The sequence below is a fragment of the Caballeronia udeis genome, assembly GCF_001544555.2.
Lineage (GTDB): Bacteria > Pseudomonadota > Gammaproteobacteria > Burkholderiales > Burkholderiaceae > Caballeronia > Caballeronia udeis.
In genome coordinates, this window is the sequence record NZ_FCOK02000015.1 from 1 (window position 1) to 57,055 (window position 57,055).

A 57,055-nucleotide genomic window follows, 5' to 3' on the forward strand; every position below is an offset into this window, starting at 1 on the left:
GGTGCCCCAGAGCAAGCAACGCCGCTACCGCCCGACAGACCGCCTGTTGCAGTTTCTCGAGGGGCTGTGATTATGCAGGGCCAGGCGAGCCGGTACGATCGGTGACGGCTGCGAGGTTCACGGATTCGGACCCGTCGCGCGGCGCGGTGTGCACTGCGGTTCGTATCGGCACTTACACCGCGCACTTCAATTCCCTCAACGACGAACCATGCATAATCCCGAGGCGCCCATAATACGTGCTATAGAAATATTTCTATAGTACGTTCAACTGGTACTGGCTCGTTGACGGACTGACGGCTGCCGGCTTCGCCGTACATCTGGCCAATACCGCAGCGATCAAGCAGTACGAGGGCCTGAAGTATGCCGGCGACGAACGTGACGCGGTGTTCCTGGCTCACATCTTCCGTCTTGGACTGCTCCCTGAAGGCTATATCTACCCACCACAGGAGCGCGCGTTGCGCGATCTCGCCCGCAAGCGGCTGCAACTTGTGCAGCAACGAACGCTGCACATCCTGAGTATTGAGAGCCTGCTGGCCAGACAGATCAACCTGCGAATGAACGGCGAACACATCCAGCGAATGGACGATGCAGCGGTACACGCACTTGCGCTACCGCCGCATGTCGAGCGCGCGATGATGGCCAACATGGCGGTGCTGCGCACGTTGCGCAGCGAAATTACTGCGCTTGAGACGATCCTGCATCAGGAGGCACAGCTACGCCCCGAGTTCGAGACCCTGAAGAGCACGCCCGGCATCGGAAACGTGCTCGCTGTCACGATCATGCTTGAGACCGGCACCATCACGCGATTTGCCGACGTCGGCCACTTCAGTTCCTATTGCCGATGCGTTGACAGCAAGCGGATCTCGAACGGCAAGAAAAAGGGCGAAGGCAACGTCAAGAACGGCAACAAGTATCTCGCCTGGGCGTTCATCGAAGCCGCCGCAGTGGCGCTGCGTTGCTGCCCGCAGGCAAGACGCTTTTATGAACGCAAGAAGGCAAAGCGCTTGCCGGTTGTCGCGATGAAGGCACTCGCGCACAAGCTGGCGCGTGCGGCCTATTACATGATGCGTGACGGCAAACCCTTCGAGGTTAAACGATGCTTTAGCTAAGTTTGGCGGGGGGCCGAGAGCCCGGTAAATTTGTTGGCGTCAAACCATTGAGTTGATTGCGCCCGACCCCCGGCCATCCCGATGCAGCGAACCCTGAGACGCCCAGGCCATGAGCCGACAACAGTCTGGTGCCTGCGCGCGGGCAACCATGGAATTGACGTGTACTCCTTTGGACATTGGCCTGGCACCGACGATTTTCTGGAGCTCGAATGAGCCAGGGGCGACGGCCAGAACACCGGCACACGCCTTGATCCCGATGGGTGACTGGTGCGGATCAGTTCCGTAGCCAGACGATGAGAGACCGGACGCGTCATCAAGCTTCGCATCACCAGGATGGCTAAAACGATTCTACAACGCTGCAAGGCCTGACCCTTGAGGGGATAGATATATCCCTTTACTCCGGCCTTTCAATGGGTGAGAATATTATTGAGGCAACGGTGACAGTATTATTTGGTCTACGGCACGATCGGAATTTGGTGCGGTACCGCCGTGGCTGACTCACCACGCAGACTCACCACGCGGGAAGCCTTGCGTTCGGATACCCTATTCGGCGAAATGCTCGAAAATGAGCGACCGCAACCACCGATTTGCTGGGTCCCGGTGATAGCGCTTATGCCATAAGAGGTTGATTTGGATATTAGGCAGGCTGACCGGATGGGTAGCGTACTTTAGGCCGAAGAACGTGGCGCTTCGCTGGGCGAATTTTTCCGGCACGGTGGCAATGAGGTTCGTCTTCGACAGGATGTCCGCCACCGCGACAAAGTGTGGCACGTGCAGACGTACATTCCGCTGGATTCCAGATTGCGCCATGATGTCATCTATTCGCCCGTGTCCCGTGCCAGCCGACACTACGATGACATGTTCAGCCGAAGAGAAATCTTCCAAAGAGACGGACCCTCGATCAATGGGATGGCCCGCGCGGAACATGCAGACGTAACGCTGGGTGAAGAGTCTCTGCTGATAGAAGCTGGTGGTTAGCTTGGGCAGGTGACCAATTGCCAGGTCTACCCTGCCGGATTCCATTTCATCTTCGAGTCGTGAGCCAGCGTCGAAGACCGTGCTGATCGTCGCGGTCGGAGCCGCCTGGCTGAGCACTTCCATGAAGCCCGGCAGGAAATAAATCTCGCCGAGGTCCGTCATTGTTAATACAAAGTTACGGTCGCTGGTTTTGGGTTCAAAGGTTGACCGTCGATTGAGCGTGACGTGTATGGACGAGAGTGCGTAGGCGATAGGCTCAGCGAGTTCCTCCGCGACGGGAGTCGGCGCCATGCCTCTTGCCGTCCGCACGAAAAGCTCATCATCAAATAGTCGCCTGAGGCGATTCAACGCATTGCTAACCGCCGGCTGTGAGAGGCCGAGCGCGGTTGCGGCAGTTGACACTTTCCCGTCTTTGATCAACTGCTGGAAGACGACTAGCAGGTTGAGGTCAACGTCCTTCAGGTCCATAAGTGGAGCCTTTATTCACGCCATTGATAGTTGATATTGATGACCTTCTATTGGTGAATTATAGCGGGCAAGCCATGATGAAGCATCAACAATTCGAACTGCGGAGACGTGATGGAGCTACACATACTTCCTGCCGGAAAGACAGTAACTTTTGAGGAGGGCGCCAATCTCCTCGACGTGTTGCAGCGGAACGACGTATCTGTGTCCTACAGTTGCTCGGCAGGGCGGTGTGGTACCTGTCGCTGCAAAGTCATCAAAGGTCAGGTAATTCAGAATCAGAGCGCTAGCACGATGCCCCAGGCGTTGCTGTCTGACGATCATCCGCAGGTTCTCGCATGCCAGGCAACGCTGATCGAAAACTGCGTCATCGAGATTCCCGAACCGGATGAGATTGTCATTCACCCGGCCAAGATCCTGAAGGCAACCGTAGAGGAAATCGAGAACCTTACGCACGACATTAAACTCCTGCGGCTACGTCCGGCTAAATCGATTTCATTTTCGCCAGGACAATACGCTTCCTTGCAGTTTACGCCGGAACATGTTCGCCCCTATTCGATGGCGGGACTCGACAGCGACGAGTTATTGGAGTTTCACATTCGTCTAATGCCTGAGGGCCGAGTTAGCAGTTACGTTGCGCACTCGCTCCGTGTCGGAGACACGGTCCGGCTGAGTGGCCCACTTGGCACGTCGTATCTGCGTCGTAAACATGAAGGACCGATGCTCTGCGTCGCCGGAGGGACGGGCCTTGCTCCCGTGTTGTCCATCATTCGCGGCGCCTTGTCCACTGGCATGCGCAACCCCATACACCTCTATTTCGGAGCTCGGTCGGCCGAGGACGTCTATGGGCAGGAGCGTCTGGCTGATTTGGCAAAACGCTACCCAAATTTGCATGTGAACGTGACGGTTGCATCAGGTCTTACGGCTAACGGTCAGCGAAAGGGAGTTGTGACTGATGCGGTTTTCTCGGACTGGGAGGAGTTAGCCGGTTGGCGTGCTTATTTGTGCGGTGCACCGCCGATGGTAGAGGCGGCGACAGTGGCTTTGCGCGGCCGGGGACTGCGCCCCGAGCACATTCATGCAGATGCATTCTATACGACCGGAATATGACAGGAGGCGACCATGAGTGTTTCAGCCAATGAAGTGGCTAACGAGAGGCAGCGTTACTACGAGAAGATTGCAGAAAAGAGCATGACTCCGCTGTGGGAGGTCTTGCATTCGCTCGTCCCGCTTCACCCTGTATCCTCCATCCAGCCGCATCTCTGGCGCTACTCTGACTTAAGAGACGACCTGATGGAAGCCGGGCAATTGATTTCGGCGCAGGAGGCGGAGCGCCGCGTACTCATCCTCGAGAATCCCGGTGTTCGCGGGCAGTCCCGAATCACGCAGAGCATATACGCGGGCTTGCAACTCATCCTCCCCGGCGAAATCGCCCCTTCCCATCGGCACGCTCAATCAGCTTTGCGGCTCGTTCTCGACGGAGAGGGCGCATACACCACAGTCGACGGCGAGCGCACAACGATGCACCGTGGAGACTTCATCATTACGCCTTCCAACACGTGGCATGACCATGGGAACGAGGGCGATCAGCCTGTTGTCTGGCTCGATGGGTTGGACATCCCGCTGGTACAGTTTCTGGGCGCCGGATTCGCTGAGAAGAGCAGTCTCGAAACGCAAATCTCGACTCGGCCAGAGGGCGATGCGCTTTCGCGCTATGGGCGCAACATGCTTCCCGTGGACTTCCGGCAGTCGGCGTCCGAGCCAACGCGCTTGTTCGTCTACCCGTACGCGCAGACGAAGGACGCATTGCATGGGATAGCCGGAGGAGCCATCGATGCTCATTTCGGATACAAGCTGCGCTATGTAAATCCTGCCACCGGTGCCTCCCCAATGCCGACCATGGGCGCCTATGCGCAACTGTTGCCAATGGGTTTTGAGACGAAGGGATACCGTAGTACGGACGGTACCGTGTTCGGCTGTCTCGAAGGTTCCGGCATCGCGAAAATTGGCGATAACACGTTCTCCTTTAATGCTAACGACATCTTCGTGGTTCCCTCGTGGACCAACCTTCGCCTGCGTGCCGTAGACGAAGTTGTTCTCTTCAGTCTTTCGGATCGTCCAGTGCAAGAAGCACTCGGTCTGTGGCGCGAACAGCGACTTCAGTAACTCTCTCTAATATCAGGTTGCCATGCAATTCGTCTTCAACACCGCCCCAATTTACTCATTGGAGGTGGCAGGTGCATCAGAGCGTTTCCCGGTGAATCGCATTTTCTGCGTTGGCCGCAACTATGCGGCGCATGCACGCGAGATGGGCAAGGATCCAGATCGCGAACCGCCGTTCTTCTTCATGAAGCCGTCGAATGCGACTTTGCCGGCGGGCCGGATCGAGACGTCGATTCCCTATCCTCCGGAAACTCAAAACTTCCAACACGAGATTGAACTGGTGGTGGCGATTGGGAAAGGGGGGAAAAACATCGGCGTTGACGACGCACTGGAGCACGTCTATGGCTACGCGGTTGGTTTGGACATGACACGCCGGGACCTGCAGCTTGAAGCACGGGACAAAGGTCGGCCATGGGAATTCGGAAAGTCGTTTGCGAAGTCCGCCCCCATTGGTGCCATCGCGCGAGTCGCAGACGTGGGGCATTTGAGGCAAGGCGCCATCTCCTTAAAGGTGAACGGTGCGGTGCGGCAGGCATCCGACATCGCGAAGTTGATCTGGTCGGTACAGGAGAGCATTGCGCATCTTTCGCGCTACGAGACACTCGAGCCCGGAGATATCATCATGACCGGCACCCCCGAAGGCGTCGGTGCCGTCTTGCCGGGCGATGTGATGGAGGGCGCGGTCGCTGGGCTTGAGTCAATTGTCGTGCGTGTCGAAAGGTAATGCGCAAACAAGGAGACGAGACATGGAAATGCCAATCGTATTCAGCCCGAAACGGGTGTGGCGCGACGAAGGATCGAGCCGTATCCCATTCTGGGCATATACCGACGAAGCGCTGTACCAACGAGAACTCGAAAGACTCTTTTATTCGAAGCACTGGTGTTACGTTGGTCTGGAAGCGGAGATTCCGGATGTAGGCGACTTCAAACGTACCGTTATCGGCGAACGCTCTGTATTGCTGGTTCGAGACGAGAACGCAGGCGTCAACGTCATTGAGAATGTCTGTGCGCACCGCGGTATGCGATTCTGCCGCGAAAGGTCAGGAAACCGAAAGGATTTTCACTGTCCGTATCATCAATGGAACTACTCGCTGAAGGGCGATCTCCAGGGCGTTCCGTTTCGGCGTGGCGTTAAGCAAGATGGAAAGGTCAACGGTGGCATGCCACCGGATTTCAAGCTGGAGGAGCATGGCCTGACGAAGTTGAAAGTGGCGACGCGCAATGGTGTCGTGTTTGCGTCGTTCGATCATGACATCGAGCCGCTTGAAGATTTCCTGGGGCCGGCTATTCTCAGCTATTTTGACCGCTTGTTCGACGGCCGGGAACTGAAGATTCTCGGATACAGCCGGCAACGCATTCCAGGGAACTGGAAGCTAATGCAGGAGAACATTAAGGATCCGTATCACCCCGGTTTGCTGCACACATGGTTCGTCAACTTCGGCTTGTGGCGTGCCGACAATAAATCTCAACTGGTGATGGATGAGAAGTTCAGACACGCCGCAATGATTTCCACGCGCGGGTCGGGCGGCAAAGGAGATGTTACCTCCAATGTCACGAGCTTCAAGGAGCATATGACTCTCAATGACGATCGTTTTCTGGATGTGGTCCACGAGGAATGGTGGGGGGCGCCCACGGCAGTCCTGATGACGATTTTCCCGAGCGTCATCATCCAGCAACAGGTAAATTCTGTTTCGACACGTCATATTCAGCCAGACGGCCACGGTTCATTCGACTTCATCTGGACTCACTTCGGTTTTGCGAGCGACTCGGACGACATGACCCGACGCCGTTTGCGCCAGGCCAATCTGTTCGGACCAGCGGGCTTCGTGTCCGCGGATGACGGCGAAGTGATCGAGGGCTCGCAGGAGGGCTTTAAGCAGAAGCCTGAGCATCGAGCTATGGCCGAACTAGGTGGGCGAGATTGCGAGAACACGAATCACATGGTCAGCGAAACGTTGATTCGAGGAATGTACAACTATTGGCGCAGGGTAATGGAGGTGTGAGATGGTTGACTTCGATACGTACTATGGCATCGTCTCGCTCTATGCGCGCTATGCGGCTGTCCTGGATGCGAATGATTGGGGCAAATGGCCTGACTTCTTCACCGATGACTGCACGTACACATTGCAGCCCCGGGAGAATTTCGACGAAGGCTTTCCATTGGCGACGCTCGCCTTCGAGAGTAAAGGTATGCTCATGGACCGGGTTTTCGCGATTCGGGAGACGCTGTTTCACGACCCGTACTATCAGCGGCACGTGATCGGTGCGCCTGTCATCAAAGAGGTCGAGGAGGGCGCTGTTGTCTGCGAGGCCAATTATGTGGTCATGCGAACCAAACGGGATCAGTTAACCGAAGTGTTCAATGTGGGTCGGTACGTGGACAGAATCGTCACGGTGAACGATAGACCCGTATTCGCGTCGAAGTTGTGCGTCTTTGATAGCGAAATGATACCTAACTCGATTATCTACCCGGTTTGAGGTCACAATGAGCGGCAACTGGATTTTTGCGGCACAACGCGCTGTCGTGCCGGACGATGACGTGGTGGCGATTCAGGTGGAGGCGCGCGAACTTGCATTCTACGGTGTCGATGGGACTATCTACGCGACAGATAACATCTGCACGCACGGGCATGCCAGATTGTGTGACGGCTTCCTCGAAGGTCATGAAATTGAGTGTCCGTTGCATCAAGGGAAATTTGACGTTCGCACTGGCAATGCGTTGTGCGCGCCGTTGATTGAGGGCATTAAATCCTATCCGATCAAAGTGGAAGATGGAAAAGTCTTCGTTTTGATCGATTAGATTCTGCACCTCGCCTGTATGACTGATCTTATTGGCCAGTACGAACAATACGCCGAAGAATTCATCGTGAAACCTGTCTTCTACAATTACTTTCGAAGCTCCGCGTCGTACCGGGTGAGAATTGCGCTTTCCCTGAAGGGTATTCCATTCGATTACCTGCCAATCCATCTTAACCGGAATGGCGGCGAACAGTTCTCTCCAGAGTACCGGAACATAAACCCGCAATCACTAGTCCCAGTGTTTGCCGAGGGAAGCTTTGCGTTGAGCCAATCGCTTGCGATCATCGAGTATCTGGACGAGAAATTTCCTCAACCTCCGTTGTTGCCAGAGGCGATGCACGAGCGAGCACGCAGCAGGGAAATAGCATTGACCATTGCGTGCGATATTCATCCGCTCAACAATCTTCGGGTGCTGAAGGCACTCACCGGTGAATTCGGTCTTACGGAAGACGCGAAGCATCAATGGATAGCGCGCTGGATTGAGAGCGGCTTCGGTGGTGTCGAGACGTTGTTATCTCAATCGAACCTGCGGGGGCGGTTCTGTATCGGTGATTTTCCGACGCTCGCTGATTGTTGTCTCGTACCGCAGATTTTTAACGCCCGGCGTTTTGGCATTGACATGAGCCACTATCCGACGCTTGAAGCAATTGAGGCTGAGTGCATGAAGCTTGATGCTTTCAGAGCGGCGCATCCAGGCACGCAACCGGATTCGGAGGGATAGGGCGAATAGTCGAGATTTATTCCCGGGCGTGCAAGCCCGCTCCGAACGCGTTGCGGGACGCCGGACCGGCTGCTCAGAGGGTGATGGACGGGGGCGCTCAGCGCTCCGGCGCCGCGAGAGTGGCTGCCTGGCGCTTTCGAAGTCGATAGCGTAACTGTGGGCTGGTCATGCCCAACGCACGCGCGGCGCGGGCGAAGCTGCCACCGGAAAGGTTGACCGACTCCTGCAACACCAGCGTTTCAAGTTCCTCGAACGAGAGCCCCGAGTTCAAGACGTGCTCCACCAGTGACTGATGAGACGGATTGGCGACACTTGCCGATTCGAGCGCTCCTGTCCGGCCGATACCACTGCTGCCGGCCCGTGCGGATTCCAGCGGGGTGGAGAGGTGGACGGCTTCGATCCAGCCATCCTCGGGTGCGAGGATCATTGCGCGCTCCAGCATGTTTTCCAGCTCCCGGATGTTGCCAGGCCAGGTATAACGCTTGAGCAGGCGTAAAGCCATATCGGAAACGCCACGCACCGGTTTGTTGTGGACCACGGAGAAGCGCTCGACTAGCGTGTCGATCAGCGGCTGCAGATCGGCGAGGCGCTCGCGCAGTGGCGGGATGTGGATCGGAAACACGCACAGGCGATAGAACAGGTCCGCACGGAAGCGGCCATCCTTGACTGCCTGGGTGAGATCGATGTTGGTGGCGGCGACCACCCGCACGTTCACCTTGCGCACGCGCTCGTCGCCAAGCCGCTCGATTTCGCCTTCCTGAAGTGCTCGCAATAGCTTGGCCTGGGCGGCGAGCGGCATCTCGCCGATCTCGTCAAGAAACAGGGTGCCACCGTCGGCGCGCTCGAACTTGCCTGGGCGTGACGCCGTAGCCCCGGTATAGGCTCCCTTCTCGACACCGAACAGGTCGGATTCAATCAGCTCATGGGGGATCGCTGCGCAGTTGACCGCAACGAAGGGTTGATCGCGCCGCCGATTGAGTTGGTGCAGTGCGCGGGCAAAGCGTTCCTTGCCAACTCCCGTCTCGCCGAGCAGCAGCACCGTGACGTCGGTACCCGCCGCGCGGGCAATGAGGTCGCATGCTTGACGAAAACCCGCCGAGCGGCCAACCAGGCCCGGGAGGATGACGCCGCCATTGCGTGCGGCTGTGGGTTCCTCGCGGCGGGTCGAGGTTTTCGGAGCCTGTTCCGGCGTGAAGTAGCTCGCATAGTCCTCCACGTCCTCCCATTCCTCGGCAGGTTTGCCCACTAGCGTGCAATGGTCTGCACCGCAGGCGGCGCATTCGATTTCCTTCATCAACACCTGTCGACCAAGAAAGCCAGACGTATAGCCTGAGGCGTAGCCTGCCCGCATCCAGCACACCGGGTAGTCGGTCTGGCCGAACTCGCGCAGATGAGACTCCGCCTCCCACGAATTCTCGGAGCGAAACTCGCCATAAAAGCTGCCGCTCGGCACGTCCATCTCGACCCGCAGCGGAAACACACGTTCGCCCCCTTCGAGCATGAAAAGTTGGGGTCCGGCGATGTAAGCGTCGAGATCGTCGTCGTTCCTGCGTATCCTTCGGACGATCTCGGCGTCGCGCAAACCGGCTTCATACCCCATGCGGATGATGGTCCGGCGCGCATCGTCAATACCTACCGACAAGATCAGCTCGCGGCGCAGTCCTGCCATCGTGGCGACGTGAAGCAGCAGCATCCGGCTCTCCCCCAGCCAGATCAGACCGTCCTCTGTCGAGAAGCGGACCAGTCCGCGTAAGTCGTCATTCCCCGGGTATTCGATTTTCTTCATCAGGCGGCTCCTTTCGTCGGGTGTCGCGTATTGCGATCTCAGTACTGATGCGATGATTTGATCGCATGAGTGCTTCGACAAGCTCAAATGATCACATGCGCCGGGACGGGTTGCCAAGGGGAAGGTTGACTTAATACCTTGATTGGACTCGCTTTATTCTTAATCTGTGCGGCTGGCACGCATCTTGTGTAATGAATGTCGACAAAAGTCGGGCACCGCTTCTCCTTCCGGACAAGGGGTGCGATCGACCTGCCGACGGCGTCGTCGGCAGATACCCCAATAGGAGACAGACGATGACATCCACATCCAGCGCAGCAAGGTCTGTGAGCCGCTTGACTTCGACACCTTGCATAGGCTCTTTCGCGTGACCAGACGCCGCTCCGATGGCCTCTTCAGCATTTGGTTCGTCCGCGCGGGACGTGGGCAGCCTCAGTCGGCATTTCGGGTAATCAGCCCCCATTGCATCGACTGTTCAGCAGTCGGCGCGGCCCGGTTTTGTGTGCGGCGAAGTGATGTCAATCGATCGGTGAATCATGTCAAACCAAGTAGTACGCAATCTTCGTAGCGTCAACATGAATCTGCTCCCGGTTCTCGGGGAACTCTTGCGCTGCCCCAATGTGAGCCACGCGGCGAACCGACTTCATCTTACGCAATCGACCGTCAGCGGCTCGCTGAAGCAGTTGCGTCTACTGTTCGAGGACGATCTGCTGGTTCAGCGCGGGCGGGAGATGGTGCTCACCGAGAAGGCGAAAGAACTGCGGCCCGCGGTCGAGCGGCTTCTTGAGCAGGCCAGCCGACTGTTCTGCGCCGAGACTTTCGATCCAGCAACCGCAGCTAACTGCTTTCGCATCGCTACCGCCGACTACGTGTCAGCACTCGTTACCTCACGTCTTGGTCCCGTGCTTCAAGCCAATGCGCCGGGGGTCAGCATAACCCTTACGCCCACACCCGGTACCACCGCGAAGGATCTCCGGCTCGGTGTCGTCGATCTGATCATCTGTCCCAACCGACGGGAGAATTGGGAAGCGTGCGGGATCGCCGCGCACGACCCTGAGTTCTGCCACGAGGTGTTTATTCGCGATCGTCTGGTGGCGATTCAATCGGCGAACCGATCGTTGGCCGAACGGCCGCTGGCTTTGGCGGACTACCTCGCGCGGCCCCACGCTATGTATTGCCGGACCGACGGACAGCCGACGATCGAGCAGGAAACGCTCGCGCAGATGGGGCTCGTGCAGCGCATACAGTTCCTGGTGCCGTATTTCACGCTGCTTCCCCAATTGGTGGTCGACAGCCATCTGGTGGCGCTGATCCCGCTTTCTCTCGCCAACCACTACGCGCGGCTCTTTCCCCTCGACGTATTCGAACCGCCCGTTCCGTTCCCTTCGCTCGATCTGGTGATGATAGGCGCTTGCCACCGCGCCGATCGCGCCGACCTGTATTGGCTACGCAAGATCGTGCGCGATTCCGCATCCAGCTTCCTCGACATCGGGAACGAAGGCGGTTGCCTCGAGACGGCTTCCGCTTGCGCTCCAACGGATGTCGATGTCACGACCGCGGGAACTCCGCTTCTGCCACCTCGCGCGCTCGCACGCCCAGGTCATGGGGAAAACCGATACCGGGTATCGGAAGAGTCCGTTTCTCCGTCCAGCAGCGCTTTGATATCTTTTCCTCAATAACACCGGGCCATGCCGCCCGCCACGCGACGAACAAAGGAGACGCAGGACACCATGGACACCCAGCTCATCATCGACAACGCCGATGTGCCAGCAACAACAGCGGCGACCTTCGAACGCCGCAGCCCGACCACCGGCGAGCTGGTGACCCGCGCGGCTGCCGCCAGCGTGGCGGATGCCATTGCCGCGGCTGACTCTGCCGCTGCCGCCTACCGGTCGTGGTCCGCCACCGGGCCGACCGAACGGCGCCGCATCCTGCTCAAGGCGGCTGACCTGCTGGAAGCCCGCACGCCGGAATTCAGCCGCGTAATGGCGCTGGAAGTCGGCGCCTCGGACTTGTGGGCAGGCGTCAACGTGATGCTTGCCGCGAACCTCTTCCGTGAGGCCGCCGCTCTGACGACGCAGATCCAGGGCGAGACCATCCCTACTGACAAAGCAGGTGTGTTGTCGATGACCGTGCGTCAGCCAGTCGGCGTGATTCTCAGCATCGCGCCCTGGAACGGACCGGTCGTACTTGCTGCGCGGGCAATCGCTTATCCGCTGGTTTGCGGAAACACGGTTGTGTTTCGCGCTTCCGAGCTGAGCCCGAAGACCCACATGCTGATCGTCGATGTGCTGCGTGACGCGGGCCTGCCGCCGGGGGTGCTGAACGCAGTCACCAACGCGCCGCAGGATGCCCCGGAAGTGGTTGACGCCCTGATCGCTCACCCCGCGGTGCGGCGGATCAACTTTACCGGCTCCACCCGTGTCGGTCGCGTCATCGCCGAGAAGGCGGCTCGCCACCTCAAGCGCTGCCTGCTTGAACTCGGCGGCAAGGCGCCGCTGGTGGTGCTCGACGACGCGGACATCGACGAAGCGGTGAAGGCCGCGGTGTTCGGTGCCTTTCTCTACCAGGGGCAGATCTGCATGTCGACCGAACGCATCGTGGTCGACGAGAAGATCGCTGACACATTTGTCGCCAGGTTTGCCGCGCGGGCGCGCGAGTTGCCGGTAGGCGACCCCGCTACGCGCGGTGGCTGTGTTGTGGGACCGATGATCGTCCGTGAATCCGGTGATCGCATCAACGCGATGATCGACGACGCGATGAACCGGGGTGCCAAGGTGGTGGCTGGCGGGTTTGCTGACGGCGCGGTGATGCCGGCCACGATCGTCGACCGCGTTACTCCGGCCATGCGTATCTATGACGAGGAAACCTTCGGCCCGATCACCACCGTGGTGCGAGCGAAGGACGCGGATGATGCGGTGCGGATCGCCAACGACACTGCGTACGGACTGTCGTCCGCGGTGTTCGGCCGCGACGTGACACGAGCACTGAGCGTCGCGATGCGCATCGAGGCCGGCTCCTGCCACATCAACGGCTCCACCGTGCAGAACGAAGCCCAGGCGCCCTACGGCGGGACCAAGGCGAGCGGCTACGGACGCTTCGACGGGCGCGCGGTCATCGATGAGTTTACCGAACTAAAGTGGATCACGATCGAGCCCACACCGCAGTCCTACCCCTTCTGAATCTCGCGGCCGGCAACTGTCTTGATCCAATTCGAAAAATAGGCATACTAATGAGCAAACAACGCAAACAACGTCTCGGAACCGAAGACGTCAACGGGGCATGGGTCATCATGCCCACCCCAGCTAAACCGGAAGCCTCTGACTGGCGCGCCACCGACACGGTCGATCTGGATGAGACCGCCCGCATTGTCGAGGCGCTGATCGATTCCGGCGTGAACGGCATTCTTAGCCTGGGCACTTTCGGCGAATGTGCCACGCTGACCTGGGAGGAAAAGCAGGCTTTTATTGGCGCCGTCGTCGAGACTACGCGTGGCCGCGTGCCATTTTTCTGCGGTACCACTGCGCTCAACACGCGTGAGGTGGTCCGCCAGACGCGTGCCGCGCTGGACATCGGCGTCGACGGCACGATGCTCGGCGTACCAATGTGGTCCAGGATGGAAGTGCCTGCCGCTGTGCAGTTCTACCGCGACGTCGCGGAGGCCTGCCCCGAAGCCGCGATCGCGGTCTATGCAAACGCGGATGCGTTCAAGTTTGAATTCCCGCGCGCCTTTTGGGCCCAGGTAGCCCAGATTCCGCAGGTCGTCACCGCCAAGTATCTGGGCATCGGAATGCTGGACCTAGATCTCACGCTGGCACCGGGCATTCGCTTCCTGCCGCACGAGGACGACTACTATGCGGCCGCGCGCGTGGCGCCAGAGCGCGTGACCGCGTTTTGGTCCAGTGGTGCGATGTGCGGGCCGGCCACCGCTATTCGACTGCGCGACGAGGTGGCGAAGGCCAAGCAAACCGGGGATTGGCGTCTCGCCAAGGAACTTTCAGACGCGATGCGGCGTGCCGACGCCACGCTGTTTCCGCGCGGGGATTTCGCCGAATTCTCCAAATACAACATCGCCATCGAGAAGGAGCGCATGAACGCCGCTGGCTGGCTCAGAGCGGGGCCATGCCGACCTCCCTACCACATTGCGCCAGAAGAGTATCTGGATGGTGCACGCCAGTCGGGCAGGGCATGGGCCGAATTGCATCAGCAATATTCAGATCTGTAATGTAATTAGGTAAACTAAATTATGTGAAAATTTTGAGAACAGCACCGACTGCCGGTAACCGGGGTACGGCGGCTAACTGAAAAAAATGGAGATGAGGATGAGCATCTACACCGTAGAACGCGTGCTGTGGGATCTGCATGCCCAGCCCGATCTCGCCAGCCGCTTCCGCGCGGAGCCGGAGGGGGTGCTCGACGGGTACACGCTGGAAGGGGACGAGCGCGGGCTGGTTATGTCGTTGGATGTGCGTGCGATGGCTGATCGCGGCGCCAGCCAGATGCTGTTGTTCGTTGCCTGGATGGCGTTGCAGGGACCCGGCACTACGCCGGAATACATGCGGCGGATGAACACTCGTCTTTAAAGACGGGGATGAATAACCGGGTGGTCCAGAGAGACCATCAACAAGGAGAGACAAGATGGCGAAAATCGTAGGGGGATTCATGATGCCCCACGACCCACTGATCCCCGCGACGCCTACTGCGCCACCCGCAGCGCAGCGCGAGATTTGCATGCACGCTTACGCAATCATTGTCGAGCGCCTGCGTGCACTACAGGTCGACACTGTAGTGGTGATCGCGGATGACCACTACACCCTGAACGGGCCGTACTGCATCCCGATGGCGATGATCGGCATCGGTGACATCGAGGGTCCTTACGAGTCGTGGCTGGGGATTCCGCGCGCCCAGATCGAAAACAACAGGCCGCTGGCACATCACATCATGCAGTACGGCCTCGAGTACGGCATCGATTGGGCGGTTTCGAAGTCGCTCGTTCTCGATCACTCGGCGACCGTACCGATCCACTACGCGGCGCGTCCGGTGAAGGGGATGCGAGCGATTCCGGTTTATCTCAATACTGGAATCGAACCGTTTATCACCAGCTGGCGCGCTCACGAGATTGGACGTGTGATCGGCGACGCGGTCGCCAACTGGCAGGGCGACGAACGGGTGGCGATTTACGGTACCGGCGGTCTCAGCCATTGGCCAGGCATGGCCGAAATGGGGGCAATCAATGAGGAGTGGGATCGCAAGATCATGAAACTGGTGGCGCAAGGCGACGTAGAGTCCCTGATCGCCCTCAGCGATGAAGAGATCTTACGCGACGGTGGCAATGGCGGAATTGAGATCAAGAACTGGATTTGCGCGATGGGGGCGCTCGGCGCCTGTCGGGGTGAAGTGATCGCGTACGAGCCGGTGGCCGAGTGGGTATGCGGCTGCGGTTATATGGAAATGAAGGTGGCGTGAGGTCCTGTTGTGTCTCGATGGAGAGTGTGTCATGACGATCGATTTCTTCTTTGATTTTCTCAGCCCGTATGCCTACCTGGCCCGCCATCGGTTGGCCGAGGTCGCGGCGCTGCACGGTTGTGCAATCGCGTATAAACCGATTGACCTGGCGCGTGCCAAGCTGGCCATCGGCAACACCGGTCCAGCAAACCGCGACATGCCAGTCAAGCTGGCATATGTCGTGGAGGATCTTAAGCGCTGGGCCGCGCGCTATCGGATTCCAATCGAATTCATCAAGAACTTCAACACAAAGCGAATGAACGTCGGCACGTTCTATGCCGAAGCAAGGGGGCAGCAGGCCGACTACGTCCGACAGGCATACCACCTGGCGTGGGGCGAAGGAGGCGCGCCGGACGACGACGCGGCGTTGCGCTCGATCGCCGTGTCAATGGGGTGGGACGCAGCCGACTTCTTGCGATTTCTCGACTCGTCGAAGGCCGAGACGGCCTACAACGAATCAACTTTAGAGGCGATCTCTGCCGGCGTCTTTGGCGTTCCGACGATGGCTGTCGGTCGGGACATGTGGTGGGGTAACGACCGCATCGATTTTCTTGAAACCCATCTGGGTCGCATTGCCAGGTAGATAACGTAATTTTTTGGAAAAGCCGGATTTACTTGATGGATCATAAACATAGGAGGATGACAAATGGATACCACTCATACAATTAACTTCATCGACGTTGAGCATGGACGTCAAAGTCATAAAATCTATCAGGACCAGACATTATTCGAGCTGGAGTGTGAGCGCATCTTCGCGCGCTGCTGGCTTTTTTTGACGCATGAATGCGCCATTCCCAATTACGGCGATTTCGTGACCACGCGCATGGGAACGGATGAGGTGATTGTGATGCGGCAGAAGGATAACTCGATTAAAGCCTTTCTCAACGTTTGCAGGCATCGCGGTGCGCGGCTATGCGCAGTCGAAGCGGGTAACGCGCGGGGCTTCGCCTGCAATTATCATGGCTGGGCGTATGGGGCAGATGGATCGCTTCTAAGTGTTCCATTTGAGAATGAAATTTATCAAAAGCGTCTGGATAAATGCAAAAACGGTCTGCATGAAATTGGCAAGGTGGAGTCCTACCATGGATTCGTTTACGGCTGCTTCGATACAGATGCGCCCAATCTAAAGGAATATCTGGGCGATTTTGCATGGTATCTCGATCTGTGGATGGAAGCCGGCGGCGGCATCGAACTCGTCGGGCCGCCTGCCCGCTGCTTTATCGAAGCCAATTGGAAAGCGCCGTCAGAGAATTTTGTCGGTGACGCCTATCATGTCGGCTGGACACATGCATCCGCGCTCAGATCTGGTCAGTCCGGGTTCGCCGGCATGGCAGGGAATAATGTGCTTCCGCCAGCAGGCGCCGGTCTGCAAGTTACCACACAGCACGGTCACGGGATCGGTGCGCTATATGACGTCTATGCGGGCGTCCACGACAACGAGTTATCCGAAGAGCTGATGGCATGGGGCGTGGCCAAAGAGCAGGTTCTTAAAGACAAAATTGGCCCGATACGTGCCCGGCTTTATCGGTCACATTTGAATGGAACCATCTTCCCCAATACCAGTTTCCTCACAGGATCGGGCGTATTCAAGGTTTGGCAGCCACACGGGCCAAAAAAGACCGAGGTATTGACGTGGGCCATGGTCGAAAAAGACATGCCTCCGGACATGAAAGAGAGAATTTCAAGGTCGGTGCAAAGGACGTTTGGGATCGCCGGTTATTGGGAAACGGAAGACAATGACAACATGGAGTCGGAAACCCATATGGGGCGAGGTTTCATGGCTGGCAAGAAAATGTTGAATTCCCAAATGGGGATCAGCGGGGACCGTCAGGATCCGGATTATCCTGGTATCGTCGGTGATTCTGCTGTCGGAGAGACGTCGTATCGCGGCTACTACCGCTTTTACAACGCCCTCATCCAATCCTCAAATTGGGAAGAGGTCAATGCGCGTAGCAATGACTGGGTGAATGAACTGATTACCGCGAGGCCCGAAAAATAAGGTCCGGTCCTTAGCGGCCTTGCAAATCATCGAAATAAACAGACCCTGGAAATAAAGAGCGATGGAAACGAATCAAGCAACTATGGAAACGACTCAAGCGCCGGTGAAAGCGGATCTGGCGAATGAGTATCCGGAACGTTATGTCAGTGAGGATCTTCGCAGAGAGGTCGAACGGTTTTTGTTCCGGGAAGCCCGGCTGATGGATACCGAGCGGTTTCGCGAATGGCATCAACAGATGCTGGATCCGGACATACGTTACGTTGTAACCAGTACCCAGCTTCGTTCCAGAAGAGAACGCCGGTATGCCCAACCTGACAAGGTTTTCATTTATGACGATGACCACAGACAGCTAGGCATTCGCGTGAACCAGTATTATGACCCCCAGCATTGGCGCATCGATCCCCCCGAAAAATACTGCCACACCGTTACCAACATCGAGGCGTTCGAGAGCGAGCGGGAGGACCAGATTAACGTCCGCAGCAATTGTTTGATTGTTCGTGCGCGGCGGTCCTATGAAGTGGATCAATTTTTCTACACACGAGAGGATGTGGTGCGAAGGAGTTCGGCGGGCACGTTGCGCTTGCTCAGTCGCGTAATTGACTATCCAGAGCGTTGTGTTCAAGGCCGAAATATGCTGATTTTTCTGTGAGGAGATGTTACGCGATCGGCGTGCAATGCATGCGGCACGCCGGGAATAAAATTAGTATGCCGAATTATTGTGGGAGGGGGGAGGTCATGGGCTGGTTGAATAATACTGTCACAATCATTACCGGCGGCGGTTCGGGACTTGGAAAAGCGTTGGTTGAGCGCTTCATCAACGAAGGGGGGCGGGTGGGCGTCCTTGAACGAAGTGGCGAGAGGGCGGCCGAGCTTGCGCGGGAGTTCGGAGACGCGGTCGAAGTTGTGGTCGGAGACGTGACCCTCTATGAGGACAACGTCCTGGTGGTGGAGAAAACTGTCGCGCGGTTTGGCCGGTTGGACAATTTCGTTGGTAACGCGGGGGTCTTTGATTTTTTCCAGACGTTGCCTCAAATGGACGCGGGCAGTATTTCGCGAGCCTTTGATGAATTGTTTGCAGTTAATGTCAAGGCAGCGCTGCTCGGCGCCAAGGCTGCGTTGGCCGAACTCGTCAAGAGTCAAGGGAGCCTGATTTTCACGGTATCGAATGCCGGGTTCTATCCTGGGGGCGGTGGACCGCTCTACACGGCATCGAAACACGCATTAGTTGGGTTGATTCGAGAGCTGGCTCACGAATTGGCGCCCAAAGTACGCGTGAACGGTGTTGCGCCAGGCGGTATGCGCACCAATCTCGGCGGACTAAGTGCGACCGGCACCTCTGCGCAGACGCTGAACCAGGTTGACAGTCTGGAGGAGATGCTCGTCGAAAATACGCCACTTCGTATGGCCCCTGTTCCCGCCGATTATTGTGGGCCATATGTACTGCTTGCATCACGTGAAAACTCAGGTCCGATGACCGGCGTGGTTATCAATACGGATGGTGGATTTGGTGTGCGCGGCATCATGAAAGTGTGCGGCGGAGACGATTTGCACTGAGTGCCGTGAAAGATTCCCAGACTCAGGGGCGTTGTCTGCGCGGTGCGGATTAGCCTGCGCGAGACGGGCTTTGGGCACCACCTCGAGTAGGAAATTGCCGTCTCAGAGGACCTTATGTGACGCCATGCGCCGGTTAGCTTGGCGTGCGACAAAGGGTCAATCTATGACAGGCGCGCTGTCATCAGGAACCGGAGCGACAAGGGGGATCTGACCAGGGCGGATCCAAATCGTTACAGAGGCCCGGAAGTATTCTGGCCGACAATGCAGCATATGTCCTTCGTGCTACCCTGAAAAACAGAAGACGTAGATCTTTTACAAAATTTAGGTATACGAAAGTTTCTAGATAAAACATAAAATTCTTCGGAGACAGCAAAAGTGACTTTTTTTAAGGAATTCATGGCAGTGAGAGGTAAAGCAGCCATCGGTCTTGCGCTGTTCGCCAGCCTGGCCACGACTGCCCAGGCGCAAAGCGTTGCAGCACGGTCGGACGACGATCAATGGTGGGTGCGGGCCGGTCCAGCATGGGTAGCCTTTGACGAAAAGGCAGAACTCAAGCTTGCAGGTAATACTGTCCCCGGTGCAGAAGCGGACGTAAAGACAATGCCGCCTTTCTCGCCGAACTCGGGTATCGATTGTTTCCGAACAGTCCCGTCCGCGACCTGACCTCGATCGCCGCTGAGCGCGCGCAGGTAACTGCAGATCTGGCCACGGCCAAGACGCAGAAATGCACAGCACGCTGCACCTCGTTGTCGTTGCGCCGCGTCTCCCTGTCGTCCCGTCTGGACGCGTTGAACGTCGCGTTCGATGAAGCCCGGCGCCCCGAGCAAGCAGCCGACCGACTGAACGCCGCGCGGGATCATCAGGCCACGTTGCGCGCTGAGGCAATCAACGACCCGGTTACCGATCGCGTTGCCCAGCTGCTCGGCACGTCGACGGGCCACGTGGACCTAACTTTCGGCATCGCATTCGGAGCGATGATGGAGTTTGCTGCATGCCTCGGCTGGCTTCCACCTTCGGGTGAATCAAGGCTTTGACGTCAGAACAAGGCGTGATCACTCCCGCTGCGTATTTTTCCCATACTTTCGAGCTGACGTCAGTAGATAAGGCGTTCTCTTTGTTTGATGAGAAGAAGGACGGCGTATCGAAAGTTCTGATTCGACCGTGAAGTAGTCCAACGCAGAGTGATTAGACTGCCGAGCGCTCGACACACAAAAAAATCCGACAGGAGACAAAGATGAAAAGCAACAACGTTTTTGCGGCTGTAAGGGGCTTGATGGGACTGTCGGTCGCGTTATCGACGATGACTAATGCCAACGCGACTGACGTTTTTAATCTCGAAGGCTATGGTCCGATCTCCCGTGCGATGGGGGGCACCGGGGTCGCCTACAATGTGGGAACGGCAGCAATGATGGAAAACCCCGCAACTCTGGGTTTGATGGAAGAAGGAAGTTATTTTGAACTGGGTGCTGACGTAATTAACCCGGATATCAGAGCTATCGATAAAAACACGGGCGAATCTGTTTTATCCAAAAATCATGGAAACAACAATGGTCCGTACTTTGCTCCTGAATTAGCGTACGTCTACCGCCACAAAGACTACGCATTTGGAATTGGCGCGTTTGCCGGAGGGGGCCTGGGTACTCAATTCGGTGGAAGTAGTTTTCTCTCGCGAACCACAACCAACGATATTGATACGGGACTCGATAATTTCTCGAGATTGCTAGTGCTTCGTATTCCTTTTTCAATCGCTTATAAAGTCACTGATAAATTGACGCTGGGCGGCTCGGTTGAAGCGGTATGGACGTCACTAAATTTGGGACTACTGCTCGACACGTCGCAGATTGGCAATCTCGCGTCCCAGGGTCGAATTAACGGATCGCTGGTTCCGACACTATTGGGCGTACCCGGACTATCTGGCGGTTATTTTAACTTCTCTCACAGTGGCATCGTCGGAGGCGGAGCAAGCGCTTGGGGCATCGGAGGCAAGCTGGGCTTGACCTATCAAATTGCACCGGACACCCGGCTCGGAGTTGCTTATAATTTCAAGGCGGATGTTGGGGATCTGTCTGGCGGCGCCAATCTGACAGCAGTGAGTTCAGTTGCCGGGAACATTCCATTGAGCGGCCGCATCGTCGTCCGAGATTTTCAGATGCCAGCGCAATTGTCGATCGGAATTAATCATAAATTCAGCGACCAGCTTTCGGTTTCCCTAGAGTATCAGCGTGTCTTTTGGGCCGATGCCTTCAAAAACATAAATGTTGGTTTTGTACAAAACGGAACCGGAGCTAACCTTAACGTACTGCTTCCCCAAAATTATCGAGATATCAACGTCTTCGCGCTTGGTGCAGAATACCGTTATAACGATAAGTGGACCTTCCGCGGGGGTGCCCAATATGCTCAGGAAGCTATACCAAATAACACGCTCTTAACTATAGCACCAGCAATACCCACGACGCATCTTAGCGGCGGCGTCTCTTATGCCTTTAATAAAGATAACGTTCTCGCTTTTGCAATGTCAGTAGGATTGCAGAAGACAGTGTCTAACGATAGCCAACCGAATACCGCAGTTCCGATTAAAGTAACGCACTCTCAGGTGAATTTGCTGCTGAACTATCAACGACGGTTTTAGATCGCAAGTTATTTTACGCAGATACTGTTCGGTTCCTCTAAGCAGCGTATCAACCGTCATTAATTACAATTTTATTTAATGGAGAATGCCGGTGCACTGAAACCGTGAGCGGTAGTTCGATGACTGAGATTGATCAGGTCGCAGCAATGCAGATGAGAATATCTTTGGCAATAAGTCGAGAAGCTTTTGTTGGGAATTTTGGTCCGAAAGCTGTGGCGCGATTTTTAACAAATAGGTATGCTGAAAGGAGTTCTATGTCTGAGTCAGTAGAGATTGCGAACAATATTAATGCAGACGGCATTAATACCAACTACCACGACTGCGGCTCTGGAGTGCCCGTCCTCTTGATTCACGGATCAGGCCCGGGCGGGCGTTGTCAGGTTGTTGTGTCAGTCACGTAAGATGGCGGGATGAAGAAATCGAAATCGCTCTATCACGGTCACCGTTTTCCAGCCGGAGTCATCAGTTGCGCTGTGCGCTGGTATTTCCGCTTTCAGTTGAGCTTGCGCGACATCGAGGAACTGCTCTTCGAGCGTGGGGTGATCGTGACATACGAGACGATCCGATGCTGGTGCGACAAGTTTGGCAAGGGCTTTGCTCACCGGGTGAAAGCCGCGCGGCGCAAGCCGGGTAGCACGTGGCACCTCGACGAGATGTTCGTCACCCTGCGTGGCGAACCGTATCTGCTGTGGCGTGCGGTCGACGAGCATGGCGCCGAACTCGACATCCTGGTGCAAAAGCGGCGCGACAAGGCTGCCGCCAAACGCTTCTTCAAGCGTGTGCTGCGTTCGAGCCCGGTGCCGCGCAAGATCGTCACCGATCAATTGCGCAGCTATCCGGCGGCAAAAGCCGAGATCCCGAAGCTTGCGAACGTGAAGCATGTGTTCGTCAAAGCGGCAGCTCGGCTGAACAACCGCGCGGAGAATAGCCACCAACCGACACGCGAGCGCGAGCGGCGCATGCGCGGCTTTCGCGACCCTAACCGCACACAGAAATTTCTCTCGTGCTTCGGGCCGATCCGACAACATTTCGCGCTCAAGCGGCATCTGCTGCGTGCTTCACTCTATCGCAAACAACTCGCAGCTCGGTTCGTTGCATGGCGCGACTTCGCCGAACTCGCCCAAAATCCGTCGACTGCTTTCTGACCAGTAGTCGTATCTGCCGCCGTGCCGTCTCACTCTCGGTAAGTTGACAAAGCCGTTGGCGAGCCACCCGTAGCTGCGGATGCGCTTGAAGCCGGCGGGCAGCACGTGCAGCAGGAAGCGGCGGATGAACTCGTCGGCCGTGAGCGTCATGGTCCTGTGTCGGGCTTCATGCCGGTAGTCCTTCCAGCGGAACTGCACGACGTGTCCGTCGAAGCTCAGCAGCCGGTTGTTCGAGATGGCGACGCGATGGGTGTAGCGGCCCAGGTAGTCGAGCACCGGGGCGGCGCCACCAAACGGTGGCTTCGCGTAGACGACCCACTCCGCGTGAGCGGCGGGCGCAAGCCACGCGGCGAACGCTCGCGGATCGCGCAGCGGCTCGAGCTGGCCATGGAAGCGCAGTGACCCTGCCTCGTTTCCACGTACACCAAGTCATGCAGCCAAACGAGCGTTCTCCCAGGTCACTGGGGGCAGGAAGCCGTTGGCCGAGTGCAGGCGCTGGCGGTTGTACCAGCCCTCGATCCAATCGACTATGTCCAGCCTGGCCTGCGCTCGCGTGTCGTAGCGTACCTGATGGATGCGCTCGACCTTCAGCGTCTTGAAGAAGCTCTCCATCGGCGCGTTGTCCCAGGCATTGGCCTTCCTGCTCATGGACATCGTGATGCCCAGCTCGGCGGCCAGTGCCCGGTAGCGCCCGCCGGCATACTGCGACCCGCGGTCGGTGTGGACCAGCACCCCTTGGCAGGTTTGCGCAGCCACCATGCCGAGTTCAAAGCGGAGCACACCAGCGTGGCGTCGATGGTCTCGGACATCGACCAGCCGACGATGCGCCGACTGGCCAGGTCCAGCACGGCGGCCAGGTACAGCCAGCCCTCGCCGGTGGGCACGTACGTGATGTCCGCCACCCACGCCTGGTCGCTCTGCCAACTATCAAAGCGCCGATCCAGCAGATTCGGCGCCACCGGCAAACGGTACGCCGAGTCGGTGGTCGTCACGAACGGCTTTCTGTACACCGGGCGCAGGCCCTGGCGCCGCAGGCTCTTTCGCACTCGCTCGGCGCTGACGACCTCTCCCTGCTGGCGCAGCTTGTGAACGATCCGAGGGCGGCCATAGCTTCGACGGCTGGCATCGTGGATGGCCGCCACCTTGGCGTCCAGAGCCTGGTTGGCCAGCGTGTTGGGACTGGGCGGGCGCACGCGCCATTGGCAGTAGCCGCTGCGAGACACCTGCAGCACGCGGCAAAGCCGACTGACGGTGTATTGGTCGCGATGCTCGTCGATCCAGGCGTACTTCATCGCGACCCCCTGGCGAAGTACGCCGTCGCTTTTCGAAGGACTTCCACATCCAGCTTCGCGTCGGCCAGTTCTCTGCGCAGGCGGCTGTTCTCCGCCTCCAGTTCACACACCGGGCGGCGCGCAGGCGCCTCGGTGGGCGGCACAGCCGCGCCACTGCCGCCGGTCGCTGCGACACCTCGCCTGGACCAGTTGCCCAACGTTGCCACCGGCACGCCCAAGCGACGTGCCGTGTCCGCCGACTGACGCCGCGAGTCTGACGGCCTCAGCCTTGAATTCCTGTGTGTACTGCCGCTTGGGCAGCTTGCCTTCTTTCATTTCGATTCTCCGTACCTCTGATGTTATCAACTTCTTGCTGTACGTGAAATCGAGGCAGGGTCAGGTGTGGGTGGGCAGGTTTGAATCTGCCCTTTTCTTGCCGGAGAATCCATAGATTGCAAGAATGACAGCAAGGAGGTTGGGATCGCTGCGTAGGGCCGTGTGACCCCATCCTGCAGCGTGACCTGATTGGGTCAAGGCCGGGTTGTCATGCAGGCAGTTTGGCTGCAAGCAGTTCGACCTTCTCGATATTGGGCGGAGAACTGAGCAAGGTCGCGGCGTTGGCCATCAAGGCCGCGGCGATCTGGCCGTTCAGATGTGCTTGGCGACCTGCCTCATCGGCAAAGGCATCGAACACACCGAACGTCGAAGGGCCAAACTTCAATGCGAACCAGGCAGTGGTGCCGGACTCGGCGTTGGCGAGCGGCAGTGCGCTGGCCAGGAAGTCGGCAAGCGCAGCCTCCTGGCCGGGTTTGGCTTCGAGGCGAACAAACAGGGCGAGCTTGGTCATACTGTAATCCTTTGGGTAAATGGGTTAGGTGAATGGATCGACGAGCCTGCAGTCTAAGTCTTCATGACAGCCATTTCTATAGACAATAATGACAACATTGATATCATTGTTGCCATGAAACTCCACATCCTTGTTTGTGATGGCGTGTTTGATCTGGGGCTTGCGGCGCTCACCGACACAGTGGGCTTGGCCAATGCGATGTCGGGCTCGCTGCCACAGGCTCCCGCGCACATAGAGCTCACGCTGGTGGGCGTGCGGCGTCGCATCCGAACTGCGCAAGGCTTGACGGTCCCCGTGGTCACTGCGCGTGGTGTGCCGGAACCAGACGTCGTGCTCGTGCCCGCGTTTGGTGACAAGATGCCTGACACGCTCTCGGCTCGGCTCACACGCCCCGACGTGCCCGATGCGGTCGCCGTGCTACAGCAGTGGTCCACCGCTGGCGCGCACCTTGGTGCCGCCTGCTCCGGTAGTTTCTTGCTTGCAGAGAGTGGCCTGCTTGATGGGCATCGTGCGACGACGTCATGGTGGCTGGGGCCGATGTTTCGGCAGCGCTATCCGAACGTCACGTTGGACGAGTCACGCATGATCGTGAACTCGACACGCTTCACTACCGCGGGTGCCGCTTTGGCCCACGTCGACTTGGCCTTGCGCATCATCAGGGGGCGCAGTCCGGCGCTGGCGGCCCTAGTGGCACGCTATCTGCTGGTCGAGGCACGCAGTTCGCAAGCCGAGTTCGTGATTCCCGACCACCTTGCGCATGCCGACCCGATGGTGGAGCGCTTCGAGTGCTGGGCCAGAAGTCGGCTCGCGAAGGGGTTCTCGCTGGCCGAGGCGGCCAGCGCCGCGGGCACAAGCGAGCGCACCTTGGCGCGGCGGCTGCAAAGCGTTTTGGGCAAGACACCGCTGTCGTATTTCCAGGACCTGCGCGTGGAGCATGCTGTCCATCTCTTGCGCACCGGAAACGCGAGCGTCGACCAAGTCGCCGCACAGGTCGGGTACTCGGATGGGGTGACCCTGCGGGCCCTGTTGCGCCGCAAGCTGGGCAGGGGTGTCAGGGAGTTGCGACGCGGTGGATGACCGGAGGCGTTTGGTGCATGTACGGCTGGAGACCGCCGCCAAACTGTCGGAAGCAAAGGCTTACCCACTTGCGTCTACTACATCGTGCGTTGGGTGCAAAAGCACCAGCCGTGCCAAAGCAGTCTTCAGTGACCTTTCAAAGGTCTGAGTATTGGGAGTACTGTTAGCTTTACCACTGTTTTCTGTTCACTAATCTGGGTTTTCATTCGCATGCTATTCAATCCACTTCAAGTAGGTTCTCTCACCCTGCCCAACCGCATCCTTCTGGCACCACTGACACGCGCCCGTGCCGACGCTGGCCACATGCCCAACGCGCTGATGGCCGAGTACTACAGCCAGCGTGCCACCGGCGGCCTGCTGATTTCCGAATGCACCATGGTGGCGCCTGGTACATCGGCCTTCGTCAATGAGCCTGGCATCTACAACGACGCGCAGATTGCAGCCTGGAGGCAGGTGACCGACGCGGTGCACGCCAAGGGCGGACGCATCTTCATGCAGATCTGGCACGCTGGCCGCGCAGCCTACCCTGGCGCTGCCGATGGCGCCCCCATTGTCTCCAGCAGCGCCACCGCCATTGAGGGTGAGATCCACACGCCCCAAGGCAAGGTGCCGCACGCGGTGCCTCGCCCCCTGACCGTCGAAGAGATTCCCGGCATCGTGGCTGCGTTTGCTCAAGGCGCACGCAACGCCATTGCCGCCGGCTTTGATGGTGTGGAAGTACACGGCGCCAACGGCTACCTGATTGACCAGTTTCTGCGCGACACGCCCAACCAGCGCACCGATGCTTACGGCGGATCGCTGGAAAACCGTGCACGTTTGCTGTTCGAGGTACTCACTGCCGTGACCCAGGCGATCGGCTCCGAACGTGTGGGTCTGCGCCTGTCGCCTCTCAACAGCTTCAACAGCATGAAAGACAGCGACCCGCTGGCCCTCATCGGCTTCCTGGCCGATAGGCTCAATGTCTTCAAGCTGGCCTACCTGCACGTGATGCGCGCCGATTTCTTCGGCGTGCAGAAGGCCGATGTCATGCCCGTAGCGCGTGAAAAGTACAAGGGTGTGTTGGTGGGCAATATGGGTTACAGCGCTGATGAGGCAGAGGCAGCTATTGCCGAAAGTAAGCTTGACGCTGTGGCCTTTGGCACCGCCTTCCTGGCTAACCCGGACCTGCCCGCACGCATCAGGGCCAAGGTACCGCTGAACGCGCCTGACTCCAACACGTTCTACGCAGGTGGCGCCAAGGGCTATACAGACTATCCGACGCTGCAGGTCGCGTAAATCACCGCCCCAGAAGATCGAAGAAATGAGCCACTTTATACCCAATGCTCTGCCCTTCGATCTTGCGAAGCTGTGAATCGAGGGCGTCTACCGAGTGTTGTGCGCCATCACGATCTTTAATTGATAAGTTGCCTCGGTTTTCCTGCGGTCAGCCCAGGCACTCATTCAGATGATAGGTCGAGTTGCTCGGAATGGAAACGAGAAGGCGATCTTGTACGCTGACGTGACGACTCGGGCGATGAAACAGGCGATCGATGAGACAGATAGGCGCAGGCAGCTTCAAATTGCCTTTAACGAAGACAATGGAATTTCTCCGGTCTCTTCTGTGCGAAAACTAGCAGGAGAAGAGACGAGTACGGAGGAACCCACAGTTCATACTGAGGCCTTCTGCGAGAATTTGTCCGACCTTTGCGATCAAATTACTGCCAAGGAACAGCAGCTACTCGAATTTACCGATACCGGTGATGAACAGCGCGTCGAGGATATCCGCCGTCAGTTGGATGGTTTGTACCGGCAATTCATCTACATCTGATCGTTTGCCGGCATTAGGGTGCGTGGCCGACCGATCTGCACCTAGCGCAGACGGTCCGCTAATCGTTCGAGCGAAGGGGTGAGCCACCGAGGCGCAGTGAGGTCGGCTGAAAAAAGTGGACGCCAACATTCCGTAGAATTGAGGAATGGAGGCATTGATGAAGCGAATCCCGAAGGCTGTGTACACGAAGGAATTTCGTGAAGAAGCAGTAAAACTGACAATGACTGACGGAGTGGGCGTGTCTGAAGCTGCCCGTCGATTGTCAATATCGATGAAGACGTTGGCGAACTGGGTTCGCGCCGCAAAGGACGGCAAGCTGGAGAACGTCGGGCAAACCCAGAAACCACTGACAGAGATCGAGGCGGAGCTGAGCCGGCTCAAGCGAGAGTTGGCAGAAGTGAAGATGGAGCGCGATCTGTTAAAAAACAGGTTAAGAGGCGCGCCCCTGCCCGAAGGGCAGAAACTCCCGGGCGGCGCTACACTGATACGCATCAGAGGGAGCGGCCGTCGAATTATTGGTGATTCATCCCGTTAAAAAACATGGTCCAGGGACTGATGCGGACCCAGCATTGGTGACGCCGCCAGGCGATCCCGTTCAGGAAGGTGATCAACTCCGCTGTCCCGCCCTCTGACCATCCTATAGGTGGAGGGCAGACATGAAGACGACGAAGTCCCGAGGCGCCGCCAACGCGGCACAGATCACGGTAGTGCACCCTCATGCTGCGGCGATCGACATCGGCGCGCAGTTTCATGTGGTCGCGGTCGGACCGGAACGTGATCCGGAACCGGTCCGCTCATTTCGCAGCTTCACGCAGGAGCTTCACCAGCTCGCGCAGTGGCTCAAGCAGGTGGAAGTCACCACGATTGCCATGGAGTCAACCGGCATTTATTGGATTCCCGCGTTCGAAGTATTAGAAGCGTACGGCTTCGAAGTGGTGTTGGTTAATGCGCGGGACGTGAGGAACGTCCCGGGCCGCAAAACTGATGTCAACGACGCACAGTGGCTGCAGAAGCTTCACGCGTACGGCCTGCTGCGGGCCAGCTTCCGTCCCCGGCATGATATTGCGACGTTACGCGCCTATCTGCGTCAACGCGAACGACTACTCGAGTATGCCGCAGCTCATATCCAGCACATGCAGAAGGCGCTGATGCAGATGAACCTGCAACTGCATCATGTTGTGCAGGACGTCACCGGCGTTACCGGCATGAAGATCATCCGCGCGATCGTCGCCGGAGAACGTAATCCAGAAGAACTAGCCCGACATCGTGACGTCCGCTGCAGGGCATCAATAGAAACGATTCGCGATGCGCTGGTCGGTCATTATCAGGACGAACACGTGTTCGAATTGACCCAGGCAGTCGCGCTCTATGACTTTTATCAGACGCAAGTTAAGCAGTGCGACGAACGTATTGAACTCGTGCTTCGGCAACTACAGGAAAATGCGACGCCGGTGAGCACCCCACTGCCTGCCGCGCGTCGTCGGAGCAAGCAGTCAAACGACTTCTCGTTCGATGTGCGCGCAGAACTCTACGACGTGCTCGGCGTGGACCTGACACAGATCCACGGGCTCGGCCCCTACCTTGCGCTGAAACTGGTCGCCGAATGCGGCACCGACATGTCGCGCTGGCCGACGGTGAAACACTTCACATCGTGGCTGTGTCTGGCGCCGGGCAACAAGATTTCCGGCGGCAAAGTGCTGTCCTCCAAAACGCGTCGCTCATCCAGCAAGGCTGCTGCTGCGCTGCGTCTCGCTGCCGTCACGATTGGCAAGACGGACACCGCACTCGGCGGTTTCTACCGACGGTTGTCCGCGCGGATTGGAAAAGCAAAGGCCGTCACGGCTACGGCCCGCAAGGTCGCGGTGCTGTTCTATAACACATTGCGTTTCGGGATAAAGTATGTCGATCCCGGTGCCGAATACTATGAAGAACGCTACCGGCAGCGGGTCCTGAAAAATCTCACCCGACGAGCCGAATCCTTGGGCTTTGTATTGCAACCCAAACCGGCCTGATCGGGAGGAGTTTCTCAGGAAGTTTGCAACGTACTTCGCGAAGGAGTCGCGGTGAAGTACGGCGCAATTGAGCAGATGCGACAGCAGTACCCTGTGCCGCCGATGTGCCGGTTCCTGGGCGTGTCCACGAGTGGCTACTATGCTTGGCGCAAACGGCCGCTGTTGTTAAGGATTGTTGGACGCCTGCCCCAAACCGCAGGCGTGTGACTACCCTGGCGCCGGCGGGCAGGCGTCCAACAATCCTCGAGGGAGGAAACCGCGGGATGCTCAGAGGCAGCTCGAACTGGCAGCCGTTATGGTGATTAGACCAGTGGCATTGTCGCCTAGGTCTCGACAAACCTGTAGAAATGGCAGCGGATGCTGAGGTGAGAGCCTCGATGCCCCTGTTTTTGCAAAGTCGCGCGATGTCATTTGGCTGCGATCGACTGGTTTGGGGCGTCGGACGCAACGGTCCCCTAGCGGCTCTCGTTGCCGAAGAGCCGACCGTAGGTTAATGCACTGCGGCGCGATGAGATTCACGCGTGACAGTTCTCCACAGGTGGGGCTCGAATCGGAGCGCTGCGTTGAAAGATGTCGATAACGATCATCAACGACCCGCAATGTCGACACACGAAGCTTGGGCCTGCCGCGCACGTTGATGCATCTGCGACGGGATCGACCGCGCGTGGCAACACATGCAGCAACGCTCGTATCCTCGAGAGATTGTCGCGGCGTGACGGGTTTGCGAGCAGGCCGTAGTGGCGAATTCGGTGGAAGCCACCCGGCAACACGTGCAGCAGGAATCGGCGGACGAACTCATCGGCCATGAGCGTCATCGTCTTATTGCGTGTGTGCCCGTCCATCCGATAGTCTTTCCAGCGGAAGGTGACGCCACGCTCATCGAGTGCGATCAGTCGTTGATTTGAGATCGCCACCCGGTGCGTATAGCGCGACAGATAAGCCAACACGGCTTGCGGTCCCGCAAATGGTCGCTTGGCATACACCACCCATTCGCACGCACGCATCGGGGCAAGCCACTCGGCGAACACTTCCGGATCGGCAAGCGCGGCGCATTTACCGAAGAACCGCAATTGACCGCGGTCATACGCCGCGGCCAGCTCTTCGAGGAAGCGGCGCCGGAACAGTCGCGAGAGCACGCGCACGGGTAGGAAGAAGCCTGGCTTGCAAGCGACCCATCGGCCTCGATCAGGAGACAGGCCACCGCCAGGGACGATTCCGTGGACATGAGGATGGTGCGTGAGCGCTGAGCCCCATGTGTGTAAGACCAGAGTCGCGCCGACCTGTGCTCCGAGGTGCTTCGGATCCGCGGCAATCGTGCGCAGCGCCTCGGCGGCCATATCAAACAACAGGCCGTACATCACCGCCTTGTTGTAATACGCAATCTCGCTGATCGGAGCCGGTAGTGTGAAGACCACGTGGTAATACTCGACGGGCAGAAGATCTTCCTGGCGTGCGTCTAACCACCGTCGTGCGGCCGTGGCCTGGCACTTTGGGCAGTGTCGGTTGCGGCACGAGTTGTAGGCGACTTCGACCGCCGCGCACCCTTCGCAACGCAACACATGTCCCCCCAGTGCCGCGCTACGGCACTGCTCGATTGCTGACACGACCTTCAACTGACCCAGGCTGAGGTTCGCGGACTCGCGCCACTGTGAACCCAGAGATCGAAAGTATGCGGTCCATCAGCGACGCCCCTCAATTCAGGTGACGGAGCGTGTGACATGTGGTGGGAACGCGGATCAGCGTAGGTTGGCCGGCAGCTTCCAGGGAAGCAGCGCGTCGTAGTCGTCGACCGTCTTTGCCAGAGGCAACCGCTGGAACAGCCAGGTGAGATAGCGATACGGATCGATGCCGTTGGCTTTTGCTGACTCGACCAGCGAGTCGGGTAGCAGCGACGCATTGCTACGTCGCCGCCCCCTAAGAACGGAACGGGCGAGTTTCCCCGCATTCCGCTCAAGCCTTTCAAAGCCCCGTTGCCGGAGCCGGTTTCACCGCTGAGGACCGCTGGCCACGCGCGATCTGATGGCAGTCCGGATGCAGCATCACCAGGTTACGACTCGCGTCCGTGCCACCATCGATTACGCGTTCCAGATGGAAGAGACGCCACCCACTGGATTTGGTAATCGGCTGGTTGCAGGTTGGGCATGTGCGTCCCTGATTCCACCATAGCCGGATGAGCCGCTTCCGACCTTTGAGTGAGTCCATCATCTCGAAGCCAAGACGCTCCTCGAAATAACTTTCCCACTGAGGGTCGAACGGGTTGGCGGCAGCCTTGATTTTTCGGTGCCGCCGGATCGGCGTGTTGGCGATGTCATGGAGCGCCAGGAGTTCAGGCGCTCCTGTACTGGGCACTTTGCCAGTCTCCGTACCAAAGACCCAGTGCCGGGCGTCGACGGTTCGGAAGTACTTCCGTCGGACCCAGCGTGCGCCTTTGTTCGGATGCCGACGCTGTGCCCAGCGCCATAGACACCGCCAGATCTCGAGACTCACCTTGCCGAAGACGCGCTTTGATACGACATGACGATGATAGTTTGCCCATCCGCGAATCAACGGGTTGAGTTTCCTGATCAGCCAGTCGTGCCGTACTGTCGCGTTGTCCTTCACGATATCCCTCAGCTTGCGCAGGAAGCGCTGAACGTTCGCTTTCGCAGGCTTAATCAACAGCTTGCGGCCATACTTGCGCACGTTCATACCAAGGAAATCGAACCCATCTTCAATATGCGTGATCCGGGTCTTTTCTGGCGATAGCGATAACCCCCGTTCCGCCAGAAACCGCTCAACCACGGGCCGAACCTCATCTACCAGCACTTCACGCGTTGCACCGGTGATAACAAAGTCGTCTGCATAACGAACGAGGTTGATTTTCGACACATTACGACCGCGCCGGTTGAACTTAACCCGTAGCGTTCGTTCCAACCCGTCGAGCGTCATGTTCATCAACGAGGGCGAGATAATACCGCCCTGCGGTGTACCCGCATCCGTTGAGTGAAGGACACGATTATGAAGGTAGCCAGCCTTCAACCACTTCCGCAATATCGCCTTGTCCGTGGGGATGTTGGCGATCAGCCAGTCATGCGAGATTTCGTCAAAGCAGCTGCGGATGTCAGCCTCTAGAATCCACTGAGCGCAAGCACGTCCGCCCAATGCTATGAAGCACTGACCGATCGCATCGTGCGTGGACCGAGCAGACCTGAATCCATAGGAATTAAGGTCTGCCGTCGTCTCCGCGATGGGCTCAAGAGCGAGCAGATGCAGCGCCTGCCACGCTCTGTCGATCATGCACGGAATTCCGAGGGGCCGCATCTTTTTCCCGTCGGCCTTGGGGATGTATATCCGCCTCAACGGACGCGGCTGGTAGCCGCGCCGATTGAGCGACGACACTGCTTTGAGCTTGGCCCCCGGCGTTGACCATATGACTCCATCAACGCCGGGAGTACGTTTGCCGCGATTACCAGTCACCCGTTTCACGGCGAGTGCCTTGCCGCTGAACGAGTGGGTCAGCAACCATTGCAGGGATTTCACCTTGCTATGTTTGCCGGCCTGTTCGGCCTTCACGATGCGTGCTTGCAGCCGTCGAACCTCGCGATGACATTTGACCCAATCAATGCGGTGCCAATGTGTCGCGCGGTCGAAGGACGCACCCGCGCCGAGTTGCTGCACAGTCATCTGCTTTTCCTCCTTGAACGGTTAATCAAGCTATCTCGTGACGAAAGACCATGCGGAAGTCTGCCCGCTTTCGCGCGGGATGATGTTGTCGTGTAACTCAACCCCTATCCGACCCATTACAGGTCAGCCTTCGCTTTTTCCGCACTCCCATGCCCGCACCGCCATCAGCCTTCCTCGCGGTCGGCCTGCCCGATTGGGCGGCTGTACGGGGTTTCCGTGTTCCACACAGCTCGCAAGAATGGTTTAGGTTCCGCCTTTTCACCGGTAGCGTTGTCGTCCGTGCCGCCCCACTATACAAAGAGCGGACCCGCTACATTCCCATTTTGGGTCAGGCCTGTCAGTGTCTTTGGCCTGTTCGCGATGACGGTGTTTAAACAGCGATTCAGATGCCTTAACCTTGCCATCCAGTCAGATCTCCTTCCGCGTCGACACTCGCAGAAGCGCCTTGGTCTCACAACTTCAGCGTGGCTTACGCCGAGCTTCTTTGTCTCGGTGGCTTCACACGATGCCGTTGCCAGCCTCGCATGCACCGATAGACTACGGGCGACGGAACGCCCGGTTTCCTGCCGCCCTACAGCGACGGCGAAACAACGAACTGCGCGACTTTCACGTCGCACATAAAGATTCGCACTCGCATGTGCGCCAGCAACTGTATCGGCAAATAGGAAGCTTTTGCGCGCGACGACAAACGGGCGAATGGAATTTTCGCAGGGATTGTTCGATATGGGCCAGTTGCCGTTCTCAATGTATCGGATCAGCTTGGGCCACTGCCCAAGCAGATAGGTCAGGGCCTTACCGAGCAAACTTTGAGGCACGACGCCAGGCAACTGTTCAAGCATCAGCGTTTCGATGGCATCGAGCACGCGTGCACTGTATCGTCGTCGCAATCGCTGTCGTCGTTCAGCCGCCCACGTTTCACTGTGCGCCTCCGCCGCGAACAGCTTGCCGATCAGTTTGATGAAGCGCGTCGCGAGCAGGTTGGACGAGCGTGCGGCCTTCGGCACGTTATCTTCGGCCTTGACCAGATACCGTCTCGCGTGAGCCCAGCATCCGAGATGCACGAGCTGATACTGTTCAGCGATGCCGTTGTAGGGCTCGTATCCGTCAGTCATCAGAACCGCACCCTTGCGAATGCCGGTGAACAGTTTGTCGGCCAGCTTCGCGCCGCGACCAGCCGTATAGGCGAAACAGCGGATGGGAGTTCCCGATCCGGTCATTTGCGCCCAGAGATAGCTTTTCGTTTGCGGCTTGCGCCCTTCTTCCTTCAGGACCTGGAACGTCGTCTCGTCGCAGTAGATCACGTCAGCATCGAGCAACGCGTCGCGCATCAGGTTGATAACGGGCTGCGTTGCGAGACCGACGCGTACCATGCTCGCGGCGAGCGTGTTCGATGAGATGTCGCCACCGAAGCGTCGCAGCAGGACCGCCTGGCGATAGATCGGCATGCCAAACTGATACTTGCCGGAGGCGACCCACGCGAGCGCCGATTCCGTGAGCAGTCCACGCGGGATGATGCGCAGCGGTGCCGGCGTGACCTTGATGCCAAGATCGCAGCACGGGCAGGCATACTTGACGCGCTGGTGCTGGATGACGCGAAGCTGTTCGGGGATCACGTCGAGCTGCTCGCTCGTTTCGACACCGATCTCGACGAGCGCATGGCCGTCGTGGTTGCAGAAGCGTTCGCCTTCGGGAAGTTCGTGCCGAACGACTTCGCGCGGCAAGTTGGGATCGAGCGGTTTGCGATGACCGCGCTTCTTGCGCGTGTGCGCGGCGATTCTGGTTTCGGGAGTATCTTCCTGCGCCGGTGTTGCGTTCGTGCCGAGCACTTCGGCTTCATTGAACAGACCCGGCTGATCCGATGCGCGAGCTTCGCTCTTCGCGCCGAACAGCTCGCGCCGGTAAGCGCGCAGTCGTTCCTCAGCCAGGTCGCGCTCCGCAGTCACGAGACGCAGTGCGCTGCGTAACCCGTCGCGCTCTGACTGAAGGGCGTCATGCTCCTCGCGCATCGCGAGGAGCATCCTGAGTTCGTCAGCGTCGATGGTCACGTTGATCGGCATACCGCTTAGACCAGTATGCCGACGACATGTTCAGCTCACACGCGCATAATGTCGCCTCGGATGACGCTGGAGCGCAGCGATGTCGACACCCCCGAGAAGCCAGTGCAGCAGTTCGACGGTCAGTGCCACGACCTCGCTATTGTCATCAGGCCAGACGAAGCGATCATTGGCCTCGAGTCTCTTGAGCATGAGCCAGAAACCGTTGTCCTGCCAGCCCAGGATCTTGACGCGATCGCATCTCCGGTTGGTAAAAACGTAGAGCGAGGAATCCATGGGATTCAGGCGCATCGCCTGTTCGACGAGAATCGACAGACTGTTCATTCCGTACCGGAAATCGACGGGATCGCGGTACAGGTACACCTTCAGATTTTCGTCGAACCGGAACACGGCATCCTCCCGAACATCTGGACCACGGTGCTCAGTTCGTCGATGCTCGCTGCACTGAGATCAAGCTCCACGCCATTCGACAGTCGCACATGCAGCGAAAGCGTGATCGGCGCAGTTGCAGTCAACACGAGTGGTAACGGCGGCACCGATGACGTTGAAACGACCGGCACAAATGCAGAAGTAGACGGTGCGCACAGCAAGTGCTTACGTGAGCCCGCAACGTCGGTCGAACCGTCATCCACGCAACGACGGAAGTCTTCGTTGGCAATTGCGTCGATGGCAGATGACGGTAGATCGCGCTCGTCGGCGCGCGTTTCCTGCGATGCAAATGGGATGCCTTTCTCGCGCTCCATCAGATACTTCGCGATCCATTTGCGCAGCAGGTTAGCGTTGATCCCATGCTCCTGTGCCAAACGGGCGACCGACGCACCTGGTCGCAACGCGGCCTCGATCAGTACGCGCTTGCCTCCCTCGTCATAGCGACGGCGCCCGTCGCGGCTTTGACGAACTACTTTCAACTCTGAGTCTTTGCCAGTCATAGGTGTCCACCTCCAAATTGGACTGACCCCCAGAAGTTGGACGGTTAGATGGCTACGCCTGACCGCATTGAGTCCGATATTTTACGGGGCTCATGCCTTGCAGTTTCAGCTTGATACGATCATGGTTGTAGTACCGGATATAGTCCTTTATGCCGACCTCCAGCTCGTCAAGATTATCAAATTTGTTGAGGTAAAAGAACTCCGCTTTGAGGGTGCCGAAGAAGCTCTCCATGGCGGCGTTGTCATAGCAGTTGCCCTTGCGCGACATGCTTTGTGTGATCGAATGGTTTTCAAGAAGGCGCCGGTACACCGCCATCTGATATTGCCAGCCCTGGTCGGAATGCAAGATTGGCTTGTCGCTCTGCTTGAGTCGACCAAATGCTTTTTTCAGCATAGTGCCTACCATGTCAAACAAAGGACGTCGTGCCATTTGGTACGCAACGATCTCACCGTTGTAAAGGTCAAGCACTGGAGACAGATAGAGCTTTTCCCCACGAACGTTGAATTCGGTCACGTCTGTTACCCACTTCTGGTTCGGCGATTCTGCGTCGAACTGACGTTCGAGAACATTTGGCGCAATCTTTCCTACCTCGCCCTTGTAGGCGCGATATTTCTTGACTCGCACGCAGGACTTCAGTCGCAGATCAGCCATTAGACGCTGGATCGTCTTGTGGTTGACGGCGAGGCCCTCTTGCCGAATCGTAGCGGTGATGCGGCGGTAGCCATACCGCCCTTTATGCCTGTCGAAGATCGTCTTGATCCGGGCTTTGAGGCCAGCATACTTGTCGGCCACCTGCAGCGCCTTCTGTTGATAGTAGAAAGTGCTGCGCGCCAAGCCCGCTAGCTTGAGCAGACCGGCAAGAGGGTATTGGTGCCTTAGCTCGATCACGATTTGTGCTTTTTGCGCTGCGCTTGCGGCGCGGTCGTTTGAACCAAGGCATTGAGCTTTTTTAGATAGGCATTCTCCATGCGGAGGTTGTCCAGTTCCTTTATCAATTCGTCGCGAGTGCGCCTTGCGTCGCCCTTTGATGATCTCGGAGATTCTGTGGTCTGATGCTTTGTCATCTTCTTGCGGCGTAAGGAAGCGTGCGGAGACAAGGCCTCCAGTCCGCCCTGATCGTAGTTGCGCTCCCACGTAGCGATAATATTGAAGTTGCGAATATCAAACAGCGCGGCGGCCTGCCGATAGGAAAGGCCCTCGTCACGCATGCGTCGCAACACCGACAGCTTGAATTTTAAGCTATAGGTGGCCCGCGCCTTTTCCCTGACGCCTGCAGCACCATGCGAACGATAACCTGCCACCCATTTGCGTAGCGAAGTAACATTCACATCATGGCGGCGAGCAACGACTTTGAGCCCCGCCGTTCCCGAACAATAATCCTTGACGACCGCGAGCTTCGTCTCTTCCGAATACTTGCCCACAAGACTCCCTGCAAAAGTGTCCAACTTTGCGGGGTCAGTTCAAAATAGGTGGACACCTATGCTCCTCGCTCAGAGCGTCAGTTGGTAGACGTCGATAATGGATCGCTTACAGATCTCTCGCATCGACGAACTGCTACCCTGGAACGTGGCCGACAAGCTGAAACCAGCCAACCCGCCCACACTATCAACCGGCTAGATCTGGATAGATTTGGATGGATCGTGTCCATGATCGCCGATCGTGGACACGATCTCTCGTGATCGACACGAATTCCACCACGCCATCACCATCATGCCTCACGCGCGCGCGCGTGAGGCCACGGCCCAGCCGAGCCGCTTACACAGTTGGCCGAAGCAACGCTAGAGCAACCGCACGCTCTGTGATCCCTGCGGCTCCTTCTCGGGGTCAAGAAAACAGCGCAGTTGCCGTTAAAAACGGATTGGGCAACGCGCGCATCGCGCGCGGTCCTCGCAGACCTAATCGCTCATCACACTGGAATCGAGGAATAAGAAGCGGCTTCAGAATTCGGAATTTGAAGCACGTTAGCGCAAGCCGATCGGCCTCAGACGGTCTAACTGGTCGGAGAGGATGCGAGGCGAAACGCGTCCTATTGTTATAACTGGAATTGAACTAAACCGCTGACGCGGTATGGTGGCTGGCCGACGTCCCCGTCCTGGCCGGCGCCGCGGGTATTCCTTTCCGGGTGCGACGATGACAGTGCAATTCACCGCACCTGCTCATCCCGAAAGGAGTCCTGTCATGACACGCCTACGTCAGCGCATGGTCGAGGATATGCGCGTTCGCTAATACTGAGGATTTTGTAATGTGAAGGAAACCCCGCTACGCGTTGTCGAAGCTAGTCCGAATGCTTCTTTCCTTCACATTACGAGATGACGTCTCAAAGCGAATCAAGCCAATCCAATAACGAAGCGGACCGCTTCCAGCGAGGGAGTGGCCTGATCCAGGAAGGCGCATCGAACCGTTAAAGTGCGTCGCGCATCGTTTGCATGTTAGCGCGGGCATACTGATTGGTCGTATCAAGGCTCGAATGTCCAAGCCAACTGCTGATGACCGTAACTCCATTGCGTCTGCGAAATTGATGAAATCCTCGAGTGTGACGCGCGGTGAGACTTCATAAATCCATGAAACGCAAATTGACGCGCCTGCGCTCGCACCTGCAGCAGTCGGCGCAACGTCGGGTTAATGGGCTAAGGATTTACCCTGAAGCGTGGCCCCGTAGCCGGAGTAAATGTGAGTTAGACAGATAGGAAGGAGTGCCCTGGCAACAATCAAAAATCTCTCTTGTGCCGCTTTGCATATGGCTGCTGTGAGAACCCTGTAGCTTTGCGGCAAAGACCGATCGACGAAAGGCAGGTTTTGCTGCACCCCAGCAAATTCATGATGTGCGCTAATTGGCACAGGTATTGCATAGTTGTGTGCAAAGCAAAAGTCGGAGACAAAATGCCTTTGCCGGACATAACCCAACGCTATGTGCGAGTTACTCGCACCGGCGTCGATGGTTTCGTTGAATTCGATTTCATCGTCTCCGACGAGGACCTGACCGTAGAGCTCATACTGCCAGAGGCAGCATTCTCTGAATTCTGCACTACTAACAGCGTAACGGTAATTAGGAACCTCGATCGTGGCTCAAGCCCAACTAAAGGCCAAGGTCTCCTACAAACAGTTAAATAATCCATTTTAGAGGTAGCTCGATGCAAGTCGATATCAAAAGCCTAAGCATTAAGCCACTTAGGAATACTTTCGATCAGGTAGCCCGCTTCACTGGCACTGACAAAACAGCCTCACGCTATCTCGAAGCAACTATTGGGGTACAGCCAGAAGCGAATTTTCATTACAAGCCGCTTTGGGCAGAAGGGCGGGAGATATATGACAAGCGGAACACTGCGATTGTCATGGGAGAGTGGGATAAGCTGCTGGATCCGAGGCAGTACTATTACGGCAGCTGGGCAATCGCACGCAGCAGGCAGCAGGATGCGGCTGAGCGCAGTTTCGCGTTCGTCGAAAAGCGCGAAATGCTGGCTTCTACGGCACCTGAACTACGCCAAAAGATAATCGACATCGTGTTGCCACTCAGACATCTGGAATACGCAGCGAATTTGAACAATTGCTACATGTCTGCTTACGGCTACGGTGCTTCCGTCACGCAAGCTACGATGATGTGTGCTATGGATAGGCTAGGCATCGCTCAATACATCACGCGCATCGGCCTGTTGCTTGACGGAAATTCAGCGGAATCACTTCGTAGCGCGAAGTGCACTTGGCAGAGTGACGCGATCTGGCAGCCCCTGCGCAAGCTCGCCGAGACCATGCTTGTGACTAAAGACTGGTTCGAGCTGCTGATCGCACAAAACGTCGTTATCGACGGACTTGTTTATCCACTGGTATATCGATCCGTTAGCGACGCATTGAGTGCTCAAGGAGGATCGGCCTTCGCGATGCTTACGGAATTCATGAGCGAATGGTACGACGAGCACATCCGATGGAGTGACAACCTTGTGAAAGTCGCGGCAGCCGAGTCAACCGAAAACAAAACGCGGATAGCGGGATGGGTAGCGACTTGGCATGAGCAAGCTCTAACAGCGCTTGCGCCTGTCGCGATCAAAGCGCTTGGCGAAACGGGACCCTCGGCCCTTGAAGCGGCCAGTGCATTGCTCGACGCCCGTATGAACAAAGTCGGACTTTAACGAATTTGTCGGGAGACGGCACAAATGTCAGGAAAAATGGTTTTTTTAGCTCTTCAGGATAACGAAGATTCGCGTCCGATTCGAGAAGCCATTGAGGCAGATAACCCTCAAGCGGTGATATCGCAATTCCCAGGCGTGTACAAAATCGATGCGCCAGGTCGAATAGTGGTGAACCGTGAAAGCGTGGAGGCGCGCCTTGGGCGGCGCTGGAATCCACAAGATATACATCTCACGCTTGTATCACTGTCGGGCAACATCGACGAGACCGACGACTATTTTGCGCTCGAGCGCATCTAACATTTTCCGAGCAAGGAGCTAGCAATGGCAGCCACCAAAAAGATGAGTTTGCGTGAGAAATACACAACGATGACCGCCGATCTCGCGTGGGACTTGACGTACAAGAAGCCGTCTGAAGTCTTTCCCCTTGCCGACTTCGAAGGAATCAAGATTGAAGATTGGAGTAAATGGGAAGATCCCTTCCGTCTGACCATGGATGCATATTGGAAGTACCAGGGTGAAAAGGAAAGAAAGCTCTATGCGGTGATTGACGCCTTCGCGCAAAACAATGCCCACTTGGGCGTTTCCGATGCGCGCTATATCAATTCTCTCAAACTATTTTTAACTGCAGTTACGCCGCTCGAATATGGTGCGCATCGCGGTTTTGCGATGGCTGGTCGTGCGTTTCCAGGTGTCGGTGCACAGGTCGCATCGCAGATGCAGTCGGTTGACGAGTTACGCCACACGCAAACACAACTGCACACGATTAGCCAGTACAACAAATATTTCAACGGACTGCATGATCCTTTTCACGCGCATGATCGTGTGTGGTACCTCTCCGTTCCGAAATCATATTTCGAAGACGCACTTTCGGCTGGACCATTCGAATTCGTTGCAGCCATTTCGTTCTCTTTCGAATATGTACTGACCAACCTCTTGTTCATGCCTTTCATGTCAGGCGCGGCTTACAACGGCGATATGGCGACCGTGAACTTCGGGTTCTCGGCGCAATCGGACGAGTCGCGTCATATGACGCTTGGACTCGAGGTGATCAAGTTCATGCTCGAGCAGCATCCCGACAACTTGCCAATCGTACAACGCTGGATCGATAAGTACTTCTGGCGCGGTTATCGTTTGTTGGGCATCGTCGGAATGATGATGGACTACATGCATCCAAAACGTGTGATGTCGTGGAAGGAAGGCTGGGAGATGTATTTTGAGCAGAACGGCAAGGCTCTGTTCGATGACTTGGCCCGATACGGTATCACTATGCCGAAATTTTGGGAGCAATCGGTTGCCGAAAAGGAGCACATTACTCATCAATTGTGGCTCACTTTCTATTACTTCGGTAACGCCACAGGTTTTCACACCTGGATCCCTGAAGACAAAGAGCTTGATTGGCTGTCTGAGAAATACCCTAATACTTTCGATAAGTACTATCGTCCGCGGTTCGAATACTTGCGCGAGCAGGAAAAGGCGGGAAAGCGACTGTACGGATCCATGCTTCCGCAATTGTGTCAGGTTTGCCAGGTCCCAATGGTTTTTACGGATCCTGAGAATCCGACCAACACGGTGTACCGCCGGACGCAATACAGAGACGATAGCTACCACTTTTGCTCAGATGGCTGCCAGGCCATTTTCGAGCGCGAGCCTGAAAAATATGTCCAGGCATGGATGCCGCCGCACCAGATCTTCCAAGGCAACTGCGGTGGCCCGACAATCCCGGACGTCTTGGACTACTACCACTTTACAGCCCAAGATGGCGGAGAATTTTTGCATTCAGCTGATAACGCAAACTGGAATCTTTGGAAGGGTTTAACCAAAGAGAGCGAAGCTGCCTGATAGGCCAACAATGAGCATCGTGCAGCGCGGCGACCGCGCTGCAGCGTTGCACGAAACCGGCGCTTCTAGCCGCGCGCATAGGTAATAAGGAAATCCAACATGTCAGTCAAAGCAGCCTTCGCGGAATATACCGGCCCAGTCCGTGACGCGATTGAAAATTTCCACGGAAACCAGCTCGTCTACGTTGCGTGGGACGAACATCTGATGTTTCCCTGTGCAGCCGCGTTTCCATTTCCACCAACCATGCCCTTCGACGCATTGGTGAAAGACGTTCTCCCTTCCGTGTACGGCATACATCCAGACTTCGCTAAGATCGAATGGTCTGATGTCAAATGGACACTCGATGGCGAGGCGTTCGATCCGGAACTTACCGCAAGCCTTGCTGGAAATGGCGTTAAGCATAAGTCGCTGATTCGCCTTGCTACTCCCGGTTTGCATGGCATTGGTGGGATCGGATACTAAAGGGAGCCAGCGTGAGCTTCAAAATGACCATAGAACCGCTGTCTCACACCGTCGAAGTTGCAGCCGGACAGACGCTGCTGGAGGCGGCATTGAGATCTGGAGTCTACATCCCGCACGCCTGTTTGCACGGGCTTTGCGGCACCTGCAAAGTCCAGGTCGTCGAGGGGGAAGTGGACTTGGGCGACGCGTCACCGTTCGCTTTGATGGACGTCGAGCGTGATGAGGGAAAGTGCTTGGCATGCGTAGCTATCGCGCAGTCGGACCTCGTCATCGAAGCTGATATCGATGACGAACCGGATGCGGAGTCGCATCCGATGCAAGATTTTATTGGCACCGTGCGAAAGGTCTCGGACCTCACGCCGACCGCGAAGGGCGTTTGGATTGAGCTCGATGGCAGCGGCATAGATTTTCAGGCCGGGCAATACGTCAATCTGCACTTGCCGGGTGTAGCAGAGCCACGGGCTTTTTCGATCGCGACGGCGCCATCTTCAAAGCGTTTAATTGAATTGAATATTCGCCGGGTGCCAGGCGGCAAGGCCACTGAATATGTACATACGCGGCTTAAGGAAGGCGAGAAAATCCGGTTGAGCGGTCCATACGGGCGTTTTTTTGTCAGACGCTCTTCGCCCGAAAGTTTCTTGTTTCTGGCGGGCGGCACTGGTCTTTCAAGCCCGAAGTCAATGATTCTGGATTTGCTTGAGAAAGGCGAAACACGCTCAATAAAGTTGTTCTATGGTGCACGCAACGTACGCGAACTGTACGACGACGATTTGTTTCGTGATCTGGCTATTCGTTATCCAAATTTGACTTACGTACCGACATTGTCTGAACCCGATCCTGATGTGGAGTGGCTCGGCGAAAGGGGCTATGTCCACGAGGTAGCGACTCGACATTTTGACGGTGATTTCCGACATTTCAAGGCGTACATGTGTGGGCCACCCGTCATGATAGATGCTTGTATTAGTGCACTGATCCGCGGTCGTCTTTTCGAGCGTGACATGTACATGGAGAAGTTCATTTCCGCAGCCGATTTAACCACGTCAGCTCGCAAGAGCCCGCTCTTCAAGGCGATCTGAAATGCACGTAGTAGAAGATTGGTCGGCCGTGCCCGACTGCCGGATGTACATGATCCAACTTTCGGAGACGGGGGAAACTTTTGAATGCAGCTCGTCCGAGACGTTGCTGGAGGCGATGGCGAGGCTCGGTCGCAAGGGTATTCCTGCAGGTTGTCTAAATGGTGGGTGTGGGGTGTGCAAAGTCGAAGTGAACCGCGGTTGCGTCCGGAAAACGGGCGCGATGAGCCGTGCGCACGTTTCAGCCGAAGAAGAGGCAAGTGGGGTAGTGTTGGCGTGTCGAACCGCGCCGACCGGTGACCTTGACCTTCGCATTGTCGGAAAGATGAAGAAGACGGTTGTATATGACCGGTGGGGCGCAAGCTCCGCCTGATTCGGACATCGAGCGCCGACAGTGGGTTGAAGACAATCCATGTGTAAGGTGACCTGATTAATGCATGGTCCAACATTAAATTGGAGACTGAGATGGGCATCATGAGGATTGGGCATATCAGCATAAGGGTGATGGACCTTGAGGCCGCAGTCAAACATTACGAAAACGTGGTGGGACTGAAGGTTACTCATCGCGATGCACAGGGCGCGGTGTATATGAAGTGCTGGGATGAATGGGACAAGTATTCGGTGGTTCTTACTCTGTCCGATCAGGCAGGAATGAATCACGTGGCCTACAAGGTCGAAAAGAACGCAGATCTCGATGACCTGAAAGGGCGTATTGAGAAGTTTGGCATCCAAACGGAATTGGTCGCAGCTGGCTCAATGCCGTTCGTCGGACGCATGCTGCAATTCACATTGCCCAGTGGTCATGACATGTATCTGTACGCTGAAAAGGAATGCGTCGGGACTGATGTCGGCTCGACCAACCCTGATCCCTGGCCTGACGGCCTTCGCGGGGCTGGCGTGCATTGGCTGGATCATTGCCTGCTGATGTGCGAAATGAATCCTGAGAAGGGGATTAACAAGGTCGCAGAAAACACCCGTTTCTTCATTGACGTGCTCGACTTCTTTCAGACCGAGCAGGTTACTGTGGGGCCGCAAGGTTCGATTCAGCTCGCCTCCTTCCTGTCGCATTCGAGTAAGCCTCACGACATAGCCTTTGTCGGTGGCGAGCGGGCCGGGCTTCACCATCTGTCATTTTTCCTGGACTCATGGCATGACATCTTGAAGGCCGCGGACGTAATGGCCAAGAACAAGGTCCGGATCGATGTCGCGCCGACGCGCCATGGTTTGACGCGTGGGGAGACTATTTACTTCTTCGATCCATCGGGTAACCGCAACGAAACGTTTGCCGGCCTGGGGTATCAGGCGCAGCGCGACAAGCCGGTTGTCACGTGGACTGAAGATCAGGCCGGTCGCAGCATTTTTTATCACACGGGGGTGATGGCTGAGGGATTCACCACTGTCTATACGTGATGAGATTAATGAAAGCAGGCCGGTTGCTGACGTTTGCCGTTCGAACAACGACCTCGTGCTCGAAGTGACTTTCGATAGTCGCGCTTGAACGGCCCGCATAGGGACGAAGGTAATTTGAGGATGGCAAATATGACTTGCACGCCGCGCCTAAGTTGGGAGGCGGCCCACCGCGCGGTCGAAGGCGCGGTACGAAAGGCTATCGACCTCGGGGCACGTGTGAATGTGACCGTAGTTGACATTGGCGGCAATCCCCTATCTTTCCTGCGGATGCCGGGAGCGCCGCTTCACTCGATCAGCATCAGCGAAGACAAGGCGTACACGGCAGCGAGCTTTGGTTTGGCCACGAGTCAGTGGGCGGCAGAACTGCAGGCGCAATCAGATGCATTGCGACAAGGCCTGCCACTTCGGCCACGCTTCGTAATGTTCGGCGGGGGCGTGCCGATACGGCTCGCGGACGAAGTCGTCGGAGGGATTGGCGTGTCGGGTGCGTCGGAAGTGCAGGACGAAGCCTGTGCGAACGCTGGGCTTGCGGCAGCGGGTCTGCTCGACAAGTAAAACACCATAGGAAGTACGGACGTGAAAGACATCAAAAACTTTATCGACGGCGAGTTCGTTTCGACCGAACGCTGGTTTGACAAGCGTTCGCCATATGACGGAAAAGTGATCGCACGCGTCGCAGAGGCGGGACAAGCCGAGGTGCACGCGGCGGTGTGTGCCGCGCGAGAAGCGTTACGTGGTCCGTGGGGACAACTGGCAGTAACCGAGCGGGTTGAGATGCTCTACGCGATCGCAACTGAAATCGATCGACGCTTCGAAGACTTTGTCGGCGCCGAGATGACCGACATGGGCCAACCCGCGCATTTCATTCGTCATGTTGATGTCCCGCGAGGCGCTGCAAATTTCAGAGTTTTCGCCGACGTCGTCAAAAATGTTCCGACCGAATTCTTCGAAATGGCGACACCAGACGGCAGAGGCGCATTCAACTACTCGGTTCGCAAGCCGGTGGGCGTAGTGGCTGTGATCTGCCCTTGGAATCTGCCCTTCCTCTTGATGACCTGGAAGGTCGGACCCGCACTGGCATGTGGCAATACAGTCGTCGTCAAGCCGTCAGAGGAGACACCGCAGGCGGCCACGCTCTTAGCTGAAGTGATGGCAAGCGTCGGCGTCCCCAAAGGCGTCTTCAATGTCGTTCACGGTTTTGGACCCGAAGCGGCAGGAGAGTTCCTGACGACTCATGCGCAGGTGAACGCAATCACGTTCACCGGCGAAACGCGCACGGGTGCGGCAATCATGAGGGCAGCGTCAAACGGCGCGCGCCCGGTGTCGCTTGAGATGGGTGGGAAAAACGCCGCAATCGTGTTTGCCGACTGCGACATGGACGCTGCCATCGAGGGAACATTGCGGTCCGTATTCGCCAATTGCGGACAAGTGTGTCTGGGTACTGAACGCGTGTATGTCGAGCGCCCCGTCTTCGACAAATTCGTTGGCCGCCTGAAGGCAGGAGTAGAAGCGTGGAAGCTGGGAGTGCCTACGGATCCGGAGAGCCGTATGGGTCCGCTGATTTCACAAGAGCATCGTGACAAGGTGCTGTCGTATTACAAGAAGGCAGTCGACGAAGGGGCTACGGTGATCACAGGAGGGGGCATCCCTGATATGCCGGACGCTCTCCGAGGGGGGTCTTGGGTGCAGCCGACCATTTGGACCGGCCTGCCGGACTCGGCAACGGTGTTGCGAGAGGAAGTTTTCGGGCCGTGCTGTCACATTGCACCGTTTGACAGTGAAGAAGAGGTCATTGGCCGCGCCAACGACAACGACTATGGATTGGCCACGGCTATCTGGACCACAAATCTTTCGCGCGCGCACCGAGTCGCGGCCTCCATCGAGGTCGGTATCGCGTGGGTGAACTCCTGGTTCCTGCGTGATTTGCGCACTCCGTTCGGGGGTGCCAAGCAATCTGGGATAGGCCGCGAAGGTGGGACCCATTCACTTGAGTTTTATACGGAACTCAAAAACGTGTGCATCAAACTGTGATCATGGAAAAAACGCAAATCACGCAATTCGGCGACGATCTATATCAGGCACTGGTGACGCGCTCGGTGGTTGCACCGCTGACGGAGCGACATTCGGGCATGACGATCGAGGACGCTTATCAAATTCAGCAGCAGATGATTGGCCGCCGCGTTGAGGCCGGCGAACGGATCATTGGCAAGAAAATCGGCGTTACGTCTGCTGCGGTGATGAACATGCTGGGCGTGTATCAGCCGGACTTTGGATACATGCTTGACGGGATGATCTACAACGAGGGGCAGGCGATCGAGGCTGCAACGCTGATTCAGCCAAAGGCGGAAGGAGAGATAGCCTTTATCCTTAAAAAAGACCTGATGGGCCCGGGTGTCACCAGCGCTGCTGTCCTCGCGGCGACTGAATGTGTGATGCCGTGTTTCGAGATTGTGGACTCCCGCATTCGCGACTGGAAGATCAAGATTCAGGACACCATTGCAGACAACGCCTCATGTGGTGTGTTTGTACTGGGAGATCAGGCGGTTGACCCACGCAAGCTTGACCTGACGCTTTGCGGGATGGTGCTGGAGCGCAATGGGGACATCATTGCCACGGGGTGTGGCGCCGCCGCGCTCGGTTCGCCGCTCAATGCAGTGGCGTGGCTCGCGAACCGCTTGGGCACTCTCGGGATTCCGCTCAAAGCCGGCGAAGTGATTCTGTCAGGCGCGCTTGCCGCGATGTTTCCGGCCACGGCAGGCGACAGTTTCAGAGTCAGCATAGGTGGCCTCGGCAGTTGTTCGGTTCGGTTTCAGTGACCACGTATGGAAAAGCACCCGGTCGGGCCGTTTGTCTGCCATCCGATTTAAAAGTCGCTTCCACGTTAAGGATCGTTTCATGAAGAAAATCAAGTGTGCACTCATCGGACCTGGCAACATTGGTACCGATCTACTGGCCAAACTTCGGCGCAGCACCGTGCTCGAACCGGTGTGGATGGTGGGCATCGATCCGGAGTCGGACGGACTGAAGCGAGCCCGTGAAATGGGCATCAAGACCACGGCTGACGGTGTCGACGGATTACTGCCGCATGTGTTGGCCGACGGCGTGCGGATTGCATTTGATGCAACGAGCGCCTACGTGCATGCAGAAAATTCCCGCAAGCTTAATGCACTGGGCGTCATGATGATTGATCTGACGCCGGCGGCGATCGGCCCATACTGTGTGCCACCGGTTAATCTGAAAGAACATCTTGGTAAGCGCGAGATGAATGTGAACATGGTGACGTGTGGTGGACAGGCCACCATTCCAATGGTCGCGGCAGTCTCTCGCGTGCAGCCGGTGGCGTACGGCGAAATCGTGGCGACTGTGTCAAGCCGCTCGGTGGGACCGGGTACCCGCAAGAACATTGACGAATTTACGCGCACCACCGCTGCCGCCGTCGAAAAGGTCGGAGGCGCAAAAAAAGGCAAGGCAATCATCATCATCAACCCGGCGGAGCCTCCAATGATGATGCGCGACACCATTCATTGTCTGACCGAAACTGAGCCGGATCAGCAGAAAATAACCGAGTCCGTGCACGCGATGATCGAAGAGGTTCAGAAGTACGTGCCAGGCTACCGGTTGGTGAATGGCCCAGTGTTTGACGGTAAGCGGGTCACGATCTTCATGGAAGTGTCGGGGTTAGGAGACTATTTGCCAAAGTACGCCGGCAACCTGGACATCATGACCGCCGCAGCGGCGCGTACTGCCGAGATGTTTGCCGAAGAGATGTTGACTGGCAAGCTCGCGCTCGAACCCGTCGTCGTCTGATTGATCAAGGAGAACACCATGAACTTGCAAGGCAAGAAGATTACCGTCCACGACATGACTTTGCGTGACGGCATGCATCCGAAGCGTCATCAGATGACGCTGGAGCAGATGAAGGGGATAGCCTGCGGATTGGATGCAGCTGGCATTCCGCTCATTGAGGTCACGCATGGCGATGGTCTCGGCGGTTCGTCGGTTAACTATGGATTTCCTGCTCATAGCGACGAGGAATACCTCGGTACTGTCATCCCACTGATGAAACAGGCTAAGGTGTCGGCCCTGCTGATACCGGGCATCGGTACCGTCGATCATTTGAGGATGGCCAAGGATCTCGGCGTTCACACGATCCGGGTGGCGACTCACTGCACCGAGGCGGACGTATCGGAGCAGCACATTAGTCTTGCGCGCAGCCTTGAGATGGACACCGTAGGGTTCCTCATGATGGCGCATATGAACAGCCCGCAGGGGTTGGTTAAGCAGGCAAAGCTGATGGAGTCGTACGGCGCGAACTGTGTCTATATCACCGATTCGGCCGGATATATGCTGCCCGACGATGTCAGGGCTCGGCTCGGCGCCGTGCGTGAGGCACTCAAGCCCGAGACGGAACTCGGCTTTCATGGGCACCATAATCTCGCGATGGGAGTTGCTAACTCCGTTGCGGCCGTCGAGTCGGGGGCCATTCGCATTGACGCCGCCTCCGCGGGGCTTGGTGCCGGGGCAGGCAACACACCGATGGAAGTATTGGTGGCTGTATGCGACCGGATGGGAATTCAGACTGGGGTGGATGTATGGGCCATCCAGGACGTGGCCGAAGAACTGGTGGTCCCGATCATGGACTTCCCCATTCGCATTGACCGAGATTCGCTTACGTTAGGGTACGCGGGCGTGTACGGCTCGTTCCTGTTGTTTGCTAAACGTGCTTCGCAAAAGTATGGCGTACCGGCTCGCGACATCCTCGTGGAGCTGGGTCGGCGTGGCATGGTCGGTGGCCAGGAGGACATGATCGAGGACACCGCAATGACGTTGGCCAAGGCGCGCGTCCAACAGACAAAGGTGGCCGCATGAAGCTTGATGCCACAACGGTTGCTCTTCTCGCCGAGCGTCTCGAGAACTGCGAGCTGCAGGCGGAAGATACGCTCAAGATCACCGAAGAACATCCGGAGATGGACTGGGAAGATGCTTACGCGATCCAGGATGAAATCCGGCGCCGCAAAGTCGCGCGCGGCAGCAAAATCATCGGACTGAAGGCGGGACTGACGTCGCACGCCAAGATGAAGCAGATGGGCGTTCAGAACCCTGTTTTCGGGTTTCTGGCCGACTACTTCGCGATACCCGACGGCGGTACGTGTGACGTCAAAGCCTTGATTCACCCGAAGGTGGAACCGGAAATCGCGTTTTTTACGAAGACTGTGCTACGAGGCCCAGGATGCCACATCGGGGCAGTGTTTGCGGCGATCGATTTCGTCATGCCTGGCATCGAGGTCATCGATTCGCGATACCGCGATTTTAAGTTTGATCTTAAGAGTGTGGTGGCGGACAACACATCGGCCGCTCGCTTTGTGATCGGTGGCCAACCGGTATCTGCATCCCATCTCGATTTGCGCACGGTCGGGATTGTGTTGGAAAAAAACGGTGAAGCGGTCGCGTTTGGGGCGGGCGCCGCGGTACTAGGGCATCCCGCTGCAGCGATTGCGATGCTGGCCAATCACCTAAGCGAGCGTGGTGAGGAAATTCCGGCCGGCAGCATCATTCTTTCCGGTGGTATCACTGAGGCCATCGCCGTGCAAGCGGGAGATGCTATATCTCTTCGGGTTCAGGGCATGGGCAGTACGGGTTTGCGTTTTATCTAACGGGGATAGTGATGCCAATAGCACAGCTGTACATCATCGAAGGGCGTGATGACGAGAAGAAGGAGCGGTTGATCGTCGAAGTCACCGATGCGATTCACCGCGCCATTGATGCGCCGATCGAGTCCATTCGAGTCATCATCACCGAGATGCCGAAACAGCACTTCGGCATTGCAGGACAAAGTGCGCTCAAGCGCGGACGTTAGAAGTTTTTCTTGTCGTGCGTTAAGGCCGCGATGGCCTGCGAAATCTAGGAGACGAAAAAATGGCTTTACTCAACCGGATGGACTGGTACGACCTTGCCAGGACGACCAACTGGTCGCCGAGATATGTCACAGAGAGCGAACTATTTCCGCCTGAGTTGAGCGGAGGGTATGACATTCCCATGGAAAAGTGGGAAGTCTATGACGAGCCCTATAAGCAGACCTACCCGGAATACGTGAAAATTCAACGCGAGAAGGACTCCGGCGCCTACTCAGTAAAAGCCGCGCTCGAGCGCAGTCAAATCTATGAAAAAGCAGATCCGGGTTGGCTCACGGTGATGAAGCAGCACTATGGCGCGATCGCTCTCGCCGAGTACGCAGCCGCGAGCGCAGAGGCAAGGATGATGCGTTTCTCCAAGGCGCCGGGCATGCGCAATATGGCAACGATGGGTAGTCTGGATGAAATCCGTCACGGCCAGATCCAGTTGTATTTTCCTCACGAGCATGTCTCGAAAGACCGTCAGTTCGACTGGGCTGCCAAGGCCTTCCATACGAACGAGTGGGCCGCCATTGCGGCACGTCATTTCTTCGATGACATCATGATGACGCGCGACGCGATCAGTGTCGGCATCATGCTGACTTTCAGCTTCGAAACCGGTTTCACCAACATGCAATTTCTGGGACTGGCGGCCGACGCGGCGGAGGCTGGGGATCACACTTTCGCCAGTCTGATATCGAGTGTGCAGACCGACGAGTCGCGCCATGCACAGATCGGCGGTCCAACGCTTGAGATACTGATCGCAAACGGCAAGAAAGCCGAGGCCCAGAAAAAGGTTGACATTGCTTTCTGGCGCGCGTGGAGGCTGTTTTCGGTGCTGACTGGTCCTGTGATGGACTACTACACTCCACTTGAGCACCGCAAGCAGTCGTTCAAGGAGTTTATGCAGGAGTGGATCGTCACGCAGTTCGAACGCGCACTGGGCGATCTTGGGCTCGACAAGCCATGGTATTGGGATACGTTCCTGCGGCAGCTGGACCAACAGCATCACGGCATGCATCTCGGCGTCTGGTATTGGCGTCCCACCGTCTGGTGGAACCCCGCTGCTGGCGTCACGCCGGCGGAACGCGATTGGCTGGAAGAGAAATATCCCGGCTGGAACGACACCTGGGGCCAGTGCTGGGATGTGATCATCGACAACCTGGTCGATGGAAACATGGCGCAAACGTACCCGGAGACGCTGCCGATTGTGTGCAACATGTGCAACCTGCCGATCAATTACACGCCTGGCAACGGCTGGGCAGTGCAGGACTACCCGCTCGAATACAAGGGGCGACTGTATCACTTCGGTTCGGAGCCGGATCGTTGGTGCTTCGAGCAGGAGCCGGAGCGTTATGCGGGTCACATGACTTTGGTGGACCGTTTCCTCGCTGGCTTGGTACAGCCTATGGACTTGGGTGGGGCTCTGGCTTACATGGGCCTCGCGCCTGGCGAAATCGGTGATGATGCCCACGGCTACTCGTGGGTCGACATCTACAAGCAGATGCGCATGAAGAAGGCGAGTTGAGCGCTGCTGCCTGACAGGCCGGTGGCGGTATGACCACCGGCGCAATCACCAACTAAATGGAGGACAACATAATGGCTTTGTTTCCCTTAAGCTCCAATTTCGAAGGCGACTTCGTGCTTCAACTATTGCCGGTCGATACCGAGAACACGATGGACGAAGTGGCGAGTGCCGCCGCGCATCACTCAGTCGGACGGCGCGTGAAAGCTCGCCCCGGGCATATCCTTCGCGTGCGCAGACAGGGTAGCAAGGAGTTTCTGCCCCGAGCGATGAAAGTGGAGGATGCGGGCCTCAAGCCCACCGAGTGTGTAGAAATTATTTGGGAACCCTCGCAGCCGTAACCAGGCATTCGACGGTTGATGTGCTCGAACCTTTTCACCAATAGGAAAGAAGTTCATGACATTTAAGAAAGTGTGCTCTCTTGACGATCTTTGGGAGGGCGAAATGGAGTCGTTCGAGGTTGATGGGCAGGAAGTTCTGATGGTTTGGCCGGAGGGCGGCGACCTGAAGGCTTTCCAAGGTATTTGCCCACACCAGGACATTCCGCTGATTGAAGGCAAATTCGACGGTAAGACAGTGATCTGCAGGGCGCATCTTTGGCAGTTCGATGCCTGCTCTGGAAAAGGTATTAACCCGTCGGACTGCGCGCTCGCCCAGTATCTAGTTAGAATTGAAGGCGAGGCGGTTTTCGTAGAAACAGACGGCGTGAAGCCGTTGTTCGCACATACATAAGCAGCGCTCCGGCCGCCATTTAAACCCAAGGAGAAGTTTGTGACTACAAACGATATAGCATCGGCCCACCTCAACAATCGGGTAGGTCCGATCATGCGCGCTGGAGAACTCGCTGATGCCGTCGTTGAGGCTGCGCTCGAGGACAATCCGGGGAAGGAAATTCGCGTAGACGATAAGCGGGCATACCTGCGCATCGACACCGAGGGTGAATTGATATTGCGCCGGGAAACGATTGAACGCGCTTTGGGGCGTCCGTTCAAGATTCCGGATCTTGAGGTGGAGCTCAGTTCGTTTGCGGGCCGCATCGAAACCTTGCCCGAGCAGATTCGATTTTATTTTAAAACGACGGTCTGACCGACGATTGAAACTGATCGGCGAACAAAGAATTCTGAGTTAAGGAGACAAGTATGTCAGAAGTTCAAGTATTAAAGCCACTCAAGACGTGGAGCCATCTTGCAGAGCGGCGGCGCAAACCCAGCGAATACGAAATCGTATCGACCAATTTGCACTTCACAGACCGGGATCCGAATGCTCCTTACGAGCTTGATCCCGATATGTGGATGAATCGTTGGTACAAGCAGAACACGCTGAATAGCCCACTCAAACACGATGACTGGAACGCCTTCCGCGACCCGGATCAGGTCATCTATCGCACCTACAACCTAATGCAGGATGGGCAGGAGGCGTACGTGTACGGGCTATTTGACCAATTCAATGCCCGTGAACATGACAAGGCTCTGGATCCGCGTTGGGCAGGAAAACTTGCGCGCCTGTACACCCCGGCTCGCTACTTATTCCATACGCTCCAGATGGCGTCTGCTTACGTGGGACAGATGGCTCCTGCAAGCACGATCACGAACTGTAATTACTTTCAGATGGCTGATTCTTTCCGGTGGTTGAGTCATACGGCCTACCGCACCAAAGAGTTGTCCTTAGCATTCGACGACAAGGGCTTTGGCACAGACGAGCGCCAGTACTGGGAGACTGATCCGGCCTGGCAGGGGTTTCGCGAGCTAATGGAAAAGGTCCTCGTAACCTGGGATTGGGCCGAGGCATTTGTTGCATTTAGTCTGGTGGCGAAGCCGGCCGTTGAGGAAGCGGTTTTGCGCAAGTTGGGTGAGTCAGGTCGACACAACGGCGACACGTTGGTCGGATTGCTAAACGATGCGCAGCTTGTTGATGCCGCGCGGCATCGGCGCTGGGCCGCAGCGCTGGTCAAAATGGCGGTGGAAAGGGCCGGCAACGCAGACGTGATTAAAAGATGGGTTCTGAAATGGGAACCGCTCGCCGACTCTGCGATCAACGCCTATTGCACGGCGCTCTCGGATGTACCGGACGCGTCCGCATCAGCGAGACTCGCGACGCGGGAGTTCCGAAACTCTCTCGGCTTATGAAGGGACATGCAACTGATCGCAATCTGCGAGCGCTCTTGGAGGGGACGTATTCGTGCTCCCGATGAGCACTCCAAGAGCAGCAAAAGGAGCTTAAAAAATGTCTCAACATAAAATATCGGTCCATGGCGAAGATCGTGTCTTTCTTCAAAGCGGGAACGACACCATTCTACGGGCAGCCCTGCGCTCCGGCATTGGCTTCCCGTATGAGTGCAACTCTGGTGGATGCGGGAGTTGTAAGTTTGAGCTCGTAACGGGCGATGTCGAGAGCATCTGGCCTGAAGCACCTGGTCTGACGGAACGTGATCGGCGTAAAGGTCGTTTGTTGGCTTGTCAGTGCCGGGCGAAGAGCGCTTTGGGGATCAAGATCCGAACCGATCCGGCTTATGAGCCGATACAACCCCCTAAGCGAAGGTCGGCTCGTTTCGTCGAGTCGCATGACGTAACGCACGATATCCGGGAATTCAGGTTTGTCACGGAAGACAAGGCGGCGTTCCTTGCTGGCCAATATGCGATGCTTTCAATCCCGGGGGTCACTGAGCCTCGAGCTTATTCGATGTCGAACATTGGCAATGAACTGGGCGAGTGGCAATTCCAGATTCGACGCGTACCCCATGGGCGAGCCACCGAACGCCTTTTTCATCATCTTCATGCGGGCGATGAGGTGGAGATCGACGGTGGATATGGTGTCGCGTTCCTTCGAACGGAGGTTAAGCGCGATATCGTTTGCGTAGCGGGTGGTTCAGGTTTGGCACCGATGGTTTCAATAGCTCGCGCAGCCTCGCAATTGGGCATGCTCGATACCCGTCGTCTTCATTTTTTCTACGGTGGAAGAACACCGGCAGACATCTGTGGGACGTCGTTTCTGAGTGAACTAAAGGGATACGACGAGCAGATTCATTTTTATCCTGTGGTGTCCTTGCCAAATGAGATTCCTGGTTCACAGTGGAGCGGTGAGACGGGCTATGTTCACGACGCAGTTCAACGGGTTTTTGAAGAGTCTTTGCGTGAGTTCGAATTTTACTTCGCTGGACCGCCGCCTATGACACAGACTTTGCAAGAGATGTTGATGGTGGGCTACAAGGTTCCGTTCGATCAGATCCATTTCGATCGGTTTTTCTAATAGGTGGGGTGAGGACCGCGACCTCGGAGAAGTGACAGATAAGAGGCACGCAGCGAAGAAAATCTCCAACAAAGCTGCAGTGTCAGAGGCACGTCATGCTGTCTGTGATTTCGGTGACAGTTCAGTTTGGTGCACGGGTTATAGAACTGTTCGAGTTAGCAAAAGTACGGAGTACAAAATGAAGGCATCAGTCTACTTCGGCCCTAAGGACATCCGTTGCACAAATGTTCCTGACGCGGCCATACGCGCTCATCATGAAATATTGGTCAAGGTAAAGGCTACTTCGATTTGTGGGTCAGATTTGCATCTTTATAGAGGTGCTCTGGACGCAATAATGGAAAGGGGGCATTCGCAGACCGGCCATGAACTCATCGGCGAGGTGATACAAGTCGGAAAAGGAGTCGGGAGATTTACTCCGGGCGATCGAGTTAGCATGGGTTACTCAGTCTCCTGCGGTCACTGCTACATGTGTGAGGTCGGCCAGACCGCGCACTGTGAGACGACCAAGAATGCTGTCTATGGTTTCGGGCTGCCCTTTGGCGATATGAACGGCACACATGCGGAAGCCTTGGTAATCCCTCACGCGGATGGCCATGCAATGAAAATACCGCTGAGCGTGTCCGACGAAGCAGCCATTACGCTTTCGTGCAATCTGCCATCCGCAATAATAGCGAATCGCTTAGCCGACATTCAGGTCGGTGAGAAGGTCGCGCTCATCGGTTGCGGCCCCACGGGGATGATGACGCTAGACATCGCTTTGCAAAGAGGGCCTGGCCGGGTGGTTGTTTTGGACAAAGTGACCGAACGCCTCGAAGGAGCGAGGCAGAAGGGTGCGGTCGCTATCGATGTAAACCACGTTGACTGGAAGCAAATGGCGCTTAGCGAAACCGGAGGTCGCGGCTTCGATAAGGTGATCGAGGTTGTCGGCTACCCGGAGACGTTTCAGATGTGTCTTGATTTGGTCCGACCCGGGG

54 protein-coding genes and 8 pseudogenes (1 of these 62 cut by a window edge) are annotated in these 57,055 nt (G+C 56.9%); 50 read left to right on the top strand and 12 right to left on the bottom strand.

The window, feature by feature from the left end:
• Window positions 1–257 precede the first annotated feature (257 nt).
• A pseudogene (locus AWB69_RS13145) lies at window positions 258–1,109 on the top strand (IS110 family RNA-guided transposase); the annotation flags it as partial.
• A 543-nt stretch (window positions 1,110–1,652) separates the two neighbouring features.
• Here AWB69_RS13145 and AWB69_RS13150 read toward each other — a convergent pair.
• The gene (locus tag AWB69_RS13150; RefSeq protein WP_062085351.1) at window positions 1,653–2,555 is read right to left on the bottom strand and encodes a LysR family transcriptional regulator; all 903 of its coding nucleotides are present in this window, start codon (window positions 2,553–2,555) and stop codon (window positions 1,653–1,655) included.
• Between the two features lie 111 nt (window positions 2,556–2,666).
• Here AWB69_RS13150 and AWB69_RS13155 point away from each other — a divergent pair, with 111 nt between their 5' ends.
• Genes AWB69_RS13155 through maiA form a run of 7 tightly spaced genes read left to right on the top strand, consistent with a single transcriptional unit; the run spans window position 2,667 to window position 8,235 of the window.
• Window positions 2,667–3,662, top strand: a complete 996-nt coding sequence (locus AWB69_RS13155; RefSeq protein ID WP_062085352.1) for a 2Fe-2S iron-sulfur cluster-binding protein — start codon at window positions 2,667–2,669, stop codon at window positions 3,660–3,662.
• Window positions 3,663–3,674: 12 nt separating this feature from the next.
• Window positions 3,675–4,718 carry a gentisate 1,2-dioxygenase gene (gene gtdA / locus AWB69_RS13160; protein ID WP_062085353.1) on the top strand — a complete coding sequence of 348 codons (1,044 nt, stop codon included), beginning with the start codon at window positions 3,675–3,677 and terminating at the stop codon, window positions 4,716–4,718.
• Between the two features lie 22 nt (window positions 4,719–4,740).
• The gene (locus AWB69_RS13165) at window positions 4,741–5,439 is read left to right on the top strand and encodes a fumarylacetoacetate hydrolase family protein (protein ID WP_062085354.1); all 699 of its coding nucleotides are present in this window, start codon (window positions 4,741–4,743) and stop codon (window positions 5,437–5,439) included.
• A 22-nt stretch (window positions 5,440–5,461) separates the two neighbouring features.
• A complete protein-coding gene (locus tag AWB69_RS13170; RefSeq protein ID WP_062085355.1) occupies window positions 5,462–6,718 on the top strand; it encodes an aromatic ring-hydroxylating dioxygenase subunit alpha in 1,257 nt (418 codons plus the stop codon).
• A 1-nt stretch (window position 6,719) separates the two neighbouring features.
• Window positions 6,720–7,193 carry an aromatic-ring-hydroxylating dioxygenase subunit beta gene (locus AWB69_RS13175; RefSeq protein WP_062085356.1) on the top strand — a complete coding sequence of 158 codons (474 nt, stop codon included), beginning with the start codon at window positions 6,720–6,722 and terminating at the stop codon, window positions 7,191–7,193.
• A 7-nt stretch (window positions 7,194–7,200) separates the two neighbouring features.
• Window positions 7,201–7,515, top strand: a complete 315-nt coding sequence (locus AWB69_RS13180; RefSeq protein ID WP_062085357.1) for a non-heme iron oxygenase ferredoxin subunit — start codon at window positions 7,201–7,203, stop codon at window positions 7,513–7,515.
• An 18-nt stretch (window positions 7,516–7,533) separates the two neighbouring features.
• Window positions 7,534–8,235 (top strand): maleylacetoacetate isomerase, encoded by a 702-nt coding sequence (gene maiA / locus AWB69_RS13185; RefSeq protein WP_062085358.1) that lies wholly within the window; start codon window positions 7,534–7,536, stop codon window positions 8,233–8,235.
• Window positions 8,236–8,332: 97 nt separating this feature from the next.
• Here maiA and AWB69_RS13190 read toward each other — a convergent pair whose 3' ends face one another.
• Entirely contained in the window at window positions 8,333–10,021 is a 1,689-nt protein-coding gene (locus tag AWB69_RS13190) for a sigma-54-dependent Fis family transcriptional regulator (protein ID WP_030101529.1), read from the bottom strand.
• A gap of 572 nt (window positions 10,022–10,593) precedes the next feature.
• Between AWB69_RS13190 and AWB69_RS13195 the strand changes: the two genes are divergently transcribed.
• The 14 genes and pseudogenes from AWB69_RS13195 (at window position 10,594) to AWB69_RS13250 (ending at window position 22,850) form a co-directional block, all read left to right on the top strand.
• Complete coding sequence (locus AWB69_RS13195) at window positions 10,594–11,697, top strand: LysR family transcriptional regulator (RefSeq protein WP_184108351.1); 1,104 nt, start codon at window positions 10,594–10,596, stop codon at window positions 11,695–11,697.
• A gap of 51 nt (window positions 11,698–11,748) precedes the next feature.
• Entirely contained in the window at window positions 11,749–13,200 is a 1,452-nt protein-coding gene (locus AWB69_RS13200; RefSeq protein ID WP_062085360.1) for an aldehyde dehydrogenase, read from the top strand.
• Between the two features lie 50 nt (window positions 13,201–13,250).
• A complete protein-coding gene (locus tag AWB69_RS13205; protein WP_030101532.1) occupies window positions 13,251–14,243 on the top strand; it encodes a dihydrodipicolinate synthase family protein in 993 nt (330 codons plus the stop codon).
• 97 nt (window positions 14,244–14,340) lie between these two features.
• Window positions 14,341–14,601 carry a hypothetical protein gene (locus tag AWB69_RS13210; RefSeq protein WP_062085361.1) on the top strand — a complete coding sequence of 87 codons (261 nt, stop codon included), beginning with the start codon at window positions 14,341–14,343 and terminating at the stop codon, window positions 14,599–14,601.
• Window positions 14,602–14,656: 55 nt separating this feature from the next.
• On the top strand, window positions 14,657–15,484 hold the full coding sequence (locus AWB69_RS13215; protein ID WP_062085362.1) for a DODA-type extradiol aromatic ring-opening family dioxygenase: 828 nt from the start codon (window positions 14,657–14,659) through the stop codon (window positions 15,482–15,484).
• Window positions 15,485–15,515: 31 nt separating this feature from the next.
• Window positions 15,516–16,106, top strand: a complete 591-nt coding sequence (locus tag AWB69_RS13220) for a 2-hydroxychromene-2-carboxylate isomerase (RefSeq protein WP_062085363.1) — start codon at window positions 15,516–15,518, stop codon at window positions 16,104–16,106.
• A 63-nt stretch (window positions 16,107–16,169) separates the two neighbouring features.
• Complete coding sequence (locus AWB69_RS13225; protein WP_156528833.1) at window positions 16,170–17,522, top strand: aromatic ring-hydroxylating dioxygenase subunit alpha; 1,353 nt, start codon at window positions 16,170–16,172, stop codon at window positions 17,520–17,522.
• A gap of 61 nt (window positions 17,523–17,583) precedes the next feature.
• On the top strand, window positions 17,584–18,171 hold the full coding sequence (locus AWB69_RS13230; protein WP_062085364.1) for an aromatic-ring-hydroxylating dioxygenase subunit beta: 588 nt from the start codon (window positions 17,584–17,586) through the stop codon (window positions 18,169–18,171).
• Between the two features lie 86 nt (window positions 18,172–18,257).
• Window positions 18,258–19,076 carry a 3-(cis-5,6-dihydroxycyclohexa-1,3-dien-1-yl)propanoate dehydrogenase gene (hcaB, locus tag AWB69_RS13235; RefSeq protein ID WP_062085365.1) on the top strand — a complete coding sequence of 273 codons (819 nt, stop codon included), beginning with the start codon at window positions 18,258–18,260 and terminating at the stop codon, window positions 19,074–19,076.
• 375 nt (window positions 19,077–19,451) lie between these two features.
• Window positions 19,452–19,739, top strand: a complete 288-nt coding sequence (locus AWB69_RS47645; protein ID WP_156528834.1) for a hypothetical protein — start codon at window positions 19,452–19,454, stop codon at window positions 19,737–19,739.
• Window positions 19,709–20,110: a hypothetical protein gene (locus AWB69_RS13240; RefSeq protein WP_062085366.1), complete on the top strand. Its 402-nt coding sequence runs from the start codon at window positions 19,709–19,711 to the stop codon at window positions 20,108–20,110. Before AWB69_RS47645 ends, AWB69_RS13240 begins: the two co-directional genes overlap by 31 nt.
• 200 nt (window positions 20,111–20,310) lie before the next feature.
• Window positions 20,311–21,705 (top strand): OmpP1/FadL family transporter, encoded by a 1,395-nt coding sequence (locus AWB69_RS13245; protein WP_062085367.1) that lies wholly within the window; start codon window positions 20,311–20,313, stop codon window positions 21,703–21,705.
• 254 nt (window positions 21,706–21,959) lie between these two features.
• Window positions 21,960–22,073 (top strand): annotated as a pseudogene (locus AWB69_RS49305) (2-hydroxy-6-oxo-2,4-heptadienoate hydrolase); the annotation flags it as partial.
• A 42-nt stretch (window positions 22,074–22,115) separates the two neighbouring features.
• Window positions 22,116–22,850 (top strand): IS6 family transposase, encoded by a 735-nt coding sequence (locus AWB69_RS13250; RefSeq protein ID WP_062085368.1) that lies wholly within the window; start codon window positions 22,116–22,118, stop codon window positions 22,848–22,850.
• Window positions 22,851–22,901: 51 nt separating this feature from the next.
• Here the strand turns inward: AWB69_RS13250 and AWB69_RS45710 are convergent.
• The 3 genes and pseudogenes from AWB69_RS45710 to AWB69_RS13270 form a co-directional block, all read right to left on the bottom strand.
• Window positions 22,902–23,264, bottom strand: a pseudogene (locus tag AWB69_RS45710) (IS91 family transposase); the annotation flags it as partial.
• Between the two features lie 15 nt (window positions 23,265–23,279).
• A pseudogene (locus AWB69_RS13260) lies at window positions 23,280–24,457 on the bottom strand (IS3 family transposase).
• 208 nt (window positions 24,458–24,665) lie between these two features.
• Window positions 24,666–24,968, bottom strand: coding sequence for a putative quinol monooxygenase (locus AWB69_RS13270; RefSeq protein WP_007182542.1), 303 nt, complete (start codon window positions 24,966–24,968; stop codon window positions 24,666–24,668).
• A gap of 63 nt (window positions 24,969–25,031) precedes the next feature.
• Between AWB69_RS13270 and AWB69_RS13275 the strand changes: the two genes are divergently transcribed.
• The 6 genes and pseudogenes from AWB69_RS13275 to AWB69_RS47650 all read left to right on the top strand — a co-directional run.
• A complete protein-coding gene (locus tag AWB69_RS13275; protein ID WP_062085370.1) occupies window positions 25,032–26,045 on the top strand; it encodes a GlxA family transcriptional regulator in 1,014 nt (337 codons plus the stop codon).
• A 210-nt stretch (window positions 26,046–26,255) separates the two neighbouring features.
• Window positions 26,256–27,320, top strand: a complete 1,065-nt coding sequence (locus tag AWB69_RS13280; protein WP_062085371.1) for an alkene reductase — start codon at window positions 26,256–26,258, stop codon at window positions 27,318–27,320.
• Between the two features lie 169 nt (window positions 27,321–27,489).
• On the top strand, window positions 27,490–27,852 hold the full coding sequence (locus AWB69_RS13285; protein WP_062085372.1) for a hypothetical protein: 363 nt from the start codon (window positions 27,490–27,492) through the stop codon (window positions 27,850–27,852).
• A 157-nt stretch (window positions 27,853–28,009) separates the two neighbouring features.
• A pseudogene (locus tag AWB69_RS13290) lies at window positions 28,010–28,276 on the top strand (transposase); the annotation flags it as partial.
• 232 nt (window positions 28,277–28,508) lie between these two features.
• Complete coding sequence (locus AWB69_RS13295) at window positions 28,509–29,864, top strand: IS110 family RNA-guided transposase (protein WP_062085373.1); 1,356 nt, start codon at window positions 28,509–28,511, stop codon at window positions 29,862–29,864.
• A gap of 15 nt (window positions 29,865–29,879) precedes the next feature.
• A pseudogene (locus AWB69_RS47650) lies at window positions 29,880–30,020 on the top strand (IS3-like element ISBvi4 family transposase); the annotation flags it as partial.
• Window positions 30,021–30,379: 359 nt separating this feature from the next.
• Here AWB69_RS47650 and AWB69_RS13300 read toward each other — a convergent pair.
• From AWB69_RS13300 to AWB69_RS46890, 7 genes and pseudogenes are all read right to left on the bottom strand, one after another.
• On the bottom strand, window positions 30,380–31,522 hold the full coding sequence (locus AWB69_RS13300; RefSeq protein WP_062085374.1) for an IS91 family transposase: 1,143 nt from the start codon (window positions 31,520–31,522) through the stop codon (window positions 30,380–30,382).
• A 78-nt stretch (window positions 31,523–31,600) separates the two neighbouring features.
• Window positions 31,601–31,741: pseudogene (locus tag AWB69_RS50320) on the bottom strand (transposase domain-containing protein); the annotation flags it as partial.
• A gap of 82 nt (window positions 31,742–31,823) precedes the next feature.
• On the bottom strand, window positions 31,824–33,527 hold the full coding sequence (ltrA, locus tag AWB69_RS13305) for a group II intron reverse transcriptase/maturase (RefSeq protein ID WP_062085375.1): 1,704 nt from the start codon (window positions 33,525–33,527) through the stop codon (window positions 31,824–31,826).
• A gap of 617 nt (window positions 33,528–34,144) precedes the next feature.
• A pseudogene (gene tnpC / locus AWB69_RS13310) lies at window positions 34,145–35,584 on the bottom strand (IS66 family transposase); the annotation flags it as partial.
• 30 nt (window positions 35,585–35,614) lie between these two features.
• Window positions 35,615–35,971, bottom strand: coding sequence for an IS66 family insertion sequence element accessory protein TnpB (tnpB, locus tag AWB69_RS13315; RefSeq protein WP_007178952.1), 357 nt, complete (start codon window positions 35,969–35,971; stop codon window positions 35,615–35,617).
• Window positions 35,947–36,510, bottom strand: coding sequence for a transposase (locus tag AWB69_RS13320; protein WP_007178953.1), 564 nt, complete (start codon window positions 36,508–36,510; stop codon window positions 35,947–35,949). The genes tnpB and AWB69_RS13320 overlap by 25 nt, the downstream gene beginning before the upstream one ends.
• A 52-nt stretch (window positions 36,511–36,562) precedes the next feature.
• Window positions 36,563–37,932 (bottom strand): IS3 family transposase gene (locus AWB69_RS46890; RefSeq protein WP_156528835.1). Its coding sequence is split into 2 segments (ribosomal slippage): window positions 36,563–37,464 and window positions 37,464–37,932, totalling 1,371 coding nucleotides; the frame shifts between segments, so codons are not numbered across the junction.
• Window positions 37,933–39,391: 1,459 nt separating this feature from the next.
• Here AWB69_RS46890 and AWB69_RS50770 point away from each other — a divergent pair.
• The 22 genes from AWB69_RS50770 to AWB69_RS13440 form a co-directional block, all read left to right on the top strand.
• The gene (locus AWB69_RS50770) at window positions 39,392–39,622 is read left to right on the top strand and encodes a phenol hydroxylase subunit (RefSeq protein ID WP_062085378.1); all 231 of its coding nucleotides are present in this window, start codon (window positions 39,392–39,394) and stop codon (window positions 39,620–39,622) included.
• A gap of 20 nt (window positions 39,623–39,642) precedes the next feature.
• Entirely contained in the window at window positions 39,643–40,635 is a 993-nt protein-coding gene (locus AWB69_RS13340; protein WP_062085379.1) for an aromatic/alkene monooxygenase hydroxylase subunit beta, read from the top strand.
• Between the two features lie 24 nt (window positions 40,636–40,659).
• Window positions 40,660–40,932 (top strand): MmoB/DmpM family protein, encoded by a 273-nt coding sequence (locus AWB69_RS13345; protein WP_062085380.1) that lies wholly within the window; start codon window positions 40,660–40,662, stop codon window positions 40,930–40,932.
• A 24-nt stretch (window positions 40,933–40,956) separates the two neighbouring features.
• Window positions 40,957–42,474 (top strand): aromatic/alkene/methane monooxygenase hydroxylase/oxygenase subunit alpha, encoded by a 1,518-nt coding sequence (locus AWB69_RS13350; protein ID WP_062085381.1) that lies wholly within the window; start codon window positions 40,957–40,959, stop codon window positions 42,472–42,474.
• Window positions 42,475–42,573: 99 nt separating this feature from the next.
• Window positions 42,574–42,936, top strand: a complete 363-nt coding sequence (locus AWB69_RS13355) for a phenol hydroxylase subunit P4 (RefSeq protein WP_062085382.1) — start codon at window positions 42,574–42,576, stop codon at window positions 42,934–42,936.
• A gap of 11 nt (window positions 42,937–42,947) precedes the next feature.
• Window positions 42,948–44,012 carry an NADH:ubiquinone reductase (Na(+)-transporting) subunit F gene (locus AWB69_RS13360; protein WP_062085383.1) on the top strand — a complete coding sequence of 355 codons (1,065 nt, stop codon included), beginning with the start codon at window positions 42,948–42,950 and terminating at the stop codon, window positions 44,010–44,012.
• A gap of 43 nt (window positions 44,013–44,055) precedes the next feature.
• Window positions 44,056–44,382 carry a 2Fe-2S iron-sulfur cluster binding domain-containing protein gene (locus tag AWB69_RS13365; RefSeq protein WP_231937099.1) on the top strand — a complete coding sequence of 109 codons (327 nt, stop codon included), beginning with the start codon at window positions 44,056–44,058 and terminating at the stop codon, window positions 44,380–44,382.
• Between the two features lie 92 nt (window positions 44,383–44,474).
• Window positions 44,475–45,419, top strand: coding sequence for a catechol 2,3-dioxygenase (locus AWB69_RS13370; protein WP_062085385.1), 945 nt, complete (start codon window positions 44,475–44,477; stop codon window positions 45,417–45,419).
• A 120-nt stretch (window positions 45,420–45,539) separates the two neighbouring features.
• Window positions 45,540–45,974 (top strand): GlcG/HbpS family heme-binding protein, encoded by a 435-nt coding sequence (locus AWB69_RS13375; RefSeq protein WP_156528836.1) that lies wholly within the window; start codon window positions 45,540–45,542, stop codon window positions 45,972–45,974.
• A gap of 21 nt (window positions 45,975–45,995) precedes the next feature.
• Window positions 45,996–47,450, top strand: a complete 1,455-nt coding sequence (locus AWB69_RS13380; RefSeq protein WP_062085386.1) for a 2-hydroxymuconic semialdehyde dehydrogenase — start codon at window positions 45,996–45,998, stop codon at window positions 47,448–47,450.
• A gap of 2 nt (window positions 47,451–47,452) precedes the next feature.
• On the top strand, window positions 47,453–48,235 hold the full coding sequence (dmpE, locus tag AWB69_RS13385) for a 2-oxopent-4-enoate hydratase (protein WP_062085387.1): 783 nt from the start codon (window positions 47,453–47,455) through the stop codon (window positions 48,233–48,235).
• A 79-nt stretch (window positions 48,236–48,314) separates the two neighbouring features.
• Window positions 48,315–49,226, top strand: coding sequence for an acetaldehyde dehydrogenase (acetylating) (locus tag AWB69_RS13390; protein ID WP_062085388.1), 912 nt, complete (start codon window positions 48,315–48,317; stop codon window positions 49,224–49,226).
• A gap of 18 nt (window positions 49,227–49,244) precedes the next feature.
• On the top strand, window positions 49,245–50,288 hold the full coding sequence (gene dmpG, locus AWB69_RS13395; protein WP_062085389.1) for a 4-hydroxy-2-oxovalerate aldolase: 1,044 nt from the start codon (window positions 49,245–49,247) through the stop codon (window positions 50,286–50,288).
• Window positions 50,285–51,073: a 2-oxo-3-hexenedioate decarboxylase gene (gene dmpH, locus AWB69_RS13400; protein WP_062085390.1), complete on the top strand. Its 789-nt coding sequence runs from the start codon at window positions 50,285–50,287 to the stop codon at window positions 51,071–51,073. Before dmpG ends, dmpH begins: the two co-directional genes overlap by 4 nt.
• Before the next feature lie 11 nt (window positions 51,074–51,084).
• Window positions 51,085–51,276: a 2-hydroxymuconate tautomerase gene (locus AWB69_RS13405; protein WP_062085391.1), complete on the top strand. Its 192-nt coding sequence runs from the start codon at window positions 51,085–51,087 to the stop codon at window positions 51,274–51,276.
• Between the two features lie 59 nt (window positions 51,277–51,335).
• Entirely contained in the window at window positions 51,336–52,838 is a 1,503-nt protein-coding gene (locus AWB69_RS13410; protein WP_062085392.1) for an aromatic/alkene/methane monooxygenase hydroxylase/oxygenase subunit alpha, read from the top strand.
• A gap of 71 nt (window positions 52,839–52,909) precedes the next feature.
• Window positions 52,910–53,176 carry a toluene-4-monooxygenase system B family protein gene (locus tag AWB69_RS13415; RefSeq protein WP_062085393.1) on the top strand — a complete coding sequence of 89 codons (267 nt, stop codon included), beginning with the start codon at window positions 52,910–52,912 and terminating at the stop codon, window positions 53,174–53,176.
• Between the two features lie 55 nt (window positions 53,177–53,231).
• A complete protein-coding gene (locus AWB69_RS13420; RefSeq protein ID WP_062085394.1) occupies window positions 53,232–53,567 on the top strand; it encodes a Rieske 2Fe-2S domain-containing protein in 336 nt (111 codons plus the stop codon).
• A 39-nt stretch (window positions 53,568–53,606) separates the two neighbouring features.
• A complete protein-coding gene (locus tag AWB69_RS13425; RefSeq protein WP_062085395.1) occupies window positions 53,607–53,921 on the top strand; it encodes an MmoB/DmpM family protein in 315 nt (104 codons plus the stop codon).
• 53 nt (window positions 53,922–53,974) lie between these two features.
• Entirely contained in the window at window positions 53,975–54,961 is a 987-nt protein-coding gene (locus AWB69_RS13430) for an aromatic/alkene monooxygenase hydroxylase subunit beta (protein ID WP_062085396.1), read from the top strand.
• Window positions 54,962–55,058: 97 nt separating this feature from the next.
• On the top strand, window positions 55,059–56,081 hold the full coding sequence (locus tag AWB69_RS13435) for a 2Fe-2S iron-sulfur cluster-binding protein (protein ID WP_062085397.1): 1,023 nt from the start codon (window positions 55,059–55,061) through the stop codon (window positions 56,079–56,081).
• Window positions 56,082–56,259: 178 nt separating this feature from the next.
• Window positions 56,260–57,055: the 5' portion of an alcohol dehydrogenase gene (locus AWB69_RS13440; protein WP_062085398.1), read on the top strand. Its footprint extends 266 nt past the window's final position; only the first 796 of its 1,062 coding nucleotides appear in the window; its start codon is at window positions 56,260–56,262; its stop codon lies beyond the right edge, outside the window.

What these genes read in the sequence shown, in the direction of transcription:
- AWB69_RS13150 (WP_062085351.1), bottom strand. Translation starts at nt 2,555, where the DNA reads ATGGACCTGAAGGACGTTGACCTCAACCTGCTAGTCGTCTTCCAGCAG.
- AWB69_RS13155 (WP_062085352.1), top strand. Translation starts at nt 2,667, where the DNA reads ATGGAGCTACACATACTTCCTGCCGGAAAGACAGTAACTTTTGAGGAG.
- gtdA (WP_062085353.1), top strand. Translation starts at nt 3,675, where the DNA reads ATGAGTGTTTCAGCCAATGAAGTGGCTAACGAGAGGCAGCGTTACTAC.
- AWB69_RS13165 (WP_062085354.1), top strand. Translation starts at nt 4,741, where the DNA reads ATGCAATTCGTCTTCAACACCGCCCCAATTTACTCATTGGAGGTGGCA.
- AWB69_RS13170 (WP_062085355.1), top strand. Translation starts at nt 5,462, where the DNA reads ATGGAAATGCCAATCGTATTCAGCCCGAAACGGGTGTGGCGCGACGAA.
- AWB69_RS13175 (WP_062085356.1), top strand. Translation starts at nt 6,720, where the DNA reads ATGGTTGACTTCGATACGTACTATGGCATCGTCTCGCTCTATGCGCGC.
- AWB69_RS13180 (WP_062085357.1), top strand. Translation starts at nt 7,201, where the DNA reads ATGAGCGGCAACTGGATTTTTGCGGCACAACGCGCTGTCGTGCCGGAC.
- maiA (WP_062085358.1), top strand. Translation starts at nt 7,534, where the DNA reads ATGACTGATCTTATTGGCCAGTACGAACAATACGCCGAAGAATTCATC.
- AWB69_RS13190 (WP_030101529.1), bottom strand. Translation starts at nt 10,021, where the DNA reads ATGAAGAAAATCGAATACCCGGGGAATGACGACTTACGCGGACTGGTC.
- AWB69_RS13195 (WP_184108351.1), top strand. Translation starts at nt 10,594, where the DNA reads ATGAATCTGCTCCCGGTTCTCGGGGAACTCTTGCGCTGCCCCAATGTG.
- AWB69_RS13200 (WP_062085360.1), top strand. Translation starts at nt 11,749, where the DNA reads ATGGACACCCAGCTCATCATCGACAACGCCGATGTGCCAGCAACAACA.
- AWB69_RS13205 (WP_030101532.1), top strand. Translation starts at nt 13,251, where the DNA reads ATGAGCAAACAACGCAAACAACGTCTCGGAACCGAAGACGTCAACGGG.
- AWB69_RS13210 (WP_062085361.1), top strand. Translation starts at nt 14,341, where the DNA reads ATGAGCATCTACACCGTAGAACGCGTGCTGTGGGATCTGCATGCCCAG.
- AWB69_RS13215 (WP_062085362.1), top strand. Translation starts at nt 14,657, where the DNA reads ATGGCGAAAATCGTAGGGGGATTCATGATGCCCCACGACCCACTGATC.
- AWB69_RS13220 (WP_062085363.1), top strand. Translation starts at nt 15,516, where the DNA reads ATGACGATCGATTTCTTCTTTGATTTTCTCAGCCCGTATGCCTACCTG.
- AWB69_RS13225 (WP_156528833.1), top strand. Translation starts at nt 16,170, where the DNA reads ATGGATACCACTCATACAATTAACTTCATCGACGTTGAGCATGGACGT.
- AWB69_RS13230 (WP_062085364.1), top strand. Translation starts at nt 17,584, where the DNA reads ATGGAAACGAATCAAGCAACTATGGAAACGACTCAAGCGCCGGTGAAA.
- hcaB (WP_062085365.1), top strand. Translation starts at nt 18,258, where the DNA reads ATGGGCTGGTTGAATAATACTGTCACAATCATTACCGGCGGCGGTTCG.
- AWB69_RS13245 (WP_062085367.1), top strand. Translation starts at nt 20,311, where the DNA reads ATGAAAAGCAACAACGTTTTTGCGGCTGTAAGGGGCTTGATGGGACTG.
- AWB69_RS13250 (WP_062085368.1), top strand. Translation starts at nt 22,116, where the DNA reads ATGAAGAAATCGAAATCGCTCTATCACGGTCACCGTTTTCCAGCCGGA.
- AWB69_RS13270 (WP_007182542.1), bottom strand. Translation starts at nt 24,968, where the DNA reads ATGACCAAGCTCGCCCTGTTTGTTCGCCTCGAAGCCAAACCCGGCCAG.
- AWB69_RS13275 (WP_062085370.1), top strand. Translation starts at nt 25,032, where the DNA reads ATGACAGCCATTTCTATAGACAATAATGACAACATTGATATCATTGTT.
- AWB69_RS13280 (WP_062085371.1), top strand. Translation starts at nt 26,256, where the DNA reads ATGCTATTCAATCCACTTCAAGTAGGTTCTCTCACCCTGCCCAACCGC.
- AWB69_RS13285 (WP_062085372.1), top strand. Translation starts at nt 27,490, where the DNA reads ATGATAGGTCGAGTTGCTCGGAATGGAAACGAGAAGGCGATCTTGTAC.
- AWB69_RS13295 (WP_062085373.1), top strand. Translation starts at nt 28,509, where the DNA reads ATGAAGACGACGAAGTCCCGAGGCGCCGCCAACGCGGCACAGATCACG.
- ltrA (WP_062085375.1), bottom strand. Translation starts at nt 33,527, where the DNA reads ATGACTGTGCAGCAACTCGGCGCGGGTGCGTCCTTCGACCGCGCGACA.
- AWB69_RS13320 (WP_007178953.1), bottom strand. Translation starts at nt 36,510, where the DNA reads ATGACTGGCAAAGACTCAGAGTTGAAAGTAGTTCGTCAAAGCCGCGAC.
- AWB69_RS50770 (WP_062085378.1), top strand. Translation starts at nt 39,392, where the DNA reads ATGCCTTTGCCGGACATAACCCAACGCTATGTGCGAGTTACTCGCACC.
- AWB69_RS13340 (WP_062085379.1), top strand. Translation starts at nt 39,643, where the DNA reads ATGCAAGTCGATATCAAAAGCCTAAGCATTAAGCCACTTAGGAATACT.
- AWB69_RS13345 (WP_062085380.1), top strand. Translation starts at nt 40,660, where the DNA reads ATGTCAGGAAAAATGGTTTTTTTAGCTCTTCAGGATAACGAAGATTCG.
- AWB69_RS13350 (WP_062085381.1), top strand. Translation starts at nt 40,957, where the DNA reads ATGGCAGCCACCAAAAAGATGAGTTTGCGTGAGAAATACACAACGATG.
- AWB69_RS13355 (WP_062085382.1), top strand. Translation starts at nt 42,574, where the DNA reads ATGTCAGTCAAAGCAGCCTTCGCGGAATATACCGGCCCAGTCCGTGAC.
- AWB69_RS13365 (WP_231937099.1), top strand. Translation starts at nt 44,056, where the DNA reads ATGTACATGATCCAACTTTCGGAGACGGGGGAAACTTTTGAATGCAGC.
- AWB69_RS13370 (WP_062085385.1), top strand. Translation starts at nt 44,475, where the DNA reads ATGGGCATCATGAGGATTGGGCATATCAGCATAAGGGTGATGGACCTT.
- AWB69_RS13375 (WP_156528836.1), top strand. Translation starts at nt 45,540, where the DNA reads ATGGCAAATATGACTTGCACGCCGCGCCTAAGTTGGGAGGCGGCCCAC.
- dmpE (WP_062085387.1), top strand. Translation starts at nt 47,453, where the DNA reads ATGGAAAAAACGCAAATCACGCAATTCGGCGACGATCTATATCAGGCA.
- AWB69_RS13390 (WP_062085388.1), top strand. Translation starts at nt 48,315, where the DNA reads ATGAAGAAAATCAAGTGTGCACTCATCGGACCTGGCAACATTGGTACC.
- dmpG (WP_062085389.1), top strand. Translation starts at nt 49,245, where the DNA reads ATGAACTTGCAAGGCAAGAAGATTACCGTCCACGACATGACTTTGCGT.
- dmpH (WP_062085390.1), top strand. Translation starts at nt 50,285, where the DNA reads ATGAAGCTTGATGCCACAACGGTTGCTCTTCTCGCCGAGCGTCTCGAG.
- AWB69_RS13405 (WP_062085391.1), top strand. Translation starts at nt 51,085, where the DNA reads ATGCCAATAGCACAGCTGTACATCATCGAAGGGCGTGATGACGAGAAG.
- AWB69_RS13410 (WP_062085392.1), top strand. Translation starts at nt 51,336, where the DNA reads ATGGCTTTACTCAACCGGATGGACTGGTACGACCTTGCCAGGACGACC.
- AWB69_RS13415 (WP_062085393.1), top strand. Translation starts at nt 52,910, where the DNA reads ATGGCTTTGTTTCCCTTAAGCTCCAATTTCGAAGGCGACTTCGTGCTT.
- AWB69_RS13420 (WP_062085394.1), top strand. Translation starts at nt 53,232, where the DNA reads ATGACATTTAAGAAAGTGTGCTCTCTTGACGATCTTTGGGAGGGCGAA.
- AWB69_RS13430 (WP_062085396.1), top strand. Translation starts at nt 53,975, where the DNA reads ATGTCAGAAGTTCAAGTATTAAAGCCACTCAAGACGTGGAGCCATCTT.
- AWB69_RS13435 (WP_062085397.1), top strand. Translation starts at nt 55,059, where the DNA reads ATGTCTCAACATAAAATATCGGTCCATGGCGAAGATCGTGTCTTTCTT.